Source organism: Pseudomonas sp. Y5-11, from assembly GCF_022368695.1.
Taxonomy (GTDB): domain Bacteria; phylum Pseudomonadota; class Gammaproteobacteria; order Pseudomonadales; family Pseudomonadaceae; genus Aquipseudomonas; species Aquipseudomonas parakoreensis.
Map to the genome: position 1 here is coordinate 3,105,711 of NZ_CP058974.1, position 56,170 is coordinate 3,161,880.

A 56,170-nucleotide genomic window follows, 5' to 3' on the forward strand; every position below is an offset into this window, starting at 1 on the left:
GCAAGCCTTGGGCTGGGTGTTGTTCGCCACCGCGCTGGCGATTCTGTTCAAGAAGCGCCTGCTCGAATTCGCCCATAATCGCGCGGGCGGCAACTACAACCCGAGCGGCGCGCGCCTGAACGTAATGACCGTGATCACCGGTCTGATCCTCGGCACCATGGTCGCCCTGACATCTATCGGCGCCGGCGCCCTCGGCACGGTCGCGTTGTTCATTCTTTATCCGCTGCTGCCAACCCGCCGTCTGGTCGGCACCGAAATTGCCCATGCCGTACCGCTGACCCTGGTTGCGGGTCTTGGCCACGCGAGCATGGGCAACATGGATTGGGGCGTGCTGGGTTTCCTGCTGATGGGTTCGCTGCCGGGCATCTGGCTGGGCAGCCACCTGACCGGGCGCATTTCCGATGAATTGCTGCGCCCGTGTCTGGCGACCATGTTGCTGTTGATCGGTTACAAGCTGGCGTTCTGATGTAGGAGCTGCCGCAGGCTGCGATCTTTTGATCTTGATTGTAAAAACGAAGATCAAAAGATCGCAGCCTGCGGCAGCTCCTACACTGGGGTATGAAGGATGTTGAATTTCATGACGGTCACCGGCAAATCCTCGTAGACCAGATCCTCGACCACCTCCCAACCCAACCGCGCATACAGTGCTTGCGCCGCATCGGTGTACAGATACAACGTCTGTACGCCCAACGCTCTGGCTTCTTCAACAATACGTTTGACCAGTTGCGAAGCAATCCCGCGCCCGCGTTCTTCGGCCTTCACATAAACCCCCGCCAGCCACGGCGTCAGTTGCGGGCGGATCTTCATGTCGCTGTCGATCAGCAGCGCGCCACCGAGCAATCGGCCGTCTTCAATGGCCACCACCACGCTGGGAACCGCACCCTTGCCGCAGGCGGCGCGCATCCGTTCGGTACGAGCCTCAAGGGTATCGCCGTCGCGGAATTCGCCCCATTCCTTGAAATTGAGTTCGGCCAGTTCCTCAATCAAATGCGGGTGATCGCACAGGTAGTCGATGTGCATGGGCTGAACTCCTTTTCATGGGCGGAACAGCCAGCCTAATGCGCTCATAAAAGGTAATCAAATCCGCGTCACGATTACGCCGATGCGGTTGCGCAATGACGCGGCTGACCTAAGCTTCTGACAAGGCGAAACATATTTGCCGGGCACAGGTCCGGAACAATCGCCGCGATGCGCAATCATTAGAGCGTGGATATCAAAAGGAGATGCGCATGCTCATCAGGTCACTGACCCTGACACTCTTGCTGGCGATTGCCGGCCCCTTGTTCGCCGCTGACAACGATTCGCCCATAGCCGGGGATATGGGACGGGCCCGACCGTTGATCGTGATCGCACAAAGCACCGTCGACCCCGTGTGGATGGGGTTGAAAAAGTCGCTGGAAGATCCGGCGAACAAGAAAGGTGTGACTGACCGCAACATCAAGGTCTACACCATCCTCAATATGGCCGGTCAGCTCGACGGCAAAGACCTCGGCCAGCAGGACACCATGGCCTTGTTGCGCTCGCTGAAGCTGGGCGCCGGGGCGTACCCGAAAGTGTTCCTGCTGGGCAAGGACGGCGAGACCAAACTCTCGGCCTCGGGCGATGAAGCGAAGTCGGTGGACCTGAAGAAAATCTTCGACACCGTTGATGCACTGCCGGCCAGCGAAAAGGAAATCAGCGCACCGACGGTCGCTGAAACCAAGGCCACCGCCGCCGAACCGGCAGCCAAGAAAGGCGAGAAGGGCGCCAAGGCGGGCAAACCGGCGAAACCGAGCAAGCCACCGGAAATGCCGGATGATTGACGGCATGGTCTGAATCAAAAAAATGGGCGACCTCTACAGGTCGCCCATTTTTATTGCCCGCCAATAAGATCGCAGCCTGCGGCAGTTCCTGCATGGGGCCGGTGCAGGAGCTGCCGCAGGCGGCGATCATTTGATTTTCAGTTGGTCAAAACGCTGAGGATCGTGTGAGCAATCTTCACCCGCTCCGGAATCGGAAAATTCTTGTTCGCCAGAATCACCACGCCGACATCCTTCGACGGCACAAACGCCACGTAACTGCCAAAGCCACCCGTAGACCCGGTTTTGTTCAGCAGCACATTATCCGCCTGCGATTGCGGCGGGTTGAGCCACTTCACCTTGTGCGGCTGCATGGCCATTTCTGTACTGTTACCGGCCAGCAAGCGGTCGAGGCTGATCGGGTAACGGTACATTTCCCAACCCAGGCCTTGGGTCATGTCGCCGACGGTGTAGTAACCGGTGTGGGTGTTGGCGATGGCTTGTTGCAGTGGGGCTTCCAGGCTTGCCGGTTTCAGGTTGGCCTGAACGTAACGCAGCAGGTCGGCGGCGCTGGTTTTCACGCCATAGGCTTGTGCATCCATCGCGCCCGGGGTGACGCGCACCGGTTGGTTGTTCTTGTCGTAGCCCTGCGCGTACAGGCTCATTTGCGCTTTCGGCACTTGCAGGTAGGTGTGTTGCAGACCGAGTTTCGGCAGCAGGGTTTCACTCATTGCCTGATCATAGGGCTGGCCAAGAGTCTTGGCGGCCAGATAGCCGAACAGGCCCAGGCTCGGGTTGGAGTAAAGACGCTGGCTACCGGCCGGGAAGCTCGGTTTCCACTGTTGGTAATAGTCGAGCATCTTGTCCGCCGAATCCCACTGGTCAGGGAATTGCAGCGGCAGGCCACCAGCGCTGTAGGTGCCCAGTTGCAGTACGCTGATGTTGTCGAAAGCGCTGCCTTTCAGTTCCGGCCAGAGCTGGCTGGCTTTGGTCGACAGGTCCAGTTTGCCGGTCGCCTGCGCGTAGCCCGCCAGGGTCGCGGCAAAGGTTTTACTCACCGAACCGATTTCGAACAGGGTGTTTTCGCTGACTTTCTGCCCGGTATCCTTGGCGGCGACGCCGTAATTAAAGTAATGCGGTTGGCCGTGGACGGTGACAGCCACGGCCAGGCCCGGAACCTGTTGTTGCTGCATCACCGGGGCGACGGCTTTTTTTACCAGGGCTTGCAATTGCTCGTCGCTGGGTGTGGCGGCCATGCACGTGGTAGCAGCGAAAATCACGCCAAATGCGCTGCAGATGATGACTTTGCTCGGATTGATGAACGACATGTGTGACCCACTCTCCATGAGTGTTGAGGGTGATATCCCGCTAGACTGCGGGCAATCGCAAGGTTGGGCAGCTGATCAGCGCCGACAATTTAGGCAGTCTGGCACTCGTCGACAAACGATGATATTTCGGATGAGCCATTAGAAAAATTTGGGAATTGGCATGATTCGACCTCAATTGCCGCTCAATGCACTGCGCGCTTTCGAAGCTTCTGCGCGTCATTTGAGCTTCACCCGCGCCGCGGTGGAGTTATGCGTGACCCAGGCGGCGGTGAGCCATCAGGTCAAAAGCCTCGAAGCGCAACTCAGCGTCACCCTGTTCAAACGCCTGCCCCGTGGGCTGATGCTGACCAGTGAAGGCGAGACCCTGTTGCCCGTTCTGACCACGTCGTTCGATCACATCGCGCAGATGCTTGAGCGGCTGGCGGGCGGTCAGTATCGGGAAATGTTGACCGTGGGTGCCGTGGGAACCTTTGCGGTCGGTTGGCTGCTGCCACGGCTGGCAGACTTCCAGGCGAAACATCCGCTCATAGATTTGCGGCTGTCGACTCACAACAACCGGGTCGATGTCGCCGCCGAAGGCCTGGATTACGCGATTCGTTTCGGTGCCGGGGCGTGGCATGGCATCGAGGCCACGCGCTTGCTCGATGCGCCACTGTCGGTGTTGTGCGTGCCGGAAATTGCCCGGCAGTTGCAATCCCCGGGTGACCTGTTGCAGCAGCGTTTGCTGCGCTCGTATCGTACCGATGAATGGCCACAATGGTTTCACGCCGCCGGTCTGGCGACCCACGCCGCGCCGCCGCAGAGCATCGTGTTCGACTCGTCGCTGGCGATGATGGAGGCCGCGCTGCAGGGCAGCGGCGTAGCGCTGGCACCGCCGCTGATGTTCGCCCGGCAATTGGCGGCGGATGTGATTCGTCAGCCGTTTGCGATTGAAATCACCACCGGCAGTTATTGGCTGACGCGTTTACAGTCGCGGCCGGAGACGGTGGCGATGAGTGCGTTCAAAAGCTGGTTGCTGCAAATCTCTGCCTGACACAAATCCTTTGTAGGAGCTGCCGCAGGTTGCGATCGTTTGACTTTGATTTTTGAAGATCAAGATCAAAAGATCGCAGCCTGCGGCAGCTCCTACAAGGGGGAAGGCATCAGCGCACCAGGCACGGCCGCTTGTTATCGAACGTCCACCCCGGAATCAAAAACTGCATCGCCACGCTGTCATCTCGCGCACCGAGGCCCATGCCTTTATACAGCTCATGAGCCTTGGCCACTTGGTCCATGTCCAGCTCCACGCCCAGCCCCGGTTTCTGCGGCACTTGCACGCAACCGTCGACAATTTGCAGCGGCGCCTGGGTCAGGCGCTGGCCGTCCTGCCAGATCCAGTGCGTGTCGATGGCGGTGATGTCACCCGGTGCTGCGGCCGCGACATGGGTGAACATCGCCAAAGAGATATCGAAGTGGTTGTTGGAGTGCGAGCCCCAGGTCAGGCCCCACTCGTGGCACAGTTGCGCGACACGCACCGAGCCTTGCATGGTCCAGAAGTGCGGGTCGGCCAGCGGGATGTCCACCGACTGCAACTGAATGGCGTGGCCCATTTCACGCCAGTCGGTGGCGATCATGTTGGTCGCCGTCTTCAATCCGGTGGCGCGGCGAAATTCGGCCATGACTTCACGCCCGGAGTAACCGTTTTCCGCACCGCAAGGGTCTTCGGCATAAGCCAGCACGTGATGCTGATCGCGGCACAGGCGGATCGCTTCCTTCAGTGACCACGCACCGTTCGGATCGAGGGTGATACGCGCCTCGGGAAAGCGTTCGGCCAGTGCCGTCACGGCTTCGATTTCCGCATCACCGCTGAGCACGCCGCCCTTGAGTTTGAAATCCTGGAAACCGTATTTTGCGTGGGCCGCTTCGGCCAGACGCACCACCGCTTCGGCGCTCATGGCCTTCTCGTGACGGACGCGGAACCAGTCGTTATCGGCGTCCGGTTCGCTGCGGTAGGCGAGGCTGGTTTCGCGCTGGTCACCGACGTAAAACAGATAGCCGAGCATCTTCACTTGGTCGCGCTGCTGGCCTTCGCCGAGCAGCGCCGCGACCGGTACGTCGAGGTGTTGGCCGAGCAAGTCGAGCAGGGCGGCTTCGAGTCCGGTCACTGCGTGAATGGTGATGCGCAGGTCGAACGTCTGCAGGCCACGGCCGCCGGCGTCACGCTCGGCGAAGGTCTGGCGCACCTGATTGAGGATTTTCTGATAGTTGCCGATCGGGTTGCCGAGCACCAGGCTGCGAGCATCCTCCAGCGTCTGGCGGATGCGCTCGCCACCGGGCACTTCACCGACGCCGGTGTGCCCGGCGTTGTCCTTGAGAATAACGATGTTGCGGGTAAAAAACGGCCCGTGGGCGCCACTCAAGTTGAGCAACATGCCATCGTGGCCGGCCACTGGAATCACTTGCATGGCGGTGATGATCGGCGCTTTGGCGGTGTCGTGTGCAGTCATGGTTTTGATCCTAATCAGGCAGAGTTCAGGCGTGCTTCGGCGCGGCTTCGGCCACGGCAAGGTCAGCAGCCGGTTTCGGTGTGGTGCGGGCCGCGAAGACGATGATCGCGGCGATGATCGAGGTCGCGGCCAGACCGTAGAGGCCGCCCTGAATCGAGCCGGTGTGTTGTTCCAGCAGGCCGAAGGTGGTGGGCGCGACGAAGCCGCCGAGGTTGCCCACCGAGTTGATCAGCGCAATCACCGCTGCGGCGATTCGCGCATCCAGATACGCCTGCGGAATCGGCCAGAACAACGAGGAGGCGGACTTGAAGCCGAGCGCGGCAAAACAGATCGCGACAAAGGCAAAAATCGGCCCGCCAGTGGTGGACATGAACATCCCTGCCGCGGCGATCAACAACGCGGTGGCGACCCAGGCTTGCTGATGCTTCCACTTGGCCGAGAAGGCAGCGAAGGCGTACATGCCGATGATCGACAGCAGCCACGGAATCGAGTTGAACAGCCCGACCTGGAAATCGCTCATCTCGCCCATTTTCTTGATGATGCTTGGCAACCAGAACGTCGCGGCGTAGATGGTCAGCTGGATAAAAAAGTAGATCAGGCAGAACAGGATGATCTGCCGGTCCTTGAGCAATTTGGCCATTGAAGGTCGGATCGGCGTCGCGGCTTCGCGGGCCTTCTGTTCGTCATCGATGGCGCTGACCAGTGCGTCCTGTTCGGCGCGGGTCAGCCATTTCGCGTCGTGAGGTTTGGCGTCGAGCCAGAACCAGACGAACACGCACAGCCCGACCGAGAACATCCCCTCGATGAAGTACATCCATTGCCAGCCGTGCATGCCCAGGCCGTTGATCTGCAACAGCAGGCCGGACAATGGGCCGGAGATCAGCGAGGCCACCGCCGAACCACTGAGGAAAATCGCGATGGCCTTGCCGCGTTCGGCGCCGGGTAGCCAGCGAGTGAAGTAGTAGATCACCCCGGGAAAGAATCCGGCCTCGGCCACGCCAAGCAGAAAGCGCAGGATGTAAAAGTGCGTTTCGTTCTGGATGAATGCCATGCCGGCGGCGACCAGGCCCCAGGTGAGCATGATGCGGGTCAGCCAAATGCGCGCGCCGACTTTCTGCAGGAGCATGTTGGACGGCACTTCGAATAGCGCGTATCCGATGAAGAACAGACCGGCGCCGAAGCCGTAGGCGGCCGCCCCGATGCCCAGGTCATGTTCCATGTGAGTGCGGACGAAACCGATGTTCACCCGGTCAATGTAATTGACGATGAACATGATCACGAAGAGCGGCAGGACGTGGCGTTTCACTTTCGAGATGGCGGACGCGAGTGTCGAATCGACGCCCTCGTTGATCCCGGAGACGGAGGTTTTCACTTGGTTTTCTCCCACTGATTATTTTTATGCGGGGTAGGGCTGGGTGCTGCATTGTTGATAGACATCATACAACTTGATTTTTTTGTCCTACAAGTGGGGTGCAGCGATTAAATTTGTCTGGTGAACGATTTCTTTATTTCTTTTTGGTGTTTTACCCCGTTTTTATTGGTTTTAATCGCGGCGCGTCAGACGCGTCTGTTGGGTTCACGATCCAAATGTTCAAGCAGGGCGTAGCGCTTGGTTGTTGCGTTTTTTTCGTTTTATTGAATGTTGTCATACAAGTTGAGTGCTGTTTCGGCGCTAAAATCGACTCGTCAGCCATCACGCAGTGCTACGATCGGCAAGCCCCGATCACCGGAACCGAACATGCAAGAAGACCTCGACGCACCCGCGCCCAAACGTGCGCATAACCTCGCCCACGATCTGGTGGAGAAACTCACTCAGAGCATCCTGCTTGGTCAGATGTCGCCCGGCGACAAGCTGCCGTCGGAGAACGCCATCGTTCAGGAGCACGGCGTCAGTCGCACGGTGGTGCGCGAGGCGATTTCCAAGTTGCAGGCATCAGGGTTGGTGGAGACGCGGCACGGCATTGGCACTTTTGTCATCGAACGCGCCGCCGAGCAGGGTTTGCGCCTGAATGTCGACACCGCGCTCGGCGTGCGCAGCATTCTTGAATTGCGCATGGGCCTGGAAACTCAGGCCGCCGCATTGGCCGCACAACGGCGCAGCGAACAACAATTGCTGCACATGCGCCAGGCGCTGGATGACTATCAGCGTCTGCTGGACAGCAACGACAGTTGCGTCGAGGCGGATCGGCGTTTTCATCTGCTGATCGCCGAAGCCACCGGCAACGTCTGCTTCAGCGAAATCATGCAGCATCTGGGCAGCGCGATGATTCCGCGTCAGCGGCTCAACGCGGCCGAGCGTGGGGCGGCGGATTTGAGCAAGCTGGGGCAGTTGGCGCATCTGGAGCACGAAGCGATCCTGAATGCGATCAAGCGCCAGGACCCGGACGCAGCGCGCGCGGCAATGTGGTTGCACCTGACCAACAGCCGCGACCGCTTCGGTGCGCAGGGCTGATTGCCGTTGGTCTGCTCGATGGCACGGCCTGCGCAGGCCTGCTTCCAAGCGGTATGGCCCGGGTTTTCCGGACCTCCTTGGTGAGGTGTGTCATGGCGAATGATTTGCTGTTTCAAGGTGGTGTGCTGCCGACCGATCCGACCCGTCCGGTGCCCGGCACGGATGAGCCGACACTGGCCGATCACGATGCGCCACCGGGCATGAGTCCCGGGCGCGATCCGTTGAGTGATGCCGATCGGCCGGAAGACTGGAAGGACCCGGCGGCGGACGATGATGTGCCGCTGGCAGATGAGCCGACGCCGTTGTCGGATGATCGCAGGTAGTGAAAAACCCGGCTCTGGTGCCGGGTTTTTTTGGGTCGGTCAGTGGCGGGGTGTTTTGCTCATGCCGGCCTCTTCGCGGGCAAGCCTGCTCCCACAGTGATTGTTGGTGGCATGAGATTTTGTGTTCAACACAACCCCTGTGGGAGCTGGCTTGCCAGCGATGGCGGCCGCAATGTCGCTGAAGATCAGTGACGCCTGCAAGGTGTTGCGTATCCTCATGCCGGATTGGCAGCTACATCCCGCATCAGCAACCCAAAGCGCAAATCCACTGCATCCGGAATCGGCAGATACACCGTGTGCCCATCCCCTGGCGCCACCTCGATCGCCTCTCCCTTGGCGCTCTGCAACTGGTGCAGATCAAAGTGGAAATTGCCCTTGGGCGTCATCAGTTCCAGGTGGTCGCCCAGTGCAAACCGGTTTTTCACCTTGACCTCGGCCAACCGGTCACGGCGCTCACCGGTGAGTTCGCCGACGAATTGCTGACGTTCCGACACCGAGCTGCCATTCTGATAATTCTGGTATTCGTCATGCACATGCCGGCGCAGGAAACCTTCGGTGTAGCCGCGCTGGGCCAGTGATTCGAGGTCGGTCATCAGGCTGCGATCGAACTCGCGTCCGGCTACGGCATCGTCGATTGCCCGGCGATAAACCTGGGTAGTACGTGCGCAATAGAAGTGCGACTTGGTGCGACCCTCGATCTTCAGCGAATGCACGCCCATACGCGTCAGCCGTTCGACGTGCTGCACCGCGCGCAGATCCTTGGCGTTCATGATGTAGGTGCCGTGCTCGTCTTCAAACGCCGGCATCAACTCATCGGGACGATTGGCTTCCTGCAGCAGGAACACCTGATCGGTCGGCGTGCCGATGCCCAGGGTCGGCTCGGGCTGGAAGCTCTGCACGATCTCGCCGAGCTGGTTTTCCGTGGCTTCCTGCGCCGAGTATTTCCAGCGGCAGGCGTTGGTGCAGGTGCCTTGGTTGGCGTCGCGCTTGTTCATATAGCCCGACAACAGGCAGCGCCCGGAGTAAGCCATGCACAGCGCGCCGTGGACGAACACTTCCAGTTCCATGCCCGGCACCTGTTCGCGGATTTCAGCGATTTCCTCCAGTGACAATTCCCGCGACAGGATGATCCGGCTCAGGCCTTGTTGCTGCCAGAATTCGACGCTCGCCCAGTTCACCGTGTTGGCCTGCACCGAGAGGTGGATCGGCATCTGCGGAAAATGCCGGCGCACCAGCATGATCAGGCCCGGGTCAGACATGATCAGGGCATCCGGCGCCATCTCGATCACCGGCGCCAGGTCCTTGAGGAAGGTCTTCAGCTTGGCATTGTGCGGGGCAATGTTGACCACCACGTAGAAGCGCTTGCCCTGGGCCTGCGCTTCGCGAATACCGAGGGCGAGGTTGGCGTGGTCGAACTCGTTGTTACGCACTCGCAGACTGTAGCGCGGCTGGCCGGCGTAGACCGCATCGGCGCCGTAGGCGAAGGCATAACGCATATTCTTCAGGGTGCCGGCGGGGGCCAGCAGCTCCGGGGCGGCGAGGGGGAGGTCAAGGATCATGGCGGCGTCGGTCGCAAAAGCGCGGCAGGGTAGTGCAGCGGCAACTGCGGTTTATTGATCTGGATCTATCTTTGCGCGGGTGCCGCTGATCTGTGCTGCGCCGGCACCATGACAAGGTCCCGCTGCATCAGGTGCAGCGAGCTGCTTCTACCAGGCGATCTATGCTCCATGAACAAAGATGGCACTCGTGCGTGCCCCGGTGGACTAAGGTTCGAGGCGTGCGTGACGCCTGACTGACATGGATCGGACATGAACGAAAAAACGCTGCAATTCAAATCCCTCACCGTGCTGTTGCTGTTGGTGACGGTCGCCTTCATCTGGATTCTGCTGCCGTTCTACGGTGCGGTGTTCTGGGCGGTGATTCTCGGCATTCTGTTTGCGCCGATGCAGCGCAAGTTACAGCTCAAATTCGGCTGGCAGCGCAACCTGACCGCGCTTTGCACGCTGGGCATTTGCCTGGTGATCGCGATTCTCCCGGTGATCATTCTCAGCATCCTGTTGGTGCAGGAAGGCGCGACGGTGTACAACAACATCGAAAGCGGTCAACTGGACATCGGTGCCTACCTGGCACAGTTCAAACACAGCTTGCCCCCTTACTTTCAGCATTTGCTCGATCGCTTCGGCATGGGCGAACTCAACGGTCTGCGCGAGAAAATCGTCAAGGCGTCGATGCAGGGCAGTCAGGTGCTGGCCAGTCAGGCCTTCAGTTTCGGCCAGGGCACATTCGAGTTTGTGGTCAGCTTCGGCATCATGCTGTACCTGCTGTTTTTCTTTCTGCGCGATGGCGCCGAACTGGTACGCAAGGTACGCACTGCAGTGCCGCTGGAAGAGACCCACAAACGTCGTCTGCAGTTGAAGTTCAACCGGGTGGTGCGGGCGACGGTGAAGGGCAACCTGGTGGTGGCGGTCACTCAGGGCGCATTGGGCGGGGCGATTTTCTGGTTTCTCGACATCCCCAGCGCGTTGCTCTGGGCGGTGCTGATGGGCTTTCTGTCGCTGTTGCCGGCGGTGGGCGCGGGAATCGTCTGGGCGCCAGTGGCGGTGTACTTCCTGCTCAGCGGGATGATCTGGCAGGGCGTGGTGTTGGCGCTGTTCGGGGTATTTGTGATCGGTCTGGTGGACAACGTGCTGCGCCCGATTCTGGTCGGTAAAGACACGCGCATGCCCGACTACATGATCCTGATCTCGACCCTCGGCGGCCTCGCAGTGTTCGGCCTCAACGGTTTCGTGATCGGGCCGCTGATCGCGGCGCTGTTCATGTCGAGCTGGGCGCTGTTTATCGAGACCAAACCGAAAGTCCAGTTGCCTTAAGCGTGGAACGGCGCGCTGACGATTTTCTGCGACATTGCCTGCGCTGCCGGGAGCGAAGTCAGCGGGCCGCTGATGGGCTCACCGTCGCGCACCAGATACCAGCAGGCGAGCAATCCCGACGCTCTGAGCGATGCGGGAACAGCGCTGCCGATGACCGACATGATTTGAACCTGAGCCATGACCAGTACCTCCATCAATCTGTGGAGCTACCTTAGTGATTCGCTGTGCTCAGGGACAATCAACGCTCTCGATAGTGGTCATTGATAACAGTGAGGACGGGTTCAGTCGACAACCTGGTCGAGCATGTGCACCACTTCGCGCTCGTTGAGCAAGCCCTTGTGCACCAGGTTCTCCGCCAGCAGCGAAAGGAACTTGGCGCAGCGGTGGCCCTCCAGGTGTTTGAGTTCGGTCAGCGCGCTGTACACCTTGCTTGAAGTGCACAGGCCGACGATGCGGTGCGGATTCTGAGTAGGCATGGGTCGTCCTTGTTGTTATCAACCTGTTGTTTACGGACGGATTCAGATTGCGGTTCCGTCATGACAAATCGATGACCGTTCTGTGTTTTGCCCCCAACGGTCAAGTCCATCATGCCGACTTTAGCCGCTGGAACTGTCCTCACAGCGACCTTGGCAAGATTTTTTCAGACGTTGCCCGACCGACGGTCATAAAAAAGCCCCGCTATAAAGCAGGGCTGATTGTTGGCGATTACCAGCGCGGGCCACCGTAGTAGCCGTGTGGCCGGCCGTAATAGCCGCGTGGTGGGCCGTAGTAGACCGGGCCAGGCACGTAGACCGGTTGTTGCACGTAAACAGGGGCCGGCTGGTAATAGACCGGTGGCGGCGGTTGTTGCACATAAACCGGTGCCGGTTGCGCGTAAACAGGCTGTTGTACGTAGACTGGCCGGTCCTGGTTGATCAGCGCCGAGCCGATGATGGCCGAGCCGACGATCGCACCAAACACGGCCGGACCCTGCCAGCCACCGCCGTGGGCTTCTGCCTGACCTGTGATCGCGAATGCACCAATCAACAAGGCCACGATGGGGAGTTTACGAATCATGATAATTCCTCGGTTCTTCGACCCGGCGTCCGGGCCTGCACCAGGCCCAACGTTGTCGCGGGGATACTTCTATGACAGCGAAATTCTGAAAATCAGCACAGCCGCTGGGTAAATTTTGTGTAAGGTCTGTACCGGCTTCTTTACCGGTGGGTCAAAGGGGCACGCGGCCCGTTGCAGACAGGCGCTTATGATCGTCCAGAACCCGATGGAATGGCTAACTCCGTCCATCCGAAAGTCCGTTTGAAGGAGAAGTTTCATGCAGATGAATCCCAACAAAGACACCCAGCTGTGCATGTCCCTGTCCGGGCGCCCGGGGAATTTCGGTCTGCGTTTTCATAACCATTTGTACGAGCAGTTGGGCCTGAACTTCTATTACAAGGCGTTCAGCAGTCAGGATCTGCCGGGGGCTGTCGGCGGGATTCGTGCGCTGGGGATTCGCGGTTGCGGCGTGTCGATGCCTTTCAAGGAAGCGTGTATCGCGCTGGTTGATGAGCTGGATGCATCGGCGGCAGCGATCCAGTCGATCAACACCATCGTCAACACAAACGGTCATCTCAAGGCCTATAACACCGATTACATCGCTATCGCCCAGCTGCTGGAAACCCACGCGGTGCCAAAGGATACGACGTTCGCCCTGCGCGGCAGCGGCGGTATGGCCAAAGCGGTGGCCAGCGCCTTGCGCGATGGTGGCTACAAAAATGGCTTGATCGTTGCGCGTAACGAGCGCGCCGGCCAGGCGCTGGCGGACTCGCTGGGTTACCGCTGGCGGGCCGAGTTGGGTGAAGAACGTCCGCAGATGCTGATCAACGTCACCCCGGTGGGCATGGACGGCGGGCCGGAGGCGGGGCAACTGGCGTTCGAGCCTGAAGTGATCCAGGCAGCCGGGATCGTGTTCGATGTGGTAGCGATTCCGTCGGAAACGCCGCTGATCGTGCGTGGGCGGGCGGAGGGCAAAAAAGTGATTACCGGACTGGAGGTGATTGCGATCCAGGCGCTGGAGCAGTTTGTGCTGTACACGGGCGTGCGGCCGAGTGAAGAGCAGTTTGCGGCGGCAAATTTCGCCCGCAGCTGATGTTCTGGATTATGTGTCGGATGAGTTGGCCCCATCGCTGGCAAGCCAGCTCCCACAGGTGTCAGGTTGCAACACAACCAGGTGAGCAACCACAAATCCTGTGTAAGCTGGCTTGCCAGCGATGAATTCAACTCGGTTTATCGGGTTGCCTATACTGCCGCCTCAGCAAGCCAAGACTTGTCCCTCATAAAAACCTGATCGAGGCACCCCATGCATCCGCCCATCCTCAACCTGCACCAGGTCGAACTCGAACCCCTGCCTGAAGCCCTTGCCCCGGAAGGCGAAACCGCCGGGCGTTATCAGCAGCGCATGGCGCGGGTAGGCCAGCAACTCGGTGCGCAGAAACTCGGTTATCGCCTGTACGCATTACCGCCAGGCATGCGCGGCAGTCCGTTTCACAGCCACCGGGTCAATGAAGAGATGTTCTATGTGGTGGCCGGGGAGGGCGAAGTGCGCTTGGGTGCCGAACGCTTTCCGATCCGCGCGGGCGACGTGATCGCCTGCCCGCCGGGCGGCCCGGAAACGGCGCATCAGATCATCAATACCAGCGACGCGGAACTGCGTTACCTGGCGGTCAGCACCCAGCAGCAACCGGATATCTGCGAATACCCGGACTCCAACAAATACGCGGTGATGGACAACTTCAAGGTTGATGCCGAGGGCAATGCGTCAGGTTTTGTCGCCGTGGCGCGGCAGGCGGACGGGGTGGATTACTGGGATGGTGAGTAAATAGAGACCTTCGGCTTGGTGCAGCCCCAGTGGGAGCGAGCTTGCTCGCGAATGCAATGTGTCATTCACATCATTGTTAAATGACACACTGCATTCGCGAGCAAGCTCGCTCCCACAGTAGGATTTCCGGGGTTATTCGAGGCGCGCCAGGCGCTCTTCCAGCGCGGCAATCCGTGCTTCCAGCTCTTCGATGCGCTCGACCGAAACGCCGCTGGTCGCGCGCTCCCCAGGATTCTGCCGCGCCGCCAGGATCGCCTCGATGTCCGCCGGATCGCCCAGCGCATGGGTGTAGCGGTCTTCACGTTGTCCGGCCTGACGCGGGATCAACACCGCCAGCCCACGGGCGATCAGGCGCTCAAGCTGATGCACCACTTGCTCGGCATCTTCGAAATCGTGCATGCGGCCGCTGCGGGTCAGCAACTCATTCACTGTCTGCGGGCCACGCAAGAACATCAGACCGGTGAGAATCACCTGGGCCGGCACCAGTTCCAGCGCCTTGTCCAGCTTATGCTCCCAGCGATCAGCGCGACTGCCCATGACCAGTTTGGTGTAACCGTGGCTTTCCAGCGCCCGCAGGCTCTGGCCGACCTGGCCCTGAGTCAGGTTCATCACCGGCTCGCGGCTGGTCTTCTGATTGCAGGCCAGCACCAATGCATTGAGGGTCAACGGATAGGTTTCCGGGCTGGTGGCCTGTTTTTCGATCAACGAACCCAGAATGCGGATTTCCGTGGCGTTGAGCCGTGGTTCGTCGGTGGTGGTTGCAAGTTCGGTGGTCATCGCGCGTTCCCTCAGCAGTCGAAGGCGCCTAGCCTAATCCTTGGCTAACAAAAGGCAAGCCGTGTGGTCATCAAGCATGGCTATAATCGCCTCCACGTTCCACCCAGCCACCACACGAGACTGCCATGACCATTTCCCTTTACGCCGCATCCGTCCCGGTTTTTCAACAAATGCTCAATGCCCTGAGCGATGTCCTGAAAAAGGCTGAAGCCCACGCCACCGAAAAAAACATCGACCCGAACGCCTTCCTGCAAGCGCGCCTGTACCCGGACATGTTCCCGCTGGTGCGTCAGGTGCAGATCGCCGTCGACTTCGCCAAGGGCGTTTCCTCGCGTCTGGCCGAAGTCGAAATCCCGAAGTATGACGACACTGAAACCACGTTCGCCGAACTGCAGGCGCTGATCGCCAAGGTGCTGGCCTACATCGGCGAGATCAAGCCGGAGCAGATCAACGGCAAGGAAGGCATCGAGATCGTGACCCGTCCGGGCACGCCGAAAGAGAAGCGCTTCAGCGGTCAGGCTTACCTGCTGAGCTACGGTCTGCCGCAGTTCTTCTTCCACGTCACCACTGCCTATGCGCTGCTGCGTCACAACGGTGTTGAAGTGGGTAAGCGCGATTACATGGGCGCGTACTAAAACACCCCGTAACAAAAAAGCCCGCCAAGGTTCACGCCTTGGCGGGCTTTTTATTGGATAACGCAAAAGATCGCAGCCTGCGGCAGCTCCTACAGGGAAACGCATTCCTAATGTAAGAGCTGCCGCAGGCTGCGATCTTTTGATCTTCAGACTGAACGCTGAATTTTCGCCTCTTCACCGAGGCAAGCCGCCGCGGTGAACAGCACATCGGTGGACGAATTCAGCGCTGTTTCCGCCGAGTCCTGCAGCACACCAATGATGAAACCCACCGCTACCACCTGCATGGCAATCTCGCTGGGAATGCCGAACAGGCTGCACGCCAGCGGAATCAGCAGCAGCGAGCCACCGGCCACGCCCGAGGCGCCACAGGCACAGATCGCCGCGACGACACTGAGCAGGATCGCGGTCGGAATGTCCACGGCAATCCCCAGCGTGTGCACGGCAGCCAGGCTCAGCACGGTGATGGTGATCGCTGCGCCGGCCATGTTGATGGTGGCGCCCAGCGGGATCGATACCGAGTAGGTGTCTTCATGCAGGCCCAGGCGCTTGCTCAGTTCCAGGTTGACCGGAATGTTCGCTGCCGAGCTGCGGGTGAAGAAGGCAGTGATGCCGCTTTCGCGCAGGCACTTGAGGGTCAGCGGGTACGGGTTGCGGCGCAGCTTCCAGAACACAATCAGCGGGTTCATTACCAGCGCCACAAACAGCATGCAGCCCAGCAGCACGGCCAGCAGGTGCGCATAACCGATCAACGCGCCGAAGCCCGAGGTGGCGAGGGTAGACGCCACCAGACCGAAAATGCCCAGTGGGGCGAAACGAATCACTACGCGCACGATCACGGTCACGCCGTTGGACAGGTCGCCCAGCACCTCGCGTGTGGTGTCGCCGGCATGGCGAATCGCGACGCCCATGCCGATCGCCCAGGCCAGAATGCCGATGAAGTTGGCATTCATCAGCGCGCTGACCGGGTTGTCGACCACGCTCAACAACAGGCTTTGCAGCACTTCGGCAATGCCGCCCGGCGCGGTGACCGACACGTTGTCGGTGGACAGCACCAGATGCGAGGGAAACGCCATGCTGGCAATCACCGCGACCACGGCTGCGGCGAAAGTACCGAGCAGGTACAGGAACAGGATGGGCCTGATGTGGGTTTCCTGACCGTGCTTGTGGTTGGCAATCGACGCCATTACCAGCACGAACACCAGAATCGGTGCCACGGCTTTCAGCGCCGAGACAAATACTTTGCCGATGAACGCCGAGCCTTTTGCCGCTTCCGGGGCGAACAACGCCAGAGCGATACCGGCGATCAGGCCGATCAGGATCTGCGTGACCAGACTGAGGTTTTTCAGGCGTTGCAGTAGAGAAGGGGATGAAGCGGTCATAACGGCATCTCTGATTTTTTATAGGGTGCAAGGTTGCGTGAAACCGGTGATACATCAAGGGGGCAGGTCACCGGCACGAACCGAAAGGGCTGACGCGCGATCAACGCTGTTAAACGGGCGCTGAACAGGGTGTACGTTTTTCAGGGCGCGGACTTTATCACAGCGTAGGCGTTATCCTTCAGGCCTGTGACGATCTGCCACCGGATTGATCGCCAAGTCGGCAGGTTTATGCAAGTCACTGCTGAAACACTCTGTTAAGATTCGCCATCCTCATTTTAATCGTTGCCAGCGGGCCTTCCGGTCATCGCTGGTGTCGTCGTTTTGCTGGAGTTGCTCATGCTGTTGCCCATTCTCCTGTTGTCTGCTGCCGGATTCACGGTGCTGACCACGGAATTCGTCATCGTCGGCCTGTTGCCGGCCATTGCCCGAGACCTGGCGGTAACCATTCCGCAGGCGGGTCTGCTGGTGACGCTATTCGCTTTCACGGTGGCGATGTTCGGCCCGTTTTTGACCGCCTATTTCGCCCGCTTCGAGCGACGCAAGTTATTCATCACCATCCTGATCATGTTCGGCCTGGCCAACACCGTTGCCGCGCTGGCGCCGAACATCTGGGTCATGGCCATAGCGCGCTTGATCCCGGCCCTCGGCCTGCCGGTGTTCTGGGCCTTGGCCAGCGAGACAGCGGTGGACATCGTCGGCCCGGATCACGCCGGCCGTGCGATTGCCAAGATCGGCTTCGGCATCGTCTGCGCCACGGTATTCGGCATCCCGGTGGGCACGTTGATTTCCGATGCGTTCGGCTGGCGCAGTGCATTCGCGATTCTGGCGGTGATCGCTTTTGCCAAGGCTTTGCTGCTGTTTGTTTATCTGCCGAAAACCAGCCTGCATCAGCACCAGGTCAGCTTCAGCTCGCAGTTCAAGATCCTGCGCAGCCCGCTGATGCTCGGCCATGTGCTGTTGTCGATCCTGGTGTTCAGCGGCATGTTCACCGCCTACACCTATCTGGCCGACATTCTCGAGCGTCTGGCGGGTTTTAACGGCACCGTGGTTGGCTGGTGCCTGATGGGCTTCGGTGCGGTCGGGCTGATCGGCAATTCGCTGGGCGGGCGTGCAGTGGATCGTCATCCGTTGGGGGCGTCCGTGCTGTTCTGCGCGTTCATGATTGCCGGCATGGTCTCGCTGGTACCGAATATCCACTCGACGCTGGGCCTGGCGGTGGCCATGGGCATCTGGGGAATCACCCAGGCGGCGCTGTTTCTGGTCAGCCATGTGCGCCTGATGAAAGCCGCGCCGCAGGCGCCCGCGTTTGCCGCGTCGCTGAACATCGCCGGCGCCAACCTCGGTATCGGCCTGGGCGCGATGATCGGCGGGCGGGTGATCGACAGTGCTGGCCTGAGCTTTCTCGGCTTCGCCGCTGCCGGGTTCATTCTGTTGTCGGTATTCCTCGCCATGGTCTTGATGACGCTCAAGCCGCGCGAAGAGTGCGCCCAGACCTCATAACGCGGTAAACAGCTCGCGTCGGGCACCTTCGGTAATCGCCACGATGCCGGGGTGCTTGACCTTGCGTTCCACGGAAATGGCATAGAACGACTCGGTCACCGCGTCGGTCTGGCCAATCACTTCGACGCCGTACTGGCGTTTGACTTCATCGGCAATCACGCTCGGACCGATAAAAATCCCGCTGCCCGATTGGCCGAAGGCTTGCATCAGGGCGCTGTCATCGAACTCCCCGACGATTCGCGGCTGGATCTGCTGCTCGGCGAACCAGCGCTGCAAACGGCTGCGCACCACGGTTTCTGCGCCGGGAATCAGCAGCGGTGCGCCGTTGAGGCTGCGCGGAAAGTCTTGCCCGTATTGCGCCGCCAATTGCGCGGTGGCGAAAAAACTGATCCCGCATTCGCCGAGTTTCTGGCTATAGCCCTTGATGTCGAGGTGCGACGGCATCGGGCTGTCGGAAATCACCAGGTCCAGACGCTGGATCGCCAGGTCCGCCAACAGGCGTTCGAGTTTGTCTTCGCGGCAGGTGATGCGCAGCGGTTCGTGCAACTCCATGGTCGGCGCGATCAGCCGATAGACGATGGACTTGGGCACCACGTCGGCCACGCCGACGCGAAACAGGATCTGCTGTTCGTTGGGCTGGGCACGCAGCATCAACTCCAGTTCGCCGCCCAACTGGAACATCTGCTCAGCGTAGGGCAGGGCCTGGCGTCCGGCTTCGGTCAGCTCCAGCTGGCGGCCGACCCGTTGAAACAGTTCGATACCGTAGGTTTGTTCGAGCAGCGAAATCTGCCCGCTGATGGTTTGCGGAGTGAGGTTGAGTTGCTCGCAGGCACGCACGATGCTGCCGGTCTTGGCGACCACCCAGAAGTAATGCAGTTGTCGGTAATTGAGCACTCTAAGGTTCCCCCTCCTATAGGCGCTGCCGCAGGCTGCGATCCTTTGATCTTGCTTTAAAAAATCAAAAGATCGCAGCCAGCGGCAGCTCCTGCACTGATTATCATAGTTCGTTAAAGACGAAGTATAGCCGCTAAAAATACGAATTTTCCTGAAGTGTTTGTCTCCCTAGAATGCCCAGCCATCGACGGGTGGTCTGTGACCCTGTCTGTTCATTCGAAGGAAAGCCTCATGAAATACACAATCCCTGCATTGATGTTTACGTCTTTACTGCTCATGGCCGGTTGTGATCAGGCCGAGAAAAGCGCCCAGCAGTTGATGGGCAAGGCGGCCGAAAGCGCCAAACAGGCGATCGACGAGACGCACAAAGCTGCGGAACAAGCGCTCAGCGACGCCACCGGCGGCTTGATCGAGAAAAAAGAAGCACCGGAAAAAGATGCGGAACAATCCGAATCTTCCTCCAAGACCCTCTAAACCGTCATACAAGAGTCAGGACTGACCCATGGAATATCTGTTAGAACTCGCCGCCAGCCCCGCCGCCTGGGTTGCTTTGGCCACACTGGTGGTGATGGAAATCGTGCTCGGCATCGATAACCTGATCTTTATTTCGATCCTGACCAACAAGTTGCCTGTGCAGCATCGGCAGAAGGCGCGCCGCATCGGTATCGGCATGGCGCTGATCCTGCGTCTGGCCCTGTTGAGCACCATCGCTTTCATCGTGCAGTTGACCGAGCCTGTAATCGAAATCATGGGCCAGGCGTTCTCCTGGAAAGACATGATCCTGATTGCCGGTGGTCTGTTCCTGGTGTGGAAAGCCACGACCGAGATCCATCACAGCATGGACCCGGCCCCGGAAGACCCGAAAACTGCGACTTCGACCGTGACCCTGGGCTTCGCTGCCGCAATCGGTCAGATCCTGATGCTGGACATGGTGTTCTCCATCGACAGCATCATTACTGCGGTGGGTATGACTGAACACTTGCCGATCATGGTGATCGCGGTGGTGGTCTCGGTAATGGTGATGCTGTTCGCAGCTGAGCCGCTGGCCAAGTTCATCAACGACAACCCGACGGTGGTGATGCTGGCCCTGGGCTTCCTGATCATGATCGGCATGACGCTGATCGCCGAAGGCTTTGGTGCCCATGTACCGAAAGGTTATGTGTACGCGGCCATGGCCTTCTCCGCAGCGATTGAAGTGCTGAACATGATGTCGCGCCGGGCGAAGCAGAAGAAGCTGGCTCAGCAGGCTTAACCTGCAGCAAACCAAAAGGCCGGCTGGACTCGTCGAGTTCAGCCGGCCTTTTTGCTTATGCCTCATGCCGTACGGCTTGTGCCTTATGTAGGAGCTGCCGAAGGCTGCGATCTTTTGATCTTCAAAGTCAAAAGATCGCAGCCTTCGGCAGCTCCTAAAGAGGTCTTACATCAACTGACCGGTCAGTGCGCGGTCGCGTGGCGGGTAGGGTGCTTTTCAGGCTTGTGAGCCGAGGCGGATTCGACCGGGTGGTGATGCCGTCGCGCAATGCGCAGCACGCCCCACAACATGGCGCTGGCAACGGCCAGCCAGCCGGCTATCAACATTACGATGGTCATGGTCAGGCTCATCAGTGCCTCCTCTTTGCCCTGCATCGGGCACACACATTTTCAATTCGCTCTGTTTCAGTGACAGTCTAGACAATGGGGTGTTTCAGACTATTGACCAAAGGTCGGTGATGACCAATCAGTTCGCTCTATGCAATCGATCGGTCTGCGGGTTAAGGCTATACCGCAGCCGTGCGTCGCCCTATGATCGCAGGCGTTGCCGGAACACGATGACCGGCGTCTGATCAGAGAGTGACAATGGTGCAGGTATTGACTCGATTGCGAGGGGCGTTGCTGGTGGCCGGTTGCGCGGCTGTATTGGCGGGGTGTGCGGGCACTGTCGCGCCGCAGGTCAAGCGCCTGCCGGAGCGGGTCGAACTCAGCGGTACATTCTATCGCGGTGAAGCCAATCAGAGTGGTCCGCAGGTGCTGGCCAGCCTGTTGTCGCAGCAAGGCATCATGATCACGCCGGGGCTGCTGGAAAAACCGTTGCATCTGCCGGGGGCACAGGATCAGTTGCAGCAGAATCTGCAGAACCTGGCCCGGGATTACGGCATGGTGGTTTATCCGCTGGACAAGAACCTGCCAGCCTTGTTGACCCAGGTGGCGGCCGGTTATCCGGTAATGGTGCGTTTCAGTGAAGGCTCGGCGTTCTGGGCTGAACCGCGTTACGCCATTCTTTCCGGTTACGACCGCTTCAAACAGAAAGTACTGTTGCGCGCCGGAATGAATCGCCGCGAACTCATGAGTTTCAGTTCCTTCGAGTCGGCGTTCGAAAAGTCGGGCGGTTGGGCCGTGCTGATCCAGAAGCCGTCGCAGATTCCTGCCGAGGTTGATCGTCAGCGCTGGCTGAAGGCCGCCGATGAGTTGGCGCAGGCCGGGCAGGAACGTGAAGCGGAGCAAGCCAAAAAGGCACTGGCTGCACATTAAGCCTCCGTTCGTCATTTGCCGGGCACCCTCACGCCCGGCACGCCTCTTAACGATAGAGCCCGAATGTGCGGGTGAATCAGGAGGCGAGCATGGCAGATTCCCCATCCCCGAAAGGCCCACACTCAAGCGAGCATTCGTCCGGTCATGATCTGGGTTTCGATCCGGATTCCCCGGATCTCGACGACCCGCAGGTTGATCCGGTCGGCCCTGCCAAGGCGCCGAAGGACGTGGAAACCGGCGAAGACAGCAAGCGTCCGGCCAAGCCTTACGATCCGTTGGCTGACCTGAAACCCTAAGTGAGGTGCGTATGAGTACCGATTCCAGCTTTGACGATAAAAAACCGGACAGCGTGCCGACCACACCTGAGGATGACGTGGATCCCGTGCTGGATCCGGACAGTCCGCTGCGTGATCCGTTGGCCCGGCCTGATGTGCTGACGCCAGATCCGAGCGCTGGCGATGGCATTCCGGACGACGACAAAATGCCGTTACCCAATGATTGAATAACGGGTATTTAACCACTGGCTGAATAACTCTGTGGCGAGGGAGCTTGCTCCCGCTGGACTGCGCAGCAGGCCTTTTCTTATTAAAAAAGAAGGTCCGCTACGCGCGCCAGCGGGAGCAAGCTCCCTCGCCACAGTTGGTCTTTCCGGTTACTTGGAGGCTTCGACCACGCCGCTCTGGCGCGCCNTTCTTATTAAAAAAGAAGGTCCGCTACGCGCGCCAGCGGGAGCAAGCTCCCTCGCCACAGTTGGTCTTTCCGGTTACTTGGAGGCTTCGACCACGCCGCTCTGGCGCGCCTTGAGGTTTTTCTCGGCCTTGTATTGTTGGGCCACTGCCGGAACGTTGGTGCTGCGTCCGGTTTCCATCCAGCTGCGGATACGGCTGGCATCGGCGAAGTGTGTGTACTTGCCGAATGCATCGAGAATCACCAGGGCAACCGGGCGGTTGCTCATCCGTGTCACCAGCACCAGGCAATGCCCTGCCGGGTTGGTGAAGCCGGTTTTAGTGATTTTGATGTCCCAGTCGGCCTTGTTCACCAAGTGATCGGTGTTGCGGAAACCCAGGGTGTAGTTGGGTTTGCGGAATGACACCGTTTTTTCCTTGGTGGTCGTCAGTTCAGTGAGGATCGGGTGCTTGCTCGCGGCCACCAACAGTTTGCTCAGATCGCGGGCGGTGGAAACGTTACGTTCCGACAAGCCGGTCGGTTCGACATAGTGGGTGTTGGTCATGCCCAGTGCCTTGGCCTTGGCATTCATCGCCGCGATGAATGCTGCATAACCGCCCGGGTAGTGATGCGCAAGGCTGGCGGCTGCACGGTTTTCCGAGGACATCAGGGCAATCAGCAACATTTCCCGGCGCGGCAGTTCGCTCTTCAGTTTGACTCTGGAAAACACGCCTTTCATTTCTGGCGTGTGGCTGATGTCGACGTCAATCCATTCGTCCATGTTCTGGTGCGCTTCAACGACCACCAGCCCGGTCATCAGCTTGCTGACCGACGCGATGGGTACGATCACGTCCGGGTTGCTCGAATAGATGACTTTATTGGTCTGCAAATCCATGAGCAGGGCGCTGCCGGAGGCGATCTTCAGTTGCGAAGCATCGCGTGGCGCAGCAGTGGTTTCAGCAGCGTTGACAGTTGGCGTGACGAATGTGCCTGAAAAAGCAAAAACCAGGCTCAGGATCGAAAGACGAATTTTCACGCGGGCGAACTCATAAAGGTTGGATATTCCGTTAGTTTGTAACGGGTTATTTCTTCAAAGCGTCGCATTCTAGGAGTATGGCTGAAGATCTGTCGATGGTTGTTTGAATGACCTGAAAATCTCGTGAAAAGGCCTGTAAAAAGAGGGGTTTCCGGCGAACGGTTAGTGTTTTTTCTCAGATACAACAAACCCCGCACAAAGCGGGGTTCATTTATTGCGGAAAAACCTCTCAGGCGTGCAGGGTTTCTGCCGCGTAGAGGGTGTTTTCCAGCAGGCAGGCGCGGGTCATCGGGCCAACACCGCCCGGCACCGGAGTGATCCAGCCGGCGCGGGGCAGAGCGGTTTCGTACACCACGTCACCGACCAGCTTGCCATCGTCCTGACGGTTGATGCCGACGTCGATCACGATCGCGCCTTCCTTGATCCACTCGCCCTTGACCAGGCCCGGCTTGCCGGCGGCGACCACCACCAGATCGGCGCGACCGACGTGGCCGGCCAGATCCTTGGTAAAGCGGTGGGTGACGGTCACGGTGCAACCGGCCAGCAGCAGTTCCATTGCCATCGGGCGACCGACGATGTTGGATGCACCCACCACTACCGCGTCCAGGCCATAAAGGTCCACACCCGTGCTTTCCAGCAAGGTCATGATGCCTTTCGGCGTGCACGGACGCAGCAGCGGGATGCGCTGGGCCAGGCGGCCGACGTTATAAGGATGAAAGCCATCGACGTCTTTGTCCGGGCGGATGCGCTCCAGCAATTTGGACGCGTCCAGATGCTCGGGCAGGGGCAATTGCAGCAGTACGCCGTCGATGGCCGGGTCGTCGTTGAGGCGATCGATCAGATCGGTCAGCGCTTCTTGAGTGGTGTCGGAGGGCAGGTCGTAGGCTTGAGAGAGGAAGCCTACCTCTTCACAGTCTTTACGCTTGTGCGAGACATAAACCTGAGAGGCAGGATCGCTGCCGACCAGGATCACCGCGAGGCCGGGAGTGCGCAGGCCTTGCTGGCGACGCTCGGCAACTCGTTGGGCGATCTGCTGGCGCAGGCTGGCGGCGATCGATTTGCCGTCGATTAGTTGTGCAGTCATTGCGCGTGATTAACCATCGAGAGGGGAAAAAAAGAGAACGCATTCTCGCATGTCAGACGGTGAGGGCAAAGGCGCTTGGTCAGCAAATTCCCCTAACTCCTTTAATTAAATGAATTTTTTTCAAAAAGGATTTGACGACCTTGGGAGCGCTCTATACTATTCGTCGCACTTGTCGGGCACAGCCTAGCACTGGTTAAGAAGGTTGAGCGGAATTAGCGTTCTGCGAAGCTGGAAAGCATTTAGTTTGTAGTCCTCCAAGAGTACAGATTAATAAGGCGCCCGTAGCTCAGCTGGATAGAGCATCCGCCTTCTAAGCGGATGGTCGCAGGTTCGAGTCCTGCCGGGTGCGCCATTAGGCAGCTTTGGCACAAGTAGCGCGATATGGTGGGCGTAGCTCAGTTGGTAGAGCACGGGATTGTGACTCCCGTTGTCGTGGGTTCGATCCCCATCGTCCACCCCATATTTCGAAAGGCGCCAGATNGCCGGGTGCGCCATTAGGCAGCTTTGGCACAAGTAGCGCGATATGGTGGGCGTAGCTCAGTTGGTAGAGCACGGGATTGTGACTCCCGTTGTCGTGGGTTCGATCCCCATCGTCCACCCCATATTTCGAAAGGCGCCAGATGTAACAGTCTGGCGCCTTTGCTTTAAAAGCTTCATCTGCGGATGTGGTGGAATTGGTAGACACACTGGATTTAGGTTCCAGCGCCGCGAGGCGTAAGAGTTCGAGTCTCTTCATCCGCACCAATTAAAGCTTCATTCTTGCCGCAGGCCTGATGAAGTTCAGCAAAGAAGTTGAATGGCTTTTTTGTGACGCAATATGGTGGGCGTAGCTCAGTTGGTAGAGCACGGGATTGTGACTCCCGTTGTCGTGGGTTCGATCCCCATCGTCCACCCCATATTTCGAAAGGCGCCAGATTTAACAGTCTGGCGCCTTTTTTGTTTTACGGTTTGTGGTTTGTTGCGCCGGGTTTCAGGTCGAAGGGCAGGGCGTTTCGTCGTGTTTACGGGCTTGCAGCCTGCGTGTCGACCACCGGCCATGTTCGCTGGATCGGCCGTCAGGGAGATGGCTCGCAGTCTCTTCTATATATAGAAGCGGTTGAAGCAGAGCCCTGGCGTGATGGTCTTTATTCGTCTTCGGGGTGGAATGCATTGCTGCATTCACACCTATAAATGGCCTGCTGTTTTTTTACCCGTTTTCAGTAGGGTGACTTCTTGAGTTTGACCCACTAGAATGCATGCCCTTGATTCTGGGGTCGGAAACGGCCGGCTAACGTCTGTGCAACGAGGAATATCCATGCAAGTTTCTGTTGAAAATACTACTGCTCTTGAGCGCCGCATGAGCGTCACCGTGCCGGCTGAGCGCATTGAGAGCCAGGTCAACAAGCGTCTGCAGCAGACTGCCCAAAAGGCCAAGATTGCTGGCTTCCGTCCAGGCAAAGTGCCAATGAGCGAAATCAAGCGCCGTTTCGGTGCTGACGCTCGTCAGGAAGCTGTTGGTGATGTCATCCAGTCCTCCTTCTATGAAGCCGTGGTTGAGCAGAAGCTGAACCCTGCCGGTTCGCCTTCGATCGAGCCGAAGTCGCTGGAAGCTGGCAAGGACCTGGAATACGTTGCCGTATTCGAAGTGTTCCCTGAGTTCACTGTTGCCGGTTTCGACGGCATCACTGTCGAGCGCCTGAGCGCTGACGTGGCTGACGCCGATCTGGACAAGATGCTGGACATCCTGCGCAAGCAGAACACCCGTTTTGAAGTGGCCGACCGCGCTGCCCAGAACGAAGACCAGCTGAACATCGATTTCGTTGGCAAGGTTGACGGCGAAGCATTCGCCGGCGGCTCCGCCAAAGGTACTCAGCTGGTGCTGGGTTCCGGTCGCATGATTCCGGGCTTCGAAGAAGGCCTGGTTGGCGCCAAGGCAGGCGAAGAGCGCGTTCTGAACCTGACCTTCCCTGAGGACTATCAGAACCTGGACCTGGCTGGCAAAACCGCCGAGTTCACCGTGACTGTCAACACCGTTTCCGAGCCGAAACTGCCAGAGCTGAACGAAGAATTCTTCGCTCAATTCGGCATCAAGGAAACCGGTCTGGAAGGCTTCCGCACCGAAGTTCGCAAGAACATGGAGCGTGAGCTGCGTCAGGCCATCAAGTCCAAGGTGAAAAATCAGGTAATGGACGGTCTGCTGGCCACCAACCCGATCGAAGTGCCAAAGGCTCTGCTGTCCAACGAAGTTGACCGTCTGCGCGTGCAGGCTGTTCAGCAGTTCGGCGGCAACATCAAGCCTGATCAACTGCCGGCCGAGCTGTTCGAAGAGCAAGCCAAGCGCCGTGTAGTGCTGGGTCTGATCGTGGCTGAAGTGGTCAAGCAGTTCGACCTGAAGCCTGACGAAGCCCGCGTTCGTGAAATGATTCAGGAAATGGCTTCGGCTTACCAGGAACCTGAGCAGGTCGTGTCCTGGTACTACAAGAACGAGCAGCAACTGAACGAAGTCCGTTCGGTTGTGCTGGAAGAACAAGTTGTGGATACTGTTCTGCAGAAAGCTAGCGTGACCGACAAATCGGTCTCTTACGAAGAAGCGGTCAAGCCGGTAGAAGCTCCAAAAGCCGACTGATTGTTTTTGCGTTAGGAAGTACACACATAAGCCAGCCTTCGAGCTGGCTTATGCGTATTCAAGACATAACTATTTGGGAGTGACTGCAGAGCATGTTCCGTAATTCGTATATTCAGCAGAACTCTGATATCCAGGCCGCCGGCGGCCTGGTCCCGATGGTTGTCGAGCAATCTGCTCGTGGCGAGCGCGCCTATGACATCTACTCGCGCCTTCTGAAGGAGCGCGTAATCTTTCTGGTGGGTCCTGTAGAGGACTACATGGCCAACCTGATCTGTGCGCAATTGCTGTTCCTTGAAGCGGAAAACCCGGACAAGGACATCCATCTCTATATCAACTCCCCGGGCGGTTCGGTGACAGCGGGCATGTCGATCTACGACACCATGCAGTTCATCAAGCCAAACGTATCGACGACGTGCATTGGTCAGGCGTGCAGCATGGGTGCATTCCTGCTGACGGCCGGTGCTCCAGGCAAGCGTTTCTGCCTGCCGAACTCGCGTGTGATGATTCACCAGCCGCTGGGCGGTTTCCAGGGTCAGGCCTCGGATATCGAAATCCATGCCAAGGAAATCCTCTTCATCCGCGAGCGTCTGAACACGCTGATGGCCAAGCACAGCGGTCGTACGCTTGAAGAAATCGAGCGCGATACCAACCGCGACAACTTCATGAGTGCAGAAGCTGCGAAGGAATACGGTCTGATCGACGAAGTCATCAACCAGCGTCCTGCGTAAAATAAGCAGCTCAAAATAAGGTGGGTCGGCAGGTCCGACCACCAGCGGGCTTGAAAAAGCCCGCAATAGCCTTCATCTTGTGTTGCAAGCCTATCGGATTTGGATCGAACGAATGACTGACACCCGCAACGGCGAGGACAACGGCAAGCTGCTCTATTGCTCCTTCTGTGGCAAAAGCCAGCATGAAGTACGCAAATTGATTGCCGGCCCCTCGGTCTTTATCTGCGACGAGTGCGTCGACTTGTGCAATGACATCATCCGCGAGGAGGTGCAGGAAGCACAGGCCGAAAGCAGCGCGCATAAATTGCCTTCGCCTAAAGAAATCAGCGGCATCCTTGACCAGTATGTCATCGGTCAGGAGCGTGCGAAAAAGGTTCTGGCCGTAGCGGTGTACAACCACTACAAGCGTCTGAACCAGCGTGACAAGAAGGCTGACGACGTCGAACTCGGCAAGAGCAACATCCTGCTGATCGGCCCGACAGGCTCCGGTAAAACCCTGCTGGCCGAAACGCTGGCCCGCCTGCTGAACGTTCCGTTCACCATCGCCGACGCCACCACCCTCACCGAGGCTGGCTACGTAGGTGAAGATGTCGAGAACATCATTCAGAAACTGCTGCAAAAGTGCGATTACGACGTGGAAAAGGCCCAGATGGGCATTGTCTACATCGACGAAATCGACAAGATTTCCCGCAAGTCCGACAATCCGTCGATCACCCGCGATGTTTCCGGTGAAGGCGTGCAACAGGCCTTGCTCAAGTTGATCGAAGGCACGGTCGCTTCCGTCCCGCCGCAAGGTGGCCGCAAGCATCCGCAGCAGGAATTCCTGCAGGTCGACACCCGTAACATCCTGTTCATCTGCGGTGGTGCGTTCTCCGGTCTGGAAAAGGTTATTCAAAACCGTTCCACCAAGGGCGGCATCGGGTTCAACGCAGAAGTGCGCAGCAAGGAAGAAGGCAAGAAAGTCGGTGAATCCCTGCGTGAAGTCGAGCCTGACGATCTGGTCAAGTTCGGTCTGATCCCGGAATTCGTCGGTCGTCTGCCGGTTCTTGCGACACTGGACGAACTCGACGAGGCTGCGCTGATGCAGATCCTCACCGAGCCGAAAAATGCTCTGACCAAGCAGTATGCCAAGCTGTTCGAGATGGAAGGCGTGGATCTGGAGTTCCGGACCGACGCACTGAAATCGGTTGCCAAGCGAGCTCTGGAGCGTAAAACCGGTGCCCGTGGCCTGCGGTCGATTCTTGAGGGTGTGCTGCTCGACACGATGTACGAAATCCCTTCGCAGTCCGAAGTGAGCAAAGTCGTCATCGATGAAAGCGTGATTGAAGGCAAGTCCAAGCCACTGTATATCTACGAAAACAGTGAGCCGACGGCCAAGGCAGCGCCGGACGCGTAAGCGTCCACACTGCCGGAACAAAGAAGGGGCCTTCGGGCCTCTTTTTTTTTATGGCGTTTTTTACATCCGCTTTGCGCTTGTTTTTTTTCAAGGCAGCCCCCATCTTGGTTTCAAGCTTAATTCCATCTGATTACGGCCATATGGCCGCCGTAGAGGCGAAATCATGAAGACAACCATCGAATTGCCTCTCCTGCCATTGCGTGATGTCGTGGTTTATCCGCACATGGTTATCCCGCTGTTCGTGGGGCGCGAGAAATCCATCGAAGCCCTCGAGGCCGCGATGACGGGCGACAAGCAGATCCTGCTGCTGGCCCAGAGAAACCCGGCTGACGATGATCCCGGTGAAGACGCTCTCTATCGCGTAGGTACGATTGCAACGGTGCTGCAGCTGCTGAAGCTGCCAGACGGCACCGTCAAGGTTCTGGTCGAAGGTGAGCAGCGCGGCGCTGTAGAGCGCTTCAGCGAAGTCGACGGGCATTGCCGCGCCGAAGTTTCGCTGATCGACGAAGTCGACGCCGCCGAGCGCGAATCCGAAGTGTTCGTGCGCAGCCTGCTGTCGCAGTTCGAGCAATATGTGCAGTTGGGCAAGAAAGTCCCGGCTGAAGTCCTGTCGTCGCTCAACAGCATTGATGAGCCTGGCCGCCTGGTTGACACCATGGCCGCGCACATGGCGCTGAAAATCGAGCAGAAGCAGGAAATCCTCGAAATCATCGATTTGTCGGCCCGCGTCGAGCACGTGCTCGCCTTGCTGGATGCCGAGATCGATCTGCTGCAAGTCGAAAAACGCATTCGCGGCCGCGTCAAAAAGCAAATGGAGCGCAGCCAGCGCGAGTATTACCTGAATGAGCAGATGAAGGCCATTCAGAAAGAGCTGGGTGACGGTGACGAAGGTCACAACGAAATCGAAGAGCTGAAAAAGCGCATCGATGCGGCCGGCCTGCCGAAGGATGCCCTGGCCAAAGCCACTGCCGAGCTGAACAAGCTCAAGCAGATGTCGCCGATGTCCGCTGAAGCCACCGTGGTGCGCTCCTACATCGACTGGCTGGTGCAGGTGCCGTGGAAGGCGCAGAGCAAGGTACGCCTCGACCTGGCGCGTGCGGAAGACATTCTCGATGCCGATCATTACGGCCTTGAAGAGGTCAAGGAACGCATCCTTGAATACCTCGCCGTGCAAAAACGTGTGAAGAAGATCCGTGGCCCGGTGTTGTGCCTGGTCGGTCCGCCTGGCGTGGGTAAAACCTCGCTGGCGGAGTCGATTGCTCACGCCACCAACCGCAAATTCGTGCGCATGGCCTTGGGTGGCGTGCGTGACGAGGCGGAAATTCGTGGTCACCGTCGAACCTACATCGGTTCGATGCCAGGAAGATTGATTCAAAAGATGACAAAAGTGGGCGTGCGCAACCCGCTGTTCCTGCTCGATGAAATCGACAAGATGGGCAGCGACATGCGCGGCGACCCGGCGTCGGCATTGCTGGAAGTGCTCGATCCGGAGCAGAACCACAACTTCAACGATCACTACCTGGAAGTCGATTACGACCTGTCGGATGTGATGTTCCTGTGCACCTCGAACTCGATGAACATCCCGCCAGCACTGCTGGATCGAATGGAAGTCATTCGTCTGCCGGGTTACACCGAAGACGAAAAGATCAACATCGCCGTCAAGTACCTGTCGCCGAAACAGATCGCCGCCAACGGTCTGAAGAAGGGTGAGCTGGAGTTCGACGAGGAAGCGATCCGCGACATCATCCGTTACTACACCCGGGAAGCCGGTGTGCGTGGCCTCGAGCGTCAGATTGCCAAGGTCTGCCGCAAGGCTGTGAAAGAGCATGCGCTGGAAAAACGCTTCTCGGTAAAAGTGACAGCTGATCTGCTGGAGCATTTCCTGGGTGTGCGTAAATTCCGCTACGGTCTGGCCGAGCAGCAGGATCAGATCGGACAGGTAACTGGCCTGGCGTGGACGCAGGTGGGCGGCGAATTGCTGACCATCGAAGCGGCTGTGGTTCCGGGCAAAGGTCAACTGATCAAGACCGGTTCGTTGGGTGATGTAATGGTCGAATCGATCACTGCAGCCCTGACCGTTGTGCGCAGCCGTGCCAAGAGCCTGGGCATTCCGCTGGACTTCCACGAGAAGCGCGATACCCACATTCACATGCCGGAAGGCGCGACGCCGAAAGACGGTCCAAGCGCAGGTGTCGGCATGTGCACGGCGTTGGTATCGGCATTGACCGGGATTCCGGTACGCGCCGATGTCGCCATGACTGGCGAAATCACCCTGCGTGGCCAAGTGCTGGCAATCGGTGGTCTGAAGGAAAAACTGCTTGCCGCTCACCGCGGTGGAATCAAGATCGTGATTATTCCGGAAGAGAACGTGCGCGATCTGAAGGAGATTCCTGACAATATCAAGCAGGATCTGCAGATTAAACCGGTTAAATGGATTGACGAGGTCCTGCAAATTGCGCTGCAATACGCGCCGGAGCCCTTGCCGGATGTGGCTCCGGAGATAGTTTCCAAGGACGAAAAACGTGAGTCTGATTCAAAGGAAAGAATTAGCACGCATTAATACGTTTTTGCCTGGGGGGCTTCCTTGACAGCTTTTTAGAGCCCTTGTTATAAAGCGGCTCTTAAGTGTCTGTAGGCCATTCAGCACTCGTTTTTGCTTTCACCAAAAAACTTAGAATCATCTCAAAATAGATATAAGGGGACTTAGAGTGAACAAGTCGGAACTGATTGATGCTATCGCTGCATCCGCTGATATCCCGAAAGCTGCTGCTGGCCGTGCGCTGGACGCTGTTATCGAATCCGTCACTGGCGCTCTGAAGGCCGGCGACTCCGTTGTTCTGGTTGGTTTCGGCACTTTCTCCGTGACTGATCGTCCAGCTCGCGTTGGTCGTAACCCACAGACCGGCAAGACGCTGCAAATCGCGGCTGCTAAAAAGCCAGGTTTCAAAGCCGGTAAAGCACTGAAAGAAGCTGTTAACTAAGTTAGTTTGTTTCAGGTTTTTACCCATCCGGGTCGGGGTCATGCCTGACTTGGCAGCGGAGCGGTAGAGCAGGTCGCTGGAACAGCTGCCTGTAACGCCGGGATCGAGGGTTCGAGCCCTGTCCGCTCCGCCAGTTACGAGAAGGCGCATCCTCGGATGCGCCTTTCTTCTATCCGGATTCTACCCACGCTCCACGGTTGCCAAATTTTTGAAGTTCAACCGTTTCTGGGGGACGCATGCTGCAGAATATCAGGGACAATTCACAAGGCTGGATTGCCAAGACCATTATCGGGGTCATCGTTGCACTGATGGCTCTGACCGGTTTCGACGCTATTTTCAAGGCCACGACGCACACCAACGATGCGGCCAAGGTCAATGGTGAAGAAATCAGCCAGAACGAGCTGAGCCAGGCCGTTGACATGCAACGCCGTCAGCTGATGCAACAGCTGGGCAAGGATTTCGATGCATCCTTGCTTGACGAAAAAATGCTCCGCGAATCGGCCCTCAAGGGTCTGATCGATCGCAAGCTGCTGTTGCAAGGCGCAGAACAATCGAAATTCGCTTTCTCCGAAGGTGCACTGGATCAGGTGATCCTGCAGACCCCTGAATTCCAGGTGGACGGCAAGTTCAGCTCCGAGCGCTTTGATCAGGTGATCCGTCAACTGGGCTATACCCGCATGCAATTCCGCCAGATGCTGGCTCAGGAAATGCTGATCGGTCAGTTACGTGCCGGTGTTGCCGGCAGCGGTTTCGTCACCGACGCTGAAGTGCTGGCATTCGCCCGTCTGGAAAAGCAGACCCGCGATTTCGCTTCGCTGAACGTCAAGGCCGATCCGGCCGCGGTCAAGCTGACCGACGATGAGGTCAAGGCTTATTACGACGAGCACGCCAAGGAGTTCATGACCCCCGAGCAGGTGGTTGTCGATTACGTCGAGCTGAAGAAGTCTTCGTTCTTCGACCAGGTTGCGGTCAAGGACGAAGACCTGCAGGCGGCGTATCAGAAAGAGATCGCCAACCTGTCGGAACAGCGCCGCGCCGCGCATATCCTGATCGAAGTCAACGACAAGACCACCGACGCTCAGGCCAAGGCCAAGATCGAAGAAGTCCAGGCGCGTCTGGCCAAGGGCGAGAAATTCGAAGCGCTGGCCAAGGAGTTCTCGCAGGATCCGGGCTCGGCCAACAATGGCGGTGATCTCGGTTTCGCCGGTCCTGGCGTCTATGACCCAGCCTTCGAAAAAGCCCTGTACGCGTTGAACAAGGACCAGGTGTCCGAGCCGGTGCGTACCGACTTCGGTTACCACCTGATCAAGCTGCTGGGTGTTGAAGCGCCAGAAGTTCCGACCCTGGCCAGCCTGAAAGACAAGCTGACCCGCGAGCTGAAGACTCAACAGGTCGAGCAGCGTTTTGTCGAGGCGACCAAGCAACTGGAAGACTCGGCGTTCGAAGCGTCTGACCTGGCCCAGCCAGCGGCAGATCTGAAACTGACTGTGCACACTTCCAAGCCGTTCGGCCGTGAAGGTGGCGAAGGCATTGCGGCCAACCGTGCTGTGGTGAGCGCTGCATTCAGCCAGGAAGTGCTGGAAGAAAACGCCAACAGCACCGGCATCGAGCTGGACCCGGAAACCGTGGTCGTGCTGCGTGCCAAGGAACACCTGAAGCCTGAGCAGTTGCCTCTGGAAGCCGTCAACACGGCGATCCGCGCGCAGTTGACCAAAGAGCATGCCAGTGCTGCGGCCAAGACCAAGGCCGACCAGCTGATCGCCAGTCTGCGCGATGGCAAGACTCCGCTGGACAAGGCTGTCGAGGGTCAGAACTGGAAGGTTGTCACGGCGGCCACTCGTGCTCAGGAAGGGGTTGATCCGACTGTGCTGCAGGCGTTATTCCGTATGCCGAAACCGGCGGCCAAGGGCAAGCCGACGTTCAGCAGCGTGACCTTGCAGGACGGTAGCCTGATGATCGTGCGCCTGGACGGTGTGAATGAAGCAGTAGCGCCGACTGATGAAGAGAAGGCGCAGTACCGTCGCTTCCTTGCTTCGCGTGAAGGTCAGCAGGATTTCGCGGCGTTCCGTAAGCAGTTGGAGAGTCAGGCGGATATCAAGCGCTATTGATGTTTGACTGAGTGGTAACAGGAAAGCCCCGATCTGATGATCGGGGCTTTTTTATGCTTGGGATTTGGCCGGTTCCGTTGCTTCGGGTGTGGCGGCTGGCCGTTTTGCCCTTGCGGCGAGTGGCTGCGACTTTTTCCGGCAAACCATGGTCAATAGGGTTGTAACGGCTTTAAGACACAATCCATGCGCCGCAGGGCCAAGTTCTGTTGCACAATACGCCCCGGACTGTTTTCCCTCAGGATGTTCAATGTTGATTTCAACTCCCATGCGTGTCGTTGGGTTGGCGCTGTTGTTGACCGCTGTTGCTGGCTGTTCGAAGGACAAGCCGATCTATGAGCATGAGAACTTCGATGATTCCGGCACGTTCTCGCGCAATTATCCGGTGGCTGACACCGCGAGCTGCGAAGCGGCCCGTCGTGCGTTGCTCAGCCAGGGCTATATCATCACCAGCAGTGACCCGAAACTGATCAGTGGCCACAAAAGCTTCCAGCAAACCGGTGAAACCCACATGGAGATCAGCTTCAACGTGGTGTGTACCGAAGACGGCAGTTCCAAACACCATGCCACGGTGTTCGCCAATGCCTTGCAGGATCGCTACGCGTTGAAGAAGACCAACAACTCCGCCAGCCTCGGGGTCGGCGTGTTGGGTTCGGTGTCGATGCCGATCGGCTCGTCCGATGATTCGATGGTCAAGGTGGCCAGTGAGACCGTGACGTCGCAGAAGTTCTACGAGCGTTTCTTCACCCTGGTTGAGCTGTTCCTGCCAGCCGATGCGAAGAAAGCCGCGCACATCGAAGAAAAACCCAAGACTGATCTGGGTGTTCCGGAGCCGAAGCCTGCGGCTGTAGCGCCGACAACACCTGCCCCGGCAGTCGAGACAGCGCCAGCGCCACCGCCAGCCGGCATTGTCGAGCCAGCCCAGACCATGACGCCGGCCACTCCGGCGGTGACGCCTGCGCCGGCCACGGTTGCACCGACGCCAGCGGGTTCCGAACCCGTGGTGCCGCCTGCGGAATCCGCGCCGATCACCCCGGCACCGAGTGCAGATCCTGCACCGGCTGCCGAAACGATCACGCCGCCGGCCAATCCGACCAATATCCCGCCGCCATCAGAGCCGATTCCGGCGATGCAGTGAGCCGCGCGGGGCTCTGCTGTGGGAGCGGGCGTGCTCGCGAAGGCGAAATGTCAGTCAATGCAAATATCGACTGATACTCCACCTTCGCGAGCAGGCCCGCTCCCACATTTGTTTTGTGGCGCACTCAAATCCCGTTACATTCCCCGGACAAAATTCCAGCGATAAATTCCTGACCACCTGCTACGTTTTATTCATGAAGGCGGGATGTCACTTTCCCTTCATACGGGCACGATACGCTCGAGGCACTGGTCACTTGACCGGGCTGTTTTTTTAGCGGGCAGTAGGGGGATGAGACGATGGACGATTATCAAGAAGAACTGCTCGAATATCAGGCGTATGAACTCGATCAGCCAGAACCGGCCGAAGACGCCACCGAGTTGTAAGGCGTCAGGCGGTTTTGCGGTGACTGCGGCGAAACTCGCCGGGGGTCTGGCCGCTCCAGCGCTTGAAGGCGCGTTGAAACGCCTCGGCTGAAGCAAAGCCCAGCAGATAGGCGATCTCGCCGAACGCCAGTTCGGTATCGCGGATGTAGGTCATTGCCAGGTCGCGGCGGGTGTCGTTGAGTATGGCGCGAAACTGTGTGCCTTCCTCGGCCAGTTTGCGCCGCAAGGTCCAGGTCGGCAGCTTCAGGCGCGCCGCCACTTCTTCCAGATCGGGTTCCCGGCCACCATTGAGCAACGGCCCCAACAACTGTGTGATGCGTTCGCGCAGGCTGCGGGTGCGGGTCAATTGCTCCAGTTCCCGTTCACACAACGCAAGCAAGTGTTTCCAGGTGCTCGGGCAGTGTTCCGGGTTGCGCAGAGCGAGGCTGGCGAGGCTCAAGCGCAGTTGATTGCGTTCGGCGCCAAACTGGATCGGGCAATCGCCCAGCACGCTATAGGCGTCGCGATAGTCCGGCTCGTCAAATTCGATGTCGATGCGCTCGGCGCGCAACGGCTCGCGGCTGACGCTGGACAGCTGATGCAGCCAGCCGGCAATGATCGAATCCACCACAAAGCGGTTATAGGCGTTGTACGGGCTGATCGAGTAGAAGCGCAGCCACGCGCCATGGGCATCCTCGTGAAAGCTCGACTGTCCGCGATAGTTGGAACCGTACAGCGGCTCGAAGCGGATCAGGCAACGGGCCGCTTCGCGCACGGTCGGTGCCTGTGCGGCGGTGACCCCGGCGAGCCCGGCCTGACTCAAGCGGCTGAGCTGGCCCATGCGCAGACCCAACGCCGAATCGCCAGTCAACTGAATCGCGCTGTGCCCCAGCCGCATGTAGCGCGGGATCGACAGCCGCGCACCGGCTTCGGCCAGTCGCGCCGCGTCCAGGCCGTATTGTTCGAGCAGTGGTTGCGGCTCGACGCCATGGCTGCGCACGGCATCGGCCAGGCTGTGCACGAAACCTACCGACAGATCCCCAAGGCGCATCGGCAGCGGTTTCATGGCTTACAACCAGATGTTCAGCAGACGTGCGCCGCGGGCTTCGCCATCGGCGAATTGCTGGCCGTTGCTGCTGAGGAAACTTTGCCCCGAGCCGGGCTTGTCCCAGAACTGCCCACGCAGGAACACGCTCATGCCGGCGATCGCACGGCTGCTCGGCGGCTGTGCGGTGAGCGTCAGGCGATGCCAGGCCTGACCTTCACTGATTTCCCCGGGCTTGAGGCTGACCGAACCCGGTGTACTTGAACCCTTATAACCGGCCCACGGCTGATTCCACGCACCGTGACCCACGACGAAGGCCGGCACCGCTACCAGTTGCGCGCCTTGCTCGTCGAGTTGGCGATAGTTGTCCGGGTACCAGCTGTCGCTGCCGATCAGCACGCCCAGGCGTCCGGCCGGCGTGTCGACCACGTTGATCGCGTGGGCGTCTTCGCCCTCGATCACATCGCGCTGTTCGAAGATCGGGTGCATTTGCCGCTGGGGCTGGCCCAGCGGTACACCATCACGGCCAAACACCACACTGCTGTTGAACAGCGCGCCGCTACCGGGCTTGAGCTGGCCATCACGAATGCTGGGTTCGGGCAGGATGATGGAGCCGGCCACCAGCGTCACGCGGAATTCCTTGGCCAGCCCACCAAACAGTGCCTGGTAATCCTTGGCCATGGCTTTGGACTTCATCCGCAAGTGCGCGTCGTCGAGGCGATTGTCGCCCTTGGCAGTAAGCCAGGCGCGGGCGAAGAGCAACGGATTGCTCGCCGCCAGCCAGTTCATCGCTTCGACCAGGGTCGGCGCCTGGTACAGCTCGTCTTTCTCGCCGCTGATCATCAGCCAGGTACCGATATGCTCGGGCAGCACCACCACGGTTTTTTCATTCAGCAGGCCCTGATCCTGCGCTTGCTGCAAATAGGCCGCGAGTTTGCGGTGCAGGCGCTCCGGGCTTTGGTAGTCGGTGGGGAACAGTTCCGGCTGGATACCCAGCAAGTTGCCACGGTCGCCAGGCGTGCCCTGATCGACCGCCAGTTTGATGCGCAGGTCCGACAGGTAATGTCCCGCCGGCCGGTCCGCCGCCCACATGGCGTAGGTGGTCAGGGCGGCAACGATGGCCATGGAGAAAAACAGGTACAGAAGTTTGCGCATGAAAACCAACAACAACCGGATACAGGGTGTGGCGACTAGGGTAGGGCGCATGCCTGCGCTTGCCAAGGGGCGCTGCGCATTTGGATCAATAAGTTGTCAGTTTCGGTCATTGAGTGACAGCAGTGCGACTCTTAGTCTGTCGAACATGACTGACGGGGGACGCAGAGCTCCCGCAATTTCCGTGATCGCTCGTTGTGGAGTTACCGATGACCGCCGCTCATTACCCGCACCTGTTGGCCCCGTTGGACCTGGGATTCACCACGCTGCGCAACCGCACCCTGATGGGCTCGATGCACACTGGCCTTGAAGAAAAACCGGGTGGCTTCGAACGCATGGCGGCGTACTTCGCCGAACGTGCTCGTGGCGGCGTCGGCCTGATGGTCACCGGCGGTATCGGCCCGAACGACGAGGGTGGCGTGTACTCCGGCGCAGCCAAGCTGACCACCGAGGAAGAAGCGCTCAAGCACCGCATCGTCACCCGCGCGGTGCACGAGGCTGGCGGCAAGATCTGCATGCAGATCCTCCACGCCGGGCGCTATGCCTACAGTCCGAAACAGGTTGCACCAAGCGCGATTCAGGCGCCGATCAACCCGTTCAAGCCCAAAGAACTGGACGAGGACGGCATCGAGAAACAGATCAGCGATTTCGTCACCTGCTCGGTACTGGCGCAGACCGCCGAGTACGATGGCGTGGAAATCATGGGCTCGGAAGGTTACTTCATTAACCAGTTCCTCGCCGCGCACACCAACCACCGCACCGACCGCTGGGGTGGCAGCTACGAAAACCGTATGCGCCTGCCGGTGGAAATCGTTCGTCGTGTACGTGAAGCGGTCGGCCCGAACTTCATCATCATCTTCCGTTTGTCGATGCTCGATCTGGTCGAGGGCGGCAGCACCTGGGATGAGATCGTGACCCTGGCCAAAGCCATCGAGCAGGCTGGCGCAACCCTCATCAACACCGGCATCGGCTGGCACGAAGCGCGGATCCCGACCATCGCCACCAAGGTGCCGCGCGCGGCGTTCAGCAAGGTCACCGCCAAACTGCGCGGGTCGGTGAACATTCCGCTGATCACCACCAACCGCATCAACACCCCGGAAATCGCCGAGCAGATCCTCGCTGAAGGCGATGCCGACATGGTCTCGATGGCGCGGCCGTTCCTCGCCGATCCTGACTTCGTCAACAAGGCTGCAGAAGGCCGCGCCGACGAAATCAACACCTGCATCGGTTGCAACCAGGCGTGCCTCGACCACACCTTTGGCGGCAAGCTCACCAGTTGCCTGGTCAACCCGCGTGCCTGCCATGAAACCGAGCTCAACTATCTGCCGGTACAGCAGATCAAGAAGATCGCGGTGGTCGGTGCCGGCCCTGCCGGTCTGTCCGCTGCAACCGTGGCCGCCGAGCGCGGACATCAGGTGACGTTGTTCGATTCGGCCAGCGAAATTGGCGGCCAGTTCAACATCGCCAAACGGGTGCCGGGCAAGGAAGAGTTCTTCGAAACCCTGCGTTACTTCAAGCGCAAGTTGCAGACGACGAATGTCGAGGTGTGCCTGAACACCCGCGTCGACGTGGCGAAACTTGTTGAAGGCGGTTACGACGAAATCATCCTCTCCACCGGCATCGCGCCGCGAGTGCCGGCAATTCCTGGCGTCGAAAACGCCAAGGTGCTGAGTTACCTGGACGTGATTCTTGAGCGCAAACCGGTGGGCAAGCGCGTGGCGGTGATCGGCGCGGGCGGCATCGGTTTCGATGTCTCGGAATTCCTTGTGCACCAAGGCGTGGCCACCAGTCTGGATCGCACCGCGTTCTGGAAAGAGTGGGGCATCGACACGAACCTGCAAGCGCGCGGTGGCGTGGCCGGGATCAAGGCCGCGCCGCACGCTCCGGCTCGTGAAGTGTTCCTGTTGCAGCGCAAGAAATCCAAGGTCGGTGATGGTCTGGGTAAAACCACCGGCTGGATTCACCGCACCGGTCTGAAGAACAAGCAGGTGCAGATGCTCAACAGCGTCGAATACCTGAAGATCGACGACGAAGGCCTGCACATCCGCATCGGCGAAACCGGCGAGCCGCAAGTGCTGGCGGTGGACAACATCGTGATTTGCGCCGGCCAGGATCCACTGCGCGATCTGCAGGAAGGTCTGGTCGCGGCGGGGCAGAACGTGCACTTGATCGGTGGTGCCGATGTGGCAGCGGAGCTGGATGCCAAGCGCGCGATCAATCAGGGGTCGCGTCTGGCCGCTGAGCTCTAAGTTACGCCGCTTAACCTGTGGGAGCGAGCTTGCTCGCGAAGGCGTGGTGTCAGTCGACATATATATTGGCTGACACTCCGCTTTCGCGAGCAAGCTCGCTCCCACAGTGTTTGTGTTGTTCACTGATTCGGTGAGCACCATCGAACCAATGCAGGCGTGAGCCTGCTCGCGAAGGCTGCTTATCAGCGACTAGAATGCCGGCTCTACTAGAATGATCAGTCGCCCATGCTTCTTCCTCCCGCCCACTGGTTGCCCCAAGCTCCCCTCCAAATGCTTGAACTCGACTGGCTCACCCGCGCCGGAATCGAGGTCGCGATCCTGCGTCTGGACCAGATCGACCCGCTGATCAGCGGCAACAAATGGTTCAAACTCGTCGAGCATCTCAAGGCCGCCGACCGCGCCGGCGCGCAGGGCGTCATCAGCCTCGGTGGTGCGCATTCCAATCATCTGCATGCGCTCGCGGCGGCGGGCAAGCGTCTTGGCTTCGAAACGGTTGGCCTGTTGCGCGGCCATCCACAGCAAACGCCGACGGTCAGCGATCTGCAAGCGTTCGGCATGCAGCTGCACTGGCTCGGTTACGGCGGCTATCGGGCGCGGCATGAGCCGGGGTTCTGGGAGCCGTGGCGGGCGCAGTATCCAGATTTTCAGGCGGTGCCGGAGGGCGGTGGCGGATTGGCGGGCGCATTGGGCTGCAAGGTGTTGAAGGAGCAGGTAATCGCGCAACTGGGCAACCTGGGCTGGAGCAATTATCACGGCTGGTGGCTGGCCTGCGGCACCGGGACGACGCTGGCAGGGCTGGTGCTCGCCGAGGCCGGTGCGCATCCCGTGTATGGCGCACTGGCGGTGCCCGAGGATCATGGCGTGGCGCCGCAGGTGGCGGCGATTATGCAGGAGGCAGGTGTCGCTGCTGCCGACTACGAGCTGCTCGACGCCAGTCGCGGCGGCTTCGCCAAGGTTGATGCGCAGCTACTTGCATTAATCGAGAGCATTGAACGCTGTAGCGGCGTTGCGCTGGAGCCGCTATACACCGGCAAGGCGTTGCTGGCGCTCAAGGAGCGGATCGAGGCGGGCGGATTCGCGTCAGGTACACGGTTGATCTTCGTGCACACGGGTGGGTTGCAAGGGCGGCGAGGATTCACCACAGGATGAATGAGTAACCCTGTGGTGAGGGGATTTATCCCCGATGGGCTGCGCAGCGGCCCCTCATTGAGCACGCATTGAGTCTGATCCACCGCGTGCACAGGTTTTGGGGCCGCTTCGCAGCCCATCGGGGATGAATCCCCTCACTACAATGGTCAAAACCGGGCCTCAGCGTGGCGCGCGCTTGGGCATCATCCGCAACAAGGTGTTATCACCCACCACATAATGGTGATACAGCCCCGCCAGCGCGTGCAGGCCGATCAGCCAATAGCCGATGTTGCCGATCAGTACGTGCCAGTGCTCCACCTGTTTGGCCAGTGCCTTGTCTTCGTGGACCAGCAGCGGCAGATCGAAGCCGTAGAACATCACCTGGTGCCCCTCGGCGCTGGTGATCAGCCAGCCGAGGATCGGCATGCTGATCATGAACAGGTACAACAGCCAGTGCATCACCCGCGCCAGCAGGGTTTGCCACTGCGGCGAGGCCGGGAAGATTTTTGGTGCCGGGCCGATGCTGCGGGCGACCAGGCGAAACCACACCAGCACGAACACGGTCAGGCCGAGCATGTAATGCACTTCGCGAATCAGCGACCGGCCGCCGCTGCCCTTGGGAAAGATCCCGCGCAACTCCATGCTGGCATAGACCAGGATCAACAGGATCAGCATCAGCCAGTGCAGCAGCACGGACACGGTGCTGTAGCGCGATTCGGAACTTGTCCACGGCATACGGTGTTTCCTCACAGATCAGAGTCGCCACGTGCCGTTCTTGTGCGACGGCATGCTTTAACTGTAATCCGCTTTGGCGGATTTGCCTGAGGCTGATCGGAGTTTCAAAGCGCTGACTCAAGGCCGCAGCCATAAAAAAACGCCAGTGTCGCGAAGACCCTGGCGTTTTTTGTTGTTTTGACAAAAGAAGTAATCAGCTCGATTGCGGCATCTCGCCGTTGGCCAGGCGCTTGTTGATGTCGGCAATCACTTCCGGCAGGTCGCTGATGGTGTCGATCATGTAGTGCGGACGGGAACCGGCGAACAATGCGTGGATGCGTTTGCGTTCGCTGGCCAGTTCGTCGCTGCCCAGCGCACGGTAGCCGGCGTAGTCCAGGCCCAGCGCGTTGCCCGAACAGATCAGCGCGACAGTCCACATCCCGGCGCGACGACCTTCGAGAATGCCCGGCACGGTGTCGTCGATCTTCACGCAGGCCGCGACGTCATCGATACCCAGCGCAATCACGTTGGCCAGCGCCTGAGCCGGCCATGGACGGCCATTTGGCACTTCGTCGGTGGCGACCACATGGTCGGCAACGTAGCCGTTGGTGGCGGCCAGCGCCACGACCTTGTCCATCACCTGTTTCGGGTAACCGGAGCAGGAACCGATCTTGATCCCTTGCTGACGCAGGTGGGCGATGGTTTCCAGTGCGCCGGGAATCAGCGCCGAGTGTTCGGCGATCTTTTCGATCTGCAGCGGCATGAAGCGGTTGTAGATGGCGGTCACGTCATCGTCGGTCGGGGTGCGGCCGAATGCTTTGCGATAGCGCTCGGCGACCTGCGGTTGATCGCACAAGGTGCGGATGTGGTCCCATTTGCCCATGCCCATCGGGCCACGGGCTTCGTCGATGGACACCTGAACGTCGAACTCGGCGAAGGCTTCGACGAAGATCTGCGTTGGCGCGAACGAGCCGAAATCGACCACGGTGCCGGCCCAGTCGAGGATCGCGGCTTGCAGTTTGCTTGGGTTTACGTAGTTCATGGCAATCAGTTCCTGAGTTGGCAATGCAATTCAAAACTGTGGGAGCGAGCCTGCTCGCGAAGGCGTCGTGTCAGTCGACATCAATGTTGAATGTGTGACCGTTTTCGCGAGCAGGCTCGCTCCCACAGGGGATTTCTGGTGTGGGTTAGATTTCTAAGACTTCCATTTCGCGCAGCACTTCGCCCACTGCCGCCACGGCCTGGCGCATTTCATCCGGACTGACGTGGCCGATGCAGCCGACGCGGAAGGTTTCCACCTGGGTCAGCTTGCCGGGGTAGAGGATGTAACCCTTGGCCTTGACCCGTTCGTAGAAGTCCTTGAACTGGTAGCGCGGGTCTCGCGGGGCATGGAAGGTGGCGATGATCGGCGCCTGGATCGCCGCCGGCAGGAAGCTGCGCAGGCCGAGTTTGCCCATCTCGTCCATCAGTGCCTGACAGTTGGCGGCGTAGCGCGCATGGCGAGCGGGCAGGCCACCTTCTTCGTTGTATTGCAGCAACGCTTCGTGCAGCGCCGCGACCACGTGGGTCGGCGGGGTGAAGCGCCATTGACCGGTCTTCTGCATATAGGTGTGCTGGTCATACAGGTCCATCGCCAGCGAGTGCGAGTTGCCAGCGGCTGCGGCCAGCGATTCCTTGCGGGCGAACACAAAACCCATCCCCGGCACGCCTTCCAGGCACTTGCCCGAGGCGGCGATCAGCGCATCGAACGGGACTTTTTGCGCGTCCACCGGCAGCGCACCGAACGAGCTCATGGCATCGATGATCAGGCGCTTGCCGTGCTGCTGCACGACGTCAGCGATTTCCGGCAGCGGGTTGAGGATGCCGGTGCTGGTTTCGCAGTGGATCAGCGCGACATGGGTGATGTCGCCATCGGCGCGCAGCAGGCGGTCGACGTCGGCTGCGGTGGTCGGTTCGTCTTCGGCGGTTTCGAAGGTGCTGAACGAGCGGCCGAGCACTTCGCAGATTTTCGCCAGACGCTTGCCGTAGGCGCCGTTGATCAGCACCAGTACCTTGCCGTCACGTGGCACCAGGGTGCCGATGGCGGCTTCGACGGCAAAGGTGCCGCTGCCCTGCAATGGCACGCAATGGTGAGTGGCGGCGCCGTTGAGGATCGCCAGCAATTGCTCGCAGAGGCTGGCGGTCAGTTGATTGAAGCGGTCATCCCATGACCCCCAGTCGACCAGCATTGCCTGGCGGGTGCGGGCCGAGGTGGTCAACGGGCCGGGAGTGAGCAGGATGGGTGCGGCAGTACTCATTCGTGTGTCCTCGCGATAGCGCTGTGGGATGAAGCTACGGGGCATACGTTGCAATTCGCCGAGTCATCAATCAAATTGTTTGTTGTTATGCCAGCCATCAGTGAGGGTTATTCATGAATCTGTTCCAGCTGCGCGCTTTCGACGCTGTGGCCCGGGAAGGCAGCTTCACCCGCGCCGCCGCGCGCCTGTTCATCAGCCAGCCAGCGGTGACCGGGCACATCAAGGCGCTGGAGGAGCATTACCAGATCACCTTGTTGCGCCGTACCGCGCGCCGGGTCGAGCTGACCGAGGAGGGCACCAAACTGGCGGCGATCACCCGCGCCATGTTCGGCCTGGCCGAAGAAGCGCAGACCCTGCTCGAGGCCAATCGTCAGTTGCTCACCGGGCGTCTGGAAGTGGCGGCGGACGGTCCGCACATGGTCATGCCGATGCTTGCCAGCCTGCGCGCGCGGTATCCGGGGATCACGGTGAATCTGCGTCTGGGCAATGCCCAGGAAACCCTTGCCGCGCTGTTATCGGAACACGCGGACGTGGCGGTGCTGACCGAGGTCGAACCGCGCAAGGGCCTGCATCTGCAAGCCTTGAGCGAATCGCGGATCTGCGCGCTGGTGCCCGCCGGGCATGCGTGGGCGCAGCGTAGCGGCGAGGTGCGGCTCAAGGAGCTGGATCAGGTGATCATGGTGTTGCGCGAGCCGAGTTCGATCACCCGGCGCACCTTCGATCAGGCGTGTGCGCAGGCGGCGGTCAATCCAAGGGTGCTGCTGGAACTCGACAGCCGTGAGGCGGTAACTGAAGCGGTGGCGGCGGAACTGGGGGTGGGCGTGGTGTCGTCGGTGGAGGTCAGTCATGACCCGCGGGTGGTAGCGCTGCCGATTGTCGGGGACGGTCTGGTGAACCGGCACATGATCGGCTGCATGGAGCGGCGGCGGGAGTTGCGCCTGATTCAGGCGTTCTTCGCTCTGGCGCCGGCCTGATACACTGCGTTATGGCCCTTCGCGAGCAGGTATTGCGCCATGCCCATAACTCCCTGTAGGAGCTGCCGCAGGCTGCGATCTTTTGATCTTGTTTTTAAAAGCAAAATCAAAAGATCGCAGCCTGCGGCAGCTCCTACAGGAGGTGGGTCAGGTCAGGCTCTCGCGCACCATATCGAGAAACGTTGCCACCACCCGCCGCGAACTCTGCTCGCGCAAGCACACCAGGGTCTCGGTCAATCGCCGGGTGCAGTCGGTAATCGGCAACGCACACACCCGCGAATCCGCGCCGAACTCCGCCGCCGAAACAACCCCCACACCAATTCCCACCACCACCGCCTCGCGCGCCGCTTCCCGGCCTTCGACCTGAATCGCCGGACGGATGCGAAACCCGGCGCCGGCCATTTCTTCTTCCAGGGTCTGCCGGGTCACCGAGCCGTGCTCGCGCAGCACCAGCGGCGTGTCATCCAGATCCGCCAGGCAGATCGACTCACGCTCGGCCCACGGATGATGGCGCGAAACGAACGCCACCATTGGATCATTGCGCAGCGGCACGCACAGCAAACGTTCATCGCTGACATCACGCCCAAGCAGCGCCAGATCGGCCTGATAGTTGAACAGGCGAAACAGCGACTCATCGGTGTTGCCGGTCTCGATCTTCACGCTGATCCCCGGGTAGCGCTCGCAGAACCGCGCAATCAGCGGCAGCACGTGTACCGGGGCATCCACCGCCAGAATCAGGCTGCCGGTCTGCAACGCCTGGGATTCCTGCAGCAGCTCCTGGGCTTCAGCCTCAATCACAAACAGCCGCTGGGTGATCGCCAGCAAGCGCTCGCCCAGATCGGTGAGGCGCACCGAACGCTTGTTGCGATGAAACAGCAACACACCGAAGCGCTCCTCCAGTTTGCGCACTTGGTCGGAAATCGCCGGTTGCGTCAGAAAAAGCCGTTCGGCCGCTTTAGTAAAGCTTCCGTGTACAGCCACGGCGTGAAAGGCTTTGAGCTGGGCGTGGGACACCGACATATAGCCTCCATCAACAAGCTGAGCTTATGTGTGAAATACGATAAATCGATTTTATTTATTAAACAGTAATTGCTTTGATCCGCTCACGCCAGCGCTGACTGCCCGCTCGGGCAGCAACGCCGGCGATGAGCCTGTGCGTGCAATAACAGGACTCATCTGACCGCTATCGCCATAGGGACGGGGCGCTGGCGCAGTGCTCAACAATAAAAAACACAGGCGTTTACTTAACGATTCTGCCGGCACACTCACACCCTGAGGTCAGAACCACAATGAACAAGCACATCGGCACCCTTGCGCGTTGGCGCATGCAGATTTTCGCTATCACCTGGCTCGCGTACGCCGCTTTCTACTTCACCCGCAAAGCGTTTTCCGTGGCCAAACTGGGCATCGCGGAAGACCCGACCTTCATGCTCGACAAGATGGCCATGGCCAACCTTGATGCGATCTATCTGGCGGCCTACGCCATCGGCCAATTCACCTGGGGCATGCTCGCCGACCGCTTCGGCCCAAGGGTCGTGGTGCTCGGCGGGCTGTTGATCTCCGCCGCGGCGGCGTTAGTGATGGGCAGTTTTGCCACGCTACCGATCTTCGCCACTTGCATGCTGATTCAGGGCCTGGCGCAGTCCACCGGCTGGTCGGGATTGTGCAAGAACCTCGGCAGTTTCTTCCCGGCGCAGCAGCGCGGGCGGGTGCTCGGATTGTGGAGCTCCTGCTATGCGTTTGGCGGTCTGGTGGCCTCGCCGTTTGCCGGCTGGTGGGCGTATACGCTGATCGGCACCTGGCACGCAGCGTTCATATCCAGCGCCGCGGTAGTCGCGGCGGTGGCGCTGCTGTTCTTCATTTTTCAGCGCAACAAACCGGAAGACGTCGGCCTGCCGGCCGTGGAGCCGGAGCCGGAACTGAGCGCTGAAGAAACCGAGGCCAACAGCAAGCTCAGCGTCTGGGAGCCGTTGAAGGAAATCCTGCGCAACCGCACGGTGCTGGTGCTGGGTCTGGCGTACTTCATGTTGAAACCGGCGCGTTACGCGATTCTGTTGTGGGGGCCAGTGATTGTCTTCGAGCAGATGCCGAGTGTCGGCAAGGTCGGCGCGGCGATCATTCCCACCTCGTTTGAACTGGCCGGTCTGCTCGGGCCGATCATGATTGGCCTGGCCTCGGACAAGCTGTTCGGCGCCCGGCGCATGCCGGCCTGTGTCCTCAGCCTACTGGCGCTGACCGTGACCCTGGCGTTGTTCATGGGCGCGTTGCACACCGGCAGCGTGATGCTGGTGGTGGCGCTGCTGTTTGTCATGGGACTTACCCTGTACGGACCGGATTCGATGATCAGCGGCGCGGCGGCGATTGACTTCGGCAAGGCCAAGGCCGGTGCCACCGCGGCCGGTTTCGTCAACGGTTGTGGCTCGGTTGGCGCGGTGCTCGGCGGATTGCTGCCGGGTTACTTCGATTCGGTGACGGTGTTCATCGTCTTCGCCGGCTGCGCCTTGTTTTCGGCGCTGGTGCTGATTCCGCACTGGAACAGCCGCCCGGTCGGAGTGATGGAACCGCGCGCGTCTGTGCCCAATTGCCCGCTGACCATCAAACCCCTGCGTAACTGAAAACCCTCGCCTCGCGGCCTGCTGCGGTGCTCGCGGCAGGCTGTGTCGTGGCCATCTGACTGGAGAATCCCATGCGACCTTTTTGGCTCGAACAAGCCTTGCAGGCCGACCCATCCCCGACGTGCCCGCCGCTGCAAGGCGAAGTGCGCACCGACGTGTGCATCGTCGGCGGTGGCTACACCGGGTTGTGGACGGCGATCATGCTCAAGCAGCAGAACCCTGAGCTCGACGTGCTGATGATCGAAGCCGACATCTGCGGCGCCGGTGCCAGTGGGCGCAATGGTGGTTGCGCGTTGTCGTGGTCGGCCAAGTATTTCACCCTCGAGCGCCTGTTCGGTGTCGAGGAGGCAGTGCGCCTGGTCAAGGAATCCGAGCGCAGCATCCACGCCATCGGCGAATTCTGCGAACAGTACGGCGTCGATGCCGATTACCGCCTCGACGGCACGTTGTACACCGCCACCAACAAGGCGCAGGTCGGTTCGACCGACGCCGTGATCGCGGCGCTGGAGCGTAACGGCATCAACTCGTTCACCCAGCGTCCCGTGGCCGACGTACAGCGCATGGCCGGTTCCAGCCAACATCTGGAAGGCTGGTTCTCACCGGCAGCCGCCAGTGTGCAACCGGGCAAACTGGTGCGCGGCTTGCGCCGGGTGGCGTTGCAACTGGGCGTGAAGATCCACGAAAACACCGCGATGACCGGTCTGGAAGAGGGCCGCCCGGCGCGAATCCACACCGCCCATGGGCGCGTGATTGCCGACCGCGTGGTGCTGGCGATGAACGCGTGGATGGCCCGCGCGTTCCCACAATTCGAACGCAGCGTGGCGATCGTTTCCAGCGACATGCTGATCACCGAACCGCGCCCGGATCTGTTGCAGGAGATCGGTTTGACCAGTGGCGTCACTGTGCTCGACTCGCGGATTTTCGTGCACTACTACCACAACACCCCGGACGGCCGGATCATGCTTGGCAAGGGTGGCAACACCTTCGCGTTTGGCGGGCGGATGCTGCCGGTGTTCGATCAGCCATCGCCCTATGCGGATTTGCTCAGGCGCAGCCTTGGGGCGTTTTTTCCGGCGTTTGCCGAGGTCAAGGTGGATGCGACCTGGAACGGGCCGTCGGATCGTTCGGTGACCGGGTTGCCGTTTTTTGGGCAGATGAGCGCCAGTGGCAATGTGTTCTATGGCTTTGGTTATTCCGGCAGTGGCGTCGGGCCGTGTCACATGGGCGGGCAGATTCTTGCCTCGTTGGTGCAGGGGCTCGATAACCCGTGGACCCGTTCGCCCTTGGTGAACGGGCCGTTGGGGTATTTTCCGCCGGAGCCGATTCGGTATCTGGGGTCGTTGATGGTGCGTAATGCGATTCGGCGCAAGGAGCGGGCTGAGGACCATGGGCGGCGGCCGCGGCATCTGGATGTGCGGTTGGCGAAGTTTGCGGCGGCGGCGGGGAAGGCTGACAAGGGGTGAATGGTGGCTTTGATTTATGGGGACATATCCGTTGCTGCGGTAACGGCGGCTTATGGTTTCGCTCTTACAGCGACTCCCTTTGGCAAACGCCCCAAAGGAAGCAAAGGTCTTGGCCCCGGCGTACGGCCCTCGCTTAGGCTCGGGTTCCTTCGTTACGGGGTTCATCCGGGGGCATCGCCTACGGTTTGCTTCGCTGCACCTCCTCTCGATGCGTTTGGCTACGCCAAACGGTCGCTGCGCTCCCACCCCCGGATAAACCCCTCCACTCAGCCTGCCGATGGGGCCGGCACGGCAAGATCAAGAGCTACAGCCGAGCTAACGCTCATCCTGTTGAGTGGTGAAAAGCATGCGGTCTGCCTGGACTGCTTTGCTTTTCTGTGGAAACGAGCCTGCCAGCGATGGCGGCCTGACAGCCGACCAGTCTCCAGCTGCCAGCACCCATTCCCACTGTGGGAGCGAGCCTGCTCGCGAAGACGGCCTGACAGCCGACCAAATCTCCAACTGCCCACACCCAATCCACCTGTGGGAGCTGGCTTGCCAGCGATGGCGGCCTGACAGCCGACCAGTCTCCAGCTGCCAGCACCCAGTCCCACTGGGGGAGCGAGCCTGCTCGCGAAGACGGCCTGACAGCCGACCAAATCTCCAACTGCCCACACCCAATCCACCTGTGGGAGCTGGCTTGCCAGCGATGGCGGCCTGACAGCCGACCCACCTCCCACTGCTCACATCCAATCCAACTGCAGGAGTTAGCCTGCTCGTGATAGCAACCTCCCGGCCAACCACTTTCCGGCAGCTGTACTCAATTCCAATGTCTGGGATGCTTACGGATCGGCCCCGTGGAGCAGCCAGTCGAGCAACAGGCTGTCGTCGCGCGGTGGTGGCGTTTCGTTCGGTGGCGCCGGGCGTGGATGGGCGAGGCAGAGGATCGGTCGATCCGGGTCGCTGTCGAGGAAGCTCACCCACACCTCACTGCCGGCGCGGGGCAGTTGGTGGGGGGCGAGGCGGCCGGCGCCGGTCAGCGCGATCGGCAGCCACAGGCACGCAGACTCGGCTGTCTGAGTCGGCCACAGGCTGACGCCGATGCGCCCGCGATCATCCAGTGGCGCTGGCTGGCCAGGCGAACCCAGCACTCGTGCCAGGTGATAGCCGCCGATGTTCAGGCGCGGCTGCGCCAAGGGCGGGCGAAAATCGGTCGACCAGGGCAGGGCGGTGAAATCGTTGTGATAGCGATGCGCGTCCGTTGTCGGATCGAGGATCGAGGGGTGCTGGCCTTGATGCTGCAATTCGGTGATCAGCCATTGCTCGTTGAACGCGTTGATCGGATGCTCGCTGATCTGCAGCAGATGTCCGCTGCGCAGTGCGCTGCAATCGCTGCGCCCGCGAATCGTGCGCGACTGGCAGCGCTGGCGCTGCAGATGACGCCGGCTGCGTTGTTCGGTGTGACGCTGCTCGCTCGACAGGTTCAGCGGTGTGAGCGCAGGTACGGGGTGGTTGGCCGCGTCGGCGCTGATGACTGCCTGGCCCCGGTTTCGAATGCCGGGCGCGGCCATGACCGGTGTCGCGTCATGGCGCTGTAACAGCGTGCTGATGCGCGGTGATGGCGTGTCGTCGGTCACGGCAAACGGCACTGCCAGCGGTTCTTGCGGCAGGCTCAGGTTGTCATCGGCAAATACCACCACATGCCCGTCCGGGCGATGTTCGAAGTGATAGTGAATGCCTTCCTGCTCACACAGACGGTGAAGGAAGGCCAGGTCGCTCTCCTCGTATTGCAGGAAAAATTCCCGTGGTGGGTAGTGGCCGACGCTCATTTCGATCCGGTAACTGTCGGCTGGCAGTTCATGCTCTTCGAGCAGTTGCGCAAGGATCGCCGGCACGCTCGCTTGCACGAAGACCCGACGCTGCGGCGACTGTGCCAGACGTTGCAGGTGCGGCACCAGCGTCAATCGGTAGCCAATGCGGTGGCTGGCGCGATGCTCACAACTGACACTGTGGATCAGGCCGTGAATGCCGTGAGCGTCGCCCAGACGCAGGAACGCCGGTTGCCGCAGCAGGCTGCCCGGCGCCAAGGCCGGGGCCAGGGCGATCACTTCAATCTCGAAACGAAACGGCTGATTGAGTGCTTCCTTGCCACTGAAACGCAGGACCGGCAGGCACAGTGGGCCGTCGGTCAGGGTCAGGGTGAACGGGCTTTGCTGGTCATTGAGCATTCATACGGGCTCTGTGGGGCAATACGGACGGCAGAGGGTACGAAAACCCGAGCATTAATGGTCGTGGCTGGTGGGCTTTTCAGAATCGCCCTACAAGTCGCGGTGAAGATGTCGATTCAACAAAGAATTTTTTTGGTCGATTGCCGACTTTAGGCCGTATAAACTTGGCGCCACGCGTCGGCCAATAGATGTCTCGGCGCCACAGATCAAGAGAGTGAGTAATGGGCGCACAGTGGAAGGTTAAACACAAAGAAGCGGCAGCCAACGCCAAGGGCAAGATCTTCGGCAAACTGGTGAAAGAAATCACCATCGCTGCCCGCAACGGTGCCGATACCGCCACCAACGCACACCTGCGTCTGGTGGTCGAACAGGCCAAGAAAGCCTCGATGCCCAAGGAAACCCTGGACCGTGCCATCAAGAAAGGCGCTGGCTTGCTGGGCGAAACCGTGCAATACCACCGTGTGACGTACGAAGGTTTCGCACCGCATCAGGTTCCGTTGATCGTCGAGTGCGTGACCGACAACATCAACCGCACCGTCGCGGAAATCCGCGTGGCGTTCCGCAAGGGCCAACTGGGCGCATCCGGTTCGGTGGCCTGGGACTTCAACCACGTCGGCATGATCGAAGCTTCGCCGGACACCCCGGACGCCGACCCGGAAATGGCCGCGATCGAGGCCGGTGCCCAGGACTTTGAGCCGGGTGAAGAGGGCGCGACCCTGTTCCTGACCGATCCGACTGACCTCGATGCCGTCCAGAAAGCCCTGCCTGAGCAAGGTTTCACGGTGTTGTCGGCGAAACTCGGCTACCAGCCGAAGAACCCGGTCAGCGGCCTGAGCGCCGAGCAGATGGCTGAAGTTGAAGCGTTCCTGGAAGGCCTCGACAACCACGATGACGTGCAGGACATGTTTGTCGGTCTGGCGGGCTGATTTGTTACAAAGATAAGCTGTGGCGAGGGAGCTTGCTCCCGCTCGGCTGCGCAGCAGTCGTTGTTTTTGGGACGGCTTTGCCGTCCAGCGGGAGCAAGCTCCCTCGCCACAGGATTTGTGTCAGTCACAGCTTTTCCAGCACCTCGATCACTTCGCCAAATCCCGGCCGCGTCAGCACATCCGGCTGACAGCAACGCTGTTCCAGCGCTTGCAGCATCTCGCGCCGCTCGGCACTCAGCCCTGAGTCGATGCGCGCCAGCAATTCCCCCAGCAAAACCCCGAACGCCCGCACTTCGATACGTTGCAGCGCCCGGGTTTCCAGATTATCCGTGGTGGCATGGAACGATGCCGCGCCAAAATCCCCCAGCAAGCAATCGCCCTGATCGTTCAACAGAATGTTGTGGCCGTAGAGGTCGCCGTGGGTGATGCCCTGTTGATGCAAGTGTTCGGCTGCCGAAGCGATGCCCTTGGCAATGTTCAGCGCCACTTCGGCACTGAAGCGGCAATCTTCGGCATACACATCCCGCGAGCAGCTCGCCAGGCTCGGCAATGCCGCCAGATTGCGAAAGCTCGGGTCGATCAGTTGCATCACCAACCCGTGTTGCCCGTCAGGATGACCGTGAATACGGCCTTCCACGCGGATCAGGTTCGGGTGCAGGCCGGCGGTGATGCAGGCGTTCATCTCGTGCAGCGGCGAACCGTCGCTGGTCATCTCGCCTTTGTATAGCTTCACCGCGACCGGCACCGACGAGTCTGCGCTACGTTGCCACTGTGCCCGGGAAATCACCCCGGAAGCGCCTTCGCCCAAACGCTGTTGCAGACGCAGCGTCGACCAGTCGATCAGCGGCGTGGCCTCCAGCGCGGCGGCGTCGGCTTCGGTTTCCAGCGGATTGCCGGCATACGCCAGCCAGGTCAGGCTCGGCAGGGTCAGCAGCCACTGCGGCAGTTCACGCAACTGGTTGGCCGCGATGCGGATCAGCTCCAGACGGTGGCACTGGCTCATCGACGCCGGCAGCGCTTGCAGGCGATTGCCGGCCAGCAGCAGTTTTTGCAGGTACGGGCGCTCGCCCAGTTCGCTGGGCAGGGTGTCGATGCAGTTGTCGGTCAGGATCAACCAGCGCAGCAGCGGCGGCAATGCAGCGCCCGGCACGTGGCGGATGCGGTTGGCCTTGAAGCCGATCATCGTCAGCGCTGCACATTGGCCGACGCACTCCGGCACCTCGGTAAAGTGGTTGTCCGAGCAGAACAGAATGCGCATGCGGGTCAGCCGATGCAGGTCGTCTGGCAGGCTGCTCAAGGCATTGCCGCTGAGGTTGAGCACCTCCAGCGTATCGGCCAGCTCGAAAATTTCCCGGGGGAACTCGGTCAGGCCACAGGACAGGTCCAGCCGGGTAATGCCCGACAACTCGCCGGCGCGCAATTGAGCAAGGGTGTGCATGTGCAGGTTCACTATCAAATGAAGAAGCGCCGGGCGCTCGGAATGGGCGACATGATAACGGCAAAGCCGGGATTTGCACTGAAGAACACTCTGATCCACTGTGGGAGCGAGCTTGCTCGCGAAGGCGTCCTGTCAGTCAGTGATTCGTCACTGACACTCCGCTTTCGCGAGCAAGCTCGCTCCCACAGTGGTAATCGGTGGTGATTAATGGGATCAGTGGATTTCCTGCAACTGCCCCAGACGGCTGCGGGTGCGGGCCAGATCGATGGCGTCGCCGCTCAGGGTCTCGCGCAGCGGCAGGCGGCTGAGCAGGGTCAGGTGTTTGTCCTGGTCGTAGAGCACGTCGATCAGGTTGATGAAGCGCTGTTGCGCGGCGATCGAGCGTTCGTCCAGTTCCGGCAGGTCGTCGATGATCCACTGGTCGAAACGCCGACACAGTTCCAGATAATCCATCACCGCCGTCGGTTGCTCGCACAAATCGTTGAAGCTGAAAGCCACCCGGCGACCCTCGCACAGGCGTGCCTGAATGTGGCGGCTGCCCACCGGCAGAGCCATGGCTGGCGCACCCTCGGGCGGCAGATTCAGCGCCTGGCGCTGGAGCGCTGTGGCCGGCCACACATAATGGCCTTGAGTGAAGACCTGGTGCGCATGATTGCTCGCCTGACTGCGGTAATCGTGGGGGCCGCCGACCTCCATCACGTGCATGCGTGCGTTGATCAAGTCGATCACCGGTTTGAAACGCGCGTGATAGAGCGGGTTGGGCAGCAAGCCCTCCGGCGGATAATTGGAGGTCACCAGCAACACAATGCCGCGCTGAAACAAGGCCTTGAACAGCCGGGTAATGAGCATGGCATCGCCGATGTCATGCACATGAAATTCGTCGAAACACAGCACCCGGCAGTCGTGTAACAGTTCATCGAGGGTGACGCCGAGGGCATCGTTCTGTTCGCGATGCTCGAACATGCCCTGATGCAATCGGGCGAAGAATTCATGGAAATGCACGCGCTGTTTCTGCGCGGTGGGCAGGGCCTGAAAAAAGCCTTCGAGCAGCCAGCTCTTGCCGCGTCCGACCGCACCATGCAGGTACAGACTCGGCGGCGTTTGCGGCCTGGCACCGAACAACAGGCTGGCCTGTTGTGCCATGCAATCGATCACCCTCTGCTGGCTGTGGCTGAGGGTGTAACCCTGGCTGTGAGCCTTATGCCGGAAGCATTCGTGGATCGAGCGGGCAGTGGCGTCATGCCCGGCACTGGCTGGCCGGCCCTTGGCGAACCAGCGGCGCAGCGCCGACCAGCGTTGGGTCAGTGGCGATCGTTTGGGCGCTCGAGAGGGCACAGTGCAGTCACTCCGTAGTCATCAGGCCGGCGCCCGGGAGCGCGGCGCCGTAGTGTAACCAGAGGCGGCGTCAGGCTCCATGGCGGCTTGTCGACAATGGGCGATTACTGAACAACATTGTGTGGAACGTACAGCTATTTGCAGCGATGTAATTCGTTGTATTGCCAACCTTTCGAAACATATCCCGGAAGATCCATGGATCCAATCGACTGGCGGATTCGTCGACTGTTGCTAACCTGAAACACAGTAACGTCATCCGAATGTTCCCTGCCAAGGAATGGGACCGTGATTGCACGTGTGGTGTTGGGCCTGCTCGGGATACTTGGGAGCGCGGTATATGCGGCGGATCTTCAGGTTGAAGTCCGCGTTGACGTGATGCGTGGTTGCCAATTGATCGGCCAGCAGCGCGAGGCGGGTATCGAACAACTGGGCGTGCTGGATTTCGGCAGCACCGCGCGCCTCGATGATCCGGCCGGGCCCTTGGGCGCGGCGCTGACCAACCACCGGTTGCCACGCCTGGAGTGCAACCCCGACACACCTTATCAGTTGCGTGTCGACGGTGGCCTGCACGGCGGCGTCGGTGAGGTTCGCTACATGGCGGGAGCGGCCGGGAGCAAGCCTATTCCGTACCACCTGTATCAGGACGCGGCGCGCCGTGTGCCGTTGGTGGTGGACGTACCGGTCAGCGGTCGGGTGCCGGACAGCGGCACCGTGGAGCTGCCGCTGTATGCGCGGATCG

Annotated in this window: 52 protein-coding genes and 5 tRNA genes (2 of these 57 only partly in view); 34 read left to right on the forward strand and 23 right to left on the reverse strand. The window is 59.8% G+C overall.

From position 1 onward, the window contains the following. On the forward strand, positions 1-466 hold the 3' portion of the coding sequence (locus tag HXW87_RS13800; protein WP_041074069.1) for a sulfite exporter TauE/SafE family protein. The gene continues 320 nt to the left of window position 1, outside the view; the window shows 466 of its 786 coding nt (coding positions 321-786); the start codon falls outside the window, past its left edge; its stop codon occupies positions 464-466. 80 nt (positions 467-546) lie between these two features. Here the strand turns inward: HXW87_RS13800 and HXW87_RS13805 are convergent, their stop codons facing one another. Beyond that, on the reverse strand, positions 547-1,020 hold the full coding sequence (locus HXW87_RS13805; protein WP_182404240.1) for a GNAT family N-acetyltransferase: 474 nt from the start codon (positions 1,018-1,020) through the stop codon (positions 547-549). A 209-nt stretch (positions 1,021-1,229) separates the two neighbouring features. Between HXW87_RS13805 and HXW87_RS13810 the strand changes: the two genes are divergently transcribed. Beyond that, positions 1,230-1,802, forward strand: coding sequence for a DUF4174 domain-containing protein (locus tag HXW87_RS13810; RefSeq protein WP_182404241.1), 573 nt, complete (start codon positions 1,230-1,232; stop codon positions 1,800-1,802). Between the two features lie 137 nt (positions 1,803-1,939). Here HXW87_RS13810 and ampC read toward each other — a convergent pair whose 3' ends face one another. Further along, on the reverse strand, positions 1,940-3,106 hold the full coding sequence (gene ampC, locus HXW87_RS13815; protein ID WP_239779082.1) for a class C beta-lactamase: 1,167 nt from the start codon (positions 3,104-3,106) through the stop codon (positions 1,940-1,942). Positions 3,107-3,266: 160 nt separating this feature from the next. Between ampC and HXW87_RS13820 the strand changes: the two genes are divergently transcribed. Continuing rightward, complete coding sequence (locus tag HXW87_RS13820; protein WP_239779083.1) at positions 3,267-4,139, forward strand: LysR family transcriptional regulator; 873 nt, start codon at positions 3,267-3,269, stop codon at positions 4,137-4,139. Positions 4,140-4,248: 109 nt separating this feature from the next. Here HXW87_RS13820 and gudD read toward each other — a convergent pair whose 3' ends face one another. Next, complete coding sequence (gene gudD, locus HXW87_RS13825) at positions 4,249-5,592, reverse strand: glucarate dehydratase (RefSeq protein ID WP_239779084.1); 1,344 nt, start codon at positions 5,590-5,592, stop codon at positions 4,249-4,251. 25 nt (positions 5,593-5,617) lie between these two features. Further along, positions 5,618-6,964, reverse strand: a complete 1,347-nt coding sequence (locus tag HXW87_RS13830; protein ID WP_121184685.1) for an MFS transporter — start codon at positions 6,962-6,964, stop codon at positions 5,618-5,620. A 366-nt stretch (positions 6,965-7,330) separates the two neighbouring features. Between HXW87_RS13830 and HXW87_RS13835 the strand changes: the two genes are divergently transcribed. After that, positions 7,331-8,044, forward strand: a complete 714-nt coding sequence (locus HXW87_RS13835; protein ID WP_198760079.1) for a FadR/GntR family transcriptional regulator — start codon at positions 7,331-7,333, stop codon at positions 8,042-8,044. 92 nt (positions 8,045-8,136) lie between these two features. Beyond that, positions 8,137-8,367 (forward strand): hypothetical protein, encoded by a 231-nt coding sequence (locus HXW87_RS13840; RefSeq protein WP_239779085.1) that lies wholly within the window; start codon positions 8,137-8,139, stop codon positions 8,365-8,367. A 215-nt stretch (positions 8,368-8,582) separates the two neighbouring features. Here HXW87_RS13840 and yegQ read toward each other — a convergent pair whose 3' ends face one another. After that, entirely contained in the window at positions 8,583-9,926 is a 1,344-nt protein-coding gene (gene yegQ, locus HXW87_RS13845; protein ID WP_239779086.1) for a tRNA 5-hydroxyuridine modification protein YegQ, read from the reverse strand. A gap of 249 nt (positions 9,927-10,175) precedes the next feature. On the opposite strand from yegQ, the gene HXW87_RS13850 reads away from it, so the two are divergent. Continuing rightward, positions 10,176-11,237, forward strand: a complete 1,062-nt coding sequence (locus HXW87_RS13850; protein WP_121184694.1) for an AI-2E family transporter — start codon at positions 10,176-10,178, stop codon at positions 11,235-11,237. Here HXW87_RS13850 and HXW87_RS13855 read toward each other — a convergent pair. The 3 genes from HXW87_RS13855 to HXW87_RS13865 all read right to left on the reverse strand — a co-directional run bounded on the left by HXW87_RS13855 (position 11,234) and on the right by HXW87_RS13865 (position 12,293). After that, a complete protein-coding gene (locus HXW87_RS13855; protein ID WP_239779087.1) occupies positions 11,234-11,416 on the reverse strand; it encodes a hypothetical protein in 183 nt (60 codons plus the stop codon). The two genes, HXW87_RS13850 and HXW87_RS13855, sit on opposite strands and share 4 nt — an antisense overlap. 102 nt (positions 11,417-11,518) lie before the next feature. Then, positions 11,519-11,713 carry a hypothetical protein gene (locus HXW87_RS13860; protein ID WP_025108897.1) on the reverse strand — a complete coding sequence of 65 codons (195 nt, stop codon included), beginning with the start codon at positions 11,711-11,713 and terminating at the stop codon, positions 11,519-11,521. Positions 11,714-11,942: 229 nt separating this feature from the next. Further along, positions 11,943-12,293, reverse strand: coding sequence for a hypothetical protein (locus tag HXW87_RS13865; protein ID WP_007965394.1), 351 nt, complete (start codon positions 12,291-12,293; stop codon positions 11,943-11,945). A gap of 256 nt (positions 12,294-12,549) precedes the next feature. Here HXW87_RS13865 and HXW87_RS13870 point away from each other — a divergent pair, with 256 nt between their 5' ends. Together HXW87_RS13870 and HXW87_RS13875 are read left to right on the forward strand one after the other, a co-directional pair. Further along, a complete protein-coding gene (locus tag HXW87_RS13870; RefSeq protein ID WP_239779088.1) occupies positions 12,550-13,365 on the forward strand; it encodes a shikimate 5-dehydrogenase in 816 nt (271 codons plus the stop codon). Between the two features lie 210 nt (positions 13,366-13,575). Then, positions 13,576-14,094, forward strand: a complete 519-nt coding sequence (locus tag HXW87_RS13875; protein WP_095666989.1) for a cupin domain-containing protein — start codon at positions 13,576-13,578, stop codon at positions 14,092-14,094. A gap of 132 nt (positions 14,095-14,226) precedes the next feature. On the opposite strand, the gene HXW87_RS13880 is transcribed toward HXW87_RS13875, so the two are convergent. Then, a complete protein-coding gene (locus tag HXW87_RS13880; protein ID WP_047291562.1) occupies positions 14,227-14,871 on the reverse strand; it encodes a DUF480 domain-containing protein in 645 nt (214 codons plus the stop codon). A gap of 125 nt (positions 14,872-14,996) precedes the next feature. Here HXW87_RS13880 and HXW87_RS13885 point away from each other — a divergent pair, with 125 nt between their 5' ends. Further along, entirely contained in the window at positions 14,997-15,506 is a 510-nt protein-coding gene (locus HXW87_RS13885) for a DUF1993 domain-containing protein (protein ID WP_047291564.1), read from the forward strand. A gap of 146 nt (positions 15,507-15,652) precedes the next feature. On the opposite strand, the gene sstT is transcribed toward HXW87_RS13885, so the two are convergent. Beyond that, positions 15,653-16,885 carry a serine/threonine transporter SstT gene (gene sstT / locus HXW87_RS13890; protein WP_047291566.1) on the reverse strand — a complete coding sequence of 411 codons (1,233 nt, stop codon included), beginning with the start codon at positions 16,883-16,885 and terminating at the stop codon, positions 15,653-15,655. A 336-nt stretch (positions 16,886-17,221) separates the two neighbouring features. On the opposite strand from sstT, the gene HXW87_RS13895 reads away from it, so the two are divergent. After that, positions 17,222-18,385 carry an MFS transporter gene (locus HXW87_RS13895; protein WP_047291568.1) on the forward strand — a complete coding sequence of 388 codons (1,164 nt, stop codon included), beginning with the start codon at positions 17,222-17,224 and terminating at the stop codon, positions 18,383-18,385. Here the strand turns inward: HXW87_RS13895 and nhaR are convergent. Further along, positions 18,380-19,279, reverse strand: coding sequence for a transcriptional activator NhaR (gene nhaR, locus HXW87_RS13900; protein WP_086794737.1), 900 nt, complete (start codon positions 19,277-19,279; stop codon positions 18,380-18,382). The genes HXW87_RS13895 and nhaR overlap by 6 nt on opposite strands. A 231-nt stretch (positions 19,280-19,510) precedes the next feature. Between nhaR and HXW87_RS13905 the strand changes: the two genes are divergently transcribed. Further along, a complete protein-coding gene (locus HXW87_RS13905) occupies positions 19,511-19,753 on the forward strand; it encodes a hypothetical protein (RefSeq protein ID WP_182404250.1) in 243 nt (80 codons plus the stop codon). Positions 19,754-19,781: 28 nt separating this feature from the next. Then, positions 19,782-20,531 carry a TerC family protein gene (locus HXW87_RS13910; RefSeq protein WP_041074106.1) on the forward strand — a complete coding sequence of 250 codons (750 nt, stop codon included), beginning with the start codon at positions 19,782-19,784 and terminating at the stop codon, positions 20,529-20,531. 182 nt (positions 20,532-20,713) lie between these two features. On the opposite strand, the gene HXW87_RS13915 is transcribed toward HXW87_RS13910, so the two are convergent. Next, positions 20,714-20,881, reverse strand: coding sequence for a hypothetical protein (locus tag HXW87_RS13915; protein WP_239779089.1), 168 nt, complete (start codon positions 20,879-20,881; stop codon positions 20,714-20,716). Positions 20,882-21,115: 234 nt separating this feature from the next. Between HXW87_RS13915 and HXW87_RS13920 the strand changes: the two genes are divergently transcribed. From HXW87_RS13920 to HXW87_RS13930, 3 genes are all read left to right on the forward strand, one after another. Then, positions 21,116-21,787, forward strand: coding sequence for a peptidase C39 family protein (locus tag HXW87_RS13920; protein WP_239779090.1), 672 nt, complete (start codon positions 21,116-21,118; stop codon positions 21,785-21,787). An 89-nt stretch (positions 21,788-21,876) separates the two neighbouring features. Next, the gene (locus HXW87_RS13925) at positions 21,877-22,083 is read left to right on the forward strand and encodes a DUF6021 family protein (RefSeq protein WP_041074110.1); all 207 of its coding nucleotides are present in this window, start codon (positions 21,877-21,879) and stop codon (positions 22,081-22,083) included. 11 nt (positions 22,084-22,094) lie between these two features. After that, positions 22,095-22,289 (forward strand): hypothetical protein, encoded by a 195-nt coding sequence (locus HXW87_RS13930; RefSeq protein WP_239779091.1) that lies wholly within the window; start codon positions 22,095-22,097, stop codon positions 22,287-22,289. Between the two features lie 261 nt (positions 22,290-22,550). On the opposite strand, the gene pbpG is transcribed toward HXW87_RS13930, so the two are convergent. Beyond that, on the reverse strand, positions 22,551-23,489 hold the full coding sequence (gene pbpG / locus HXW87_RS13935) for a D-alanyl-D-alanine endopeptidase (protein WP_041074112.1): 939 nt from the start codon (positions 23,487-23,489) through the stop codon (positions 22,551-22,553). Positions 23,490-23,718: 229 nt separating this feature from the next. After that, on the reverse strand, positions 23,719-24,573 hold the full coding sequence (gene folD, locus HXW87_RS13940) for a bifunctional methylenetetrahydrofolate dehydrogenase/methenyltetrahydrofolate cyclohydrolase FolD (protein ID WP_041074114.1): 855 nt from the start codon (positions 24,571-24,573) through the stop codon (positions 23,719-23,721). A gap of 275 nt (positions 24,574-24,848) precedes the next feature. On the opposite strand from folD, the gene HXW87_RS13945 reads away from it, so the two are divergent. The 12 genes from HXW87_RS13945 to HXW87_RS14000 all read left to right on the forward strand — a co-directional run bounded on the left by HXW87_RS13945 (position 24,849) and on the right by HXW87_RS14000 (position 35,526). Next, positions 24,849-24,925: transfer RNA gene (locus tag HXW87_RS13945), tRNA-Arg, on the forward strand. 32 nt (positions 24,926-24,957) lie between these two features. After that, positions 24,958-25,033: transfer RNA gene (locus tag HXW87_RS13950), tRNA-His, on the forward strand. A 66-nt stretch (positions 25,034-25,099) separates the two neighbouring features. After that, a tRNA-His gene (locus tag HXW87_RS13955) sits at positions 25,100-25,175 on the forward strand. A gap of 57 nt (positions 25,176-25,232) precedes the next feature. Then, positions 25,233-25,317 (forward strand) — tRNA-Leu (locus HXW87_RS13960). A gap of 76 nt (positions 25,318-25,393) precedes the next feature. Further along, positions 25,394-25,469: transfer RNA gene (locus HXW87_RS13965), tRNA-His, on the forward strand. A gap of 398 nt (positions 25,470-25,867) precedes the next feature. Next, on the forward strand, positions 25,868-27,178 hold the full coding sequence (tig, locus tag HXW87_RS13970; RefSeq protein WP_041073914.1) for a trigger factor: 1,311 nt from the start codon (positions 25,868-25,870) through the stop codon (positions 27,176-27,178). A gap of 92 nt (positions 27,179-27,270) precedes the next feature. Beyond that, on the forward strand, positions 27,271-27,906 hold the full coding sequence (gene clpP / locus HXW87_RS13975; protein ID WP_007951559.1) for an ATP-dependent Clp endopeptidase proteolytic subunit ClpP: 636 nt from the start codon (positions 27,271-27,273) through the stop codon (positions 27,904-27,906). A 112-nt stretch (positions 27,907-28,018) separates the two neighbouring features. Continuing rightward, positions 28,019-29,302, forward strand: a complete 1,284-nt coding sequence (clpX, locus tag HXW87_RS13980) for an ATP-dependent Clp protease ATP-binding subunit ClpX (protein WP_003223632.1) — start codon at positions 28,019-28,021, stop codon at positions 29,300-29,302. Between the two features lie 163 nt (positions 29,303-29,465). Next, positions 29,466-31,862, forward strand: a complete 2,397-nt coding sequence (gene lon, locus HXW87_RS13985) for an endopeptidase La (protein WP_003223634.1) — start codon at positions 29,466-29,468, stop codon at positions 31,860-31,862. Positions 31,863-32,010: 148 nt separating this feature from the next. Then, positions 32,011-32,283 carry an HU family DNA-binding protein gene (locus HXW87_RS13990; RefSeq protein WP_008077714.1) on the forward strand — a complete coding sequence of 91 codons (273 nt, stop codon included), beginning with the start codon at positions 32,011-32,013 and terminating at the stop codon, positions 32,281-32,283. Positions 32,284-32,519: 236 nt separating this feature from the next. Further along, a complete protein-coding gene (locus tag HXW87_RS13995) occupies positions 32,520-34,391 on the forward strand; it encodes a SurA N-terminal domain-containing protein (protein WP_047291588.1) in 1,872 nt (623 codons plus the stop codon). Positions 34,392-34,638: 247 nt separating this feature from the next. After that, positions 34,639-35,526, forward strand: coding sequence for a DUF2242 domain-containing protein (locus HXW87_RS14000; protein WP_041073907.1), 888 nt, complete (start codon positions 34,639-34,641; stop codon positions 35,524-35,526). 387 nt (positions 35,527-35,913) lie between these two features. Here the strand turns inward: HXW87_RS14000 and HXW87_RS14005 are convergent, their stop codons facing one another. Beyond that, on the reverse strand, positions 35,914-36,954 hold the full coding sequence (locus tag HXW87_RS14005) for an AraC family transcriptional regulator (RefSeq protein WP_095666984.1): 1,041 nt from the start codon (positions 36,952-36,954) through the stop codon (positions 35,914-35,916). Between the two features lie 3 nt (positions 36,955-36,957). Then, on the reverse strand, positions 36,958-38,088 hold the full coding sequence (locus HXW87_RS14010) for a nitrilase-related carbon-nitrogen hydrolase (RefSeq protein WP_182401067.1): 1,131 nt from the start codon (positions 38,086-38,088) through the stop codon (positions 36,958-36,960). A 206-nt stretch (positions 38,089-38,294) separates the two neighbouring features. Between HXW87_RS14010 and HXW87_RS14015 the strand changes: the two genes are divergently transcribed. Next, positions 38,295-40,334, forward strand: a complete 2,040-nt coding sequence (locus HXW87_RS14015) for an NADPH-dependent 2,4-dienoyl-CoA reductase (RefSeq protein ID WP_239779092.1) — start codon at positions 38,295-38,297, stop codon at positions 40,332-40,334. Between the two features lie 225 nt (positions 40,335-40,559). Beyond that, positions 40,560-41,483, forward strand: coding sequence for a pyridoxal-phosphate dependent enzyme (locus HXW87_RS14020; RefSeq protein ID WP_239779093.1), 924 nt, complete (start codon positions 40,560-40,562; stop codon positions 41,481-41,483). 159 nt (positions 41,484-41,642) lie between these two features. Here the strand turns inward: HXW87_RS14020 and HXW87_RS14025 are convergent, their stop codons facing one another. From HXW87_RS14025 to HXW87_RS14035, 3 genes are all read right to left on the reverse strand, one after another. Next, entirely contained in the window at positions 41,643-42,197 is a 555-nt protein-coding gene (locus tag HXW87_RS14025) for a cytochrome b (protein ID WP_108182278.1), read from the reverse strand. Between the two features lie 193 nt (positions 42,198-42,390). Beyond that, positions 42,391-43,218, reverse strand: a complete 828-nt coding sequence (gene phnX, locus HXW87_RS14030; protein WP_047291602.1) for a phosphonoacetaldehyde hydrolase — start codon at positions 43,216-43,218, stop codon at positions 42,391-42,393. A gap of 145 nt (positions 43,219-43,363) precedes the next feature. Continuing rightward, positions 43,364-44,473 carry a 2-aminoethylphosphonate--pyruvate transaminase gene (locus tag HXW87_RS14035; RefSeq protein ID WP_182401074.1) on the reverse strand — a complete coding sequence of 370 codons (1,110 nt, stop codon included), beginning with the start codon at positions 44,471-44,473 and terminating at the stop codon, positions 43,364-43,366. Between the two features lie 113 nt (positions 44,474-44,586). On the opposite strand from HXW87_RS14035, the gene HXW87_RS14040 reads away from it, so the two are divergent. Beyond that, complete coding sequence (locus tag HXW87_RS14040; protein WP_121184715.1) at positions 44,587-45,447, forward strand: LysR substrate-binding domain-containing protein; 861 nt, start codon at positions 44,587-44,589, stop codon at positions 45,445-45,447. 147 nt (positions 45,448-45,594) lie between these two features. On the opposite strand, the gene HXW87_RS14045 is transcribed toward HXW87_RS14040, so the two are convergent. Next, on the reverse strand, positions 45,595-46,467 hold the full coding sequence (locus HXW87_RS14045) for a LysR family transcriptional regulator (RefSeq protein ID WP_182404251.1): 873 nt from the start codon (positions 46,465-46,467) through the stop codon (positions 45,595-45,597). A gap of 269 nt (positions 46,468-46,736) precedes the next feature. Here HXW87_RS14045 and HXW87_RS14050 point away from each other — a divergent pair, with 269 nt between their 5' ends. Continuing rightward, positions 46,737-48,062, forward strand: a complete 1,326-nt coding sequence (locus HXW87_RS14050) for an MFS transporter (RefSeq protein WP_047291611.1) — start codon at positions 46,737-46,739, stop codon at positions 48,060-48,062. Positions 48,063-48,133: 71 nt separating this feature from the next. Continuing rightward, the gene (locus HXW87_RS14055) at positions 48,134-49,525 is read left to right on the forward strand and encodes an FAD-dependent oxidoreductase (protein WP_121184721.1); all 1,392 of its coding nucleotides are present in this window, start codon (positions 48,134-48,136) and stop codon (positions 49,523-49,525) included. An 821-nt stretch (positions 49,526-50,346) separates the two neighbouring features. Here HXW87_RS14055 and tssI read toward each other — a convergent pair. Next, the gene (tssI, locus tag HXW87_RS14060; RefSeq protein WP_239779094.1) at positions 50,347-51,732 is read right to left on the reverse strand and encodes a type VI secretion system tip protein TssI/VgrG; all 1,386 of its coding nucleotides are present in this window, start codon (positions 51,730-51,732) and stop codon (positions 50,347-50,349) included. 221 nt (positions 51,733-51,953) lie between these two features. Between tssI and HXW87_RS14065 the strand changes: the two genes are divergently transcribed. After that, positions 51,954-52,658: a YebC/PmpR family DNA-binding transcriptional regulator gene (locus HXW87_RS14065; RefSeq protein WP_027614601.1), complete on the forward strand. Its 705-nt coding sequence runs from the start codon at positions 51,954-51,956 to the stop codon at positions 52,656-52,658. Positions 52,659-52,782: 124 nt separating this feature from the next. Here HXW87_RS14065 and HXW87_RS14070 read toward each other — a convergent pair whose 3' ends face one another. Both HXW87_RS14070 and zapE read right to left on the reverse strand, forming a co-directional pair. After that, on the reverse strand, positions 52,783-54,096 hold the full coding sequence (locus tag HXW87_RS14070; protein WP_239779095.1) for a leucine-rich repeat-containing protein kinase family protein: 1,314 nt from the start codon (positions 54,094-54,096) through the stop codon (positions 52,783-52,785). A 213-nt stretch (positions 54,097-54,309) separates the two neighbouring features. After that, positions 54,310-55,431, reverse strand: coding sequence for a cell division protein ZapE (gene zapE / locus HXW87_RS14075; protein ID WP_239779096.1), 1,122 nt, complete (start codon positions 55,429-55,431; stop codon positions 54,310-54,312). Between the two features lie 285 nt (positions 55,432-55,716). On the opposite strand from zapE, the gene HXW87_RS14080 reads away from it, so the two are divergent. Next, positions 55,717-56,170, forward strand: partial view of a spore coat U domain-containing protein gene (locus tag HXW87_RS14080; RefSeq protein WP_239779097.1) — the 5' portion only. Its footprint extends 68 nt past the window's final position; 454 of the gene's 522 nt are visible here — the first part of the coding sequence; the start codon lies at positions 55,717-55,719; its stop codon lies beyond the right edge, outside the window.

Coding starts and splice junctions, on each gene's coding strand:
- HXW87_RS14025 (WP_108182278.1), bottom strand. CDS start 42,197: ATGCCGTGGACAAGTTCCGAATCGCGCTACAGCACCGTGTCCGTGCTG.
- HXW87_RS13920 (WP_239779090.1), top strand. CDS start 21,116: ATGGTGCAGGTATTGACTCGATTGCGAGGGGCGTTGCTGGTGGCCGGT.
- HXW87_RS13855 (WP_239779087.1), bottom strand. CDS start 11,416: ATGGCTCAGGTTCAAATCATGTCGGTCATCGGCAGCGCTGTTCCCGCA.
- HXW87_RS13905 (WP_182404250.1), top strand. CDS start 19,511: ATGAAATACACAATCCCTGCATTGATGTTTACGTCTTTACTGCTCATG.
- HXW87_RS14010 (WP_182401067.1), bottom strand. CDS start 38,088: ATGCGCAAACTTCTGTACCTGTTTTTCTCCATGGCCATCGTTGCCGCC.
- HXW87_RS14070 (WP_239779095.1), bottom strand. CDS start 54,096: ATGCACACCCTTGCTCAATTGCGCGCCGGCGAGTTGTCGGGCATTACC.
- HXW87_RS13995 (WP_047291588.1), top strand. CDS start 32,520: ATGCTGCAGAATATCAGGGACAATTCACAAGGCTGGATTGCCAAGACC.
- ampC (WP_239779082.1), bottom strand. CDS start 3,106: ATGTCGTTCATCAATCCGAGCAAAGTCATCATCTGCAGCGCATTTGGC.
- HXW87_RS13930 (WP_239779091.1), top strand. CDS start 22,095: ATGAGTACCGATTCCAGCTTTGACGATAAAAAACCGGACAGCGTGCCG.
- HXW87_RS14005 (WP_095666984.1), bottom strand. CDS start 36,954: ATGAAACCGCTGCCGATGCGCCTTGGGGATCTGTCGGTAGGTTTCGTG.
- HXW87_RS14045 (WP_182404251.1), bottom strand. CDS start 46,467: ATGTCGGTGTCCCACGCCCAGCTCAAAGCCTTTCACGCCGTGGCTGTA.
- clpX (WP_003223632.1), top strand. CDS start 28,019: ATGACTGACACCCGCAACGGCGAGGACAACGGCAAGCTGCTCTATTGC.
- folD (WP_041074114.1), bottom strand. CDS start 24,573: ATGACTGCACAACTAATCGACGGCAAATCGATCGCCGCCAGCCTGCGC.
- tig (WP_041073914.1), top strand. CDS start 25,868: ATGCAAGTTTCTGTTGAAAATACTACTGCTCTTGAGCGCCGCATGAGC.
- gudD (WP_239779084.1), bottom strand. CDS start 5,592: ATGACTGCACACGACACCGCCAAAGCGCCGATCATCACCGCCATGCAA.
- HXW87_RS13865 (WP_007965394.1), bottom strand. CDS start 12,293: ATGATTCGTAAACTCCCCATCGTGGCCTTGTTGATTGGTGCATTCGCG.
- HXW87_RS14065 (WP_027614601.1), top strand. CDS start 51,954: ATGGGCGCACAGTGGAAGGTTAAACACAAAGAAGCGGCAGCCAACGCC.
- HXW87_RS13915 (WP_239779089.1), bottom strand. CDS start 20,881: ATGAGCCTGACCATGACCATCGTAATGTTGATAGCCGGCTGGCTGGCC.
- HXW87_RS14050 (WP_047291611.1), top strand. CDS start 46,737: ATGAACAAGCACATCGGCACCCTTGCGCGTTGGCGCATGCAGATTTTC.
- HXW87_RS13810 (WP_182404241.1), top strand. CDS start 1,230: ATGCTCATCAGGTCACTGACCCTGACACTCTTGCTGGCGATTGCCGGC.
- phnX (WP_047291602.1), bottom strand. CDS start 43,218: ATGAACTACGTAAACCCAAGCAAACTGCAAGCCGCGATCCTCGACTGG.
- HXW87_RS13895 (WP_047291568.1), top strand. CDS start 17,222: ATGCTGTTGCCCATTCTCCTGTTGTCTGCTGCCGGATTCACGGTGCTG.
- HXW87_RS13925 (WP_041074110.1), top strand. CDS start 21,877: ATGGCAGATTCCCCATCCCCGAAAGGCCCACACTCAAGCGAGCATTCG.
- HXW87_RS13835 (WP_198760079.1), top strand. CDS start 7,331: ATGCAAGAAGACCTCGACGCACCCGCGCCCAAACGTGCGCATAACCTC.
- sstT (WP_047291566.1), bottom strand. CDS start 16,885: ATGACCGCTTCATCCCCTTCTCTACTGCAACGCCTGAAAAACCTCAGT.
- HXW87_RS13860 (WP_025108897.1), bottom strand. CDS start 11,713: ATGCCTACTCAGAATCCGCACCGCATCGTCGGCCTGTGCACTTCAAGC.
- lon (WP_003223634.1), top strand. CDS start 29,466: ATGAAGACAACCATCGAATTGCCTCTCCTGCCATTGCGTGATGTCGTG.
- HXW87_RS13880 (WP_047291562.1), bottom strand. CDS start 14,871: ATGACCACCGAACTTGCAACCACCACCGACGAACCACGGCTCAACGCC.
- HXW87_RS13840 (WP_239779085.1), top strand. CDS start 8,137: ATGGCGAATGATTTGCTGTTTCAAGGTGGTGTGCTGCCGACCGATCCG.
- HXW87_RS13805 (WP_182404240.1), bottom strand. CDS start 1,020: ATGCACATCGACTACCTGTGCGATCACCCGCATTTGATTGAGGAACTG.
- HXW87_RS14000 (WP_041073907.1), top strand. CDS start 34,639: ATGTTGATTTCAACTCCCATGCGTGTCGTTGGGTTGGCGCTGTTGTTG.
- clpP (WP_007951559.1), top strand. CDS start 27,271: ATGTTCCGTAATTCGTATATTCAGCAGAACTCTGATATCCAGGCCGCC.
- HXW87_RS13910 (WP_041074106.1), top strand. CDS start 19,782: ATGGAATATCTGTTAGAACTCGCCGCCAGCCCCGCCGCCTGGGTTGCT.
- HXW87_RS14055 (WP_121184721.1), top strand. CDS start 48,134: ATGCGACCTTTTTGGCTCGAACAAGCCTTGCAGGCCGACCCATCCCCG.
- HXW87_RS13870 (WP_239779088.1), top strand. CDS start 12,550: ATGCAGATGAATCCCAACAAAGACACCCAGCTGTGCATGTCCCTGTCC.
- yegQ (WP_239779086.1), bottom strand. CDS start 9,926: ATGATCCTTGACCTCCCCCTCGCCGCCCCGGAGCTGCTGGCCCCCGCC.
- HXW87_RS13885 (WP_047291564.1), top strand. CDS start 14,997: ATGACCATTTCCCTTTACGCCGCATCCGTCCCGGTTTTTCAACAAATG.
- HXW87_RS14040 (WP_121184715.1), top strand. CDS start 44,587: ATGAATCTGTTCCAGCTGCGCGCTTTCGACGCTGTGGCCCGGGAAGGC.
- tssI (WP_239779094.1), bottom strand. CDS start 51,732: ATGCTCAATGACCAGCAAAGCCCGTTCACCCTGACCCTGACCGACGGC.
- HXW87_RS13875 (WP_095666989.1), top strand. CDS start 13,576: ATGCATCCGCCCATCCTCAACCTGCACCAGGTCGAACTCGAACCCCTG.
- HXW87_RS14015 (WP_239779092.1), top strand. CDS start 38,295: ATGACCGCCGCTCATTACCCGCACCTGTTGGCCCCGTTGGACCTGGGA.
- HXW87_RS13820 (WP_239779083.1), top strand. CDS start 3,267: ATGATTCGACCTCAATTGCCGCTCAATGCACTGCGCGCTTTCGAAGCT.
- HXW87_RS13850 (WP_121184694.1), top strand. CDS start 10,176: ATGAACGAAAAAACGCTGCAATTCAAATCCCTCACCGTGCTGTTGCTG.
- HXW87_RS14035 (WP_182401074.1), bottom strand. CDS start 44,473: ATGAGTACTGCCGCACCCATCCTGCTCACTCCCGGCCCGTTGACCACC.
- HXW87_RS14020 (WP_239779093.1), top strand. CDS start 40,560: ATGCTTCTTCCTCCCGCCCACTGGTTGCCCCAAGCTCCCCTCCAAATG.